The organism is Micromonospora chokoriensis (assembly GCF_000718555.1).
Taxonomy (GTDB): domain Bacteria; phylum Actinomycetota; class Actinomycetes; order Mycobacteriales; family Micromonosporaceae; genus Micromonospora; species Micromonospora chokoriensis_B.
Window position 1 is genome coordinate 110,896 of the sequence record NZ_JOAN01000011.1, and the last position, 57,671, is coordinate 168,566.

General features: G+C 71.4%; 45 protein-coding genes (2 of these 45 only partly in view). 22 read left to right on the forward strand and 23 right to left on the reverse strand.

Annotated features, from left to right (window positions below):
• The 4 genes from IF46_RS0116310 to IF46_RS0116325 form a co-directional block, all read right to left on the reverse strand.
• Nucleotides 1–374 carry the beginning of an ABC transporter ATP-binding protein gene (locus IF46_RS0116310; RefSeq protein ID WP_030489202.1) on the reverse strand. It extends 562 nt beyond the left edge of the window, so 374 of the gene's 936 nt are visible here — the first part of the coding sequence; it begins with the start codon at nt 372–374; the stop codon falls past the left edge of the window.
• Between the two features lie 19 nt (nt 375–393).
• Complete coding sequence (locus IF46_RS0116315; RefSeq protein WP_232234061.1) at nt 394–1,470, reverse strand: FecCD family ABC transporter permease; 1,077 nt, start codon at nt 1,468–1,470, stop codon at nt 394–396.
• Nucleotides 1,467–2,513, reverse strand: coding sequence for a FecCD family ABC transporter permease (locus tag IF46_RS0116320; protein ID WP_030489204.1), 1,047 nt, complete (start codon nt 2,511–2,513; stop codon nt 1,467–1,469). The genes IF46_RS0116315 and IF46_RS0116320 overlap by 4 nt, the downstream gene beginning before the upstream one ends.
• 90 nt (nt 2,514–2,603) lie before the next feature.
• Nucleotides 2,604–4,538, reverse strand: a complete 1,935-nt coding sequence (locus IF46_RS0116325) for a multicopper oxidase family protein (RefSeq protein WP_030489205.1) — start codon at nt 4,536–4,538, stop codon at nt 2,604–2,606.
• 118 nt (nt 4,539–4,656) lie between these two features.
• Here IF46_RS0116325 and IF46_RS0116330 point away from each other — a divergent pair, with 118 nt between their 5' ends.
• Nucleotides 4,657–5,016, forward strand: coding sequence for a YciI family protein (locus IF46_RS0116330; protein ID WP_030489206.1), 360 nt, complete (start codon nt 4,657–4,659; stop codon nt 5,014–5,016).
• Nucleotides 5,017–5,057: 41 nt separating this feature from the next.
• On the opposite strand, the gene IF46_RS0116335 is transcribed toward IF46_RS0116330, so the two are convergent.
• A complete protein-coding gene (locus tag IF46_RS0116335) occupies nt 5,058–5,444 on the reverse strand; it encodes a cytidine deaminase family protein (protein ID WP_232234062.1) in 387 nt (128 codons plus the stop codon).
• 123 nt (nt 5,445–5,567) lie between these two features.
• Here IF46_RS0116335 and hrpA point away from each other — a divergent pair, with 123 nt between their 5' ends.
• Nucleotides 5,568–9,638, forward strand: a complete 4,071-nt coding sequence (gene hrpA, locus IF46_RS0116340) for an ATP-dependent RNA helicase HrpA (protein ID WP_030489208.1) — start codon at nt 5,568–5,570, stop codon at nt 9,636–9,638.
• A 31-nt stretch (nt 9,639–9,669) separates the two neighbouring features.
• Here the strand turns inward: hrpA and IF46_RS0116345 are convergent, their stop codons facing one another.
• The gene (locus tag IF46_RS0116345) at nt 9,670–10,602 is read right to left on the reverse strand and encodes a LysR family transcriptional regulator (RefSeq protein WP_030489209.1); all 933 of its coding nucleotides are present in this window, start codon (nt 10,600–10,602) and stop codon (nt 9,670–9,672) included.
• A gap of 35 nt (nt 10,603–10,637) precedes the next feature.
• Between IF46_RS0116345 and IF46_RS0116350 the strand changes: the two genes are divergently transcribed.
• The 6 genes from IF46_RS0116350 to IF46_RS0116375 all read left to right on the forward strand — a co-directional run bounded on the left by IF46_RS0116350 (nt 10,638) and on the right by IF46_RS0116375 (nt 18,506).
• On the forward strand, nt 10,638–11,369 hold the full coding sequence (locus tag IF46_RS0116350) for a succinate dehydrogenase cytochrome b subunit (protein WP_198041455.1): 732 nt from the start codon (nt 10,638–10,640) through the stop codon (nt 11,367–11,369).
• 1 nt (nt 11,370) lies between these two features.
• Complete coding sequence (locus IF46_RS0116355; protein WP_030489211.1) at nt 11,371–13,308, forward strand: fumarate reductase/succinate dehydrogenase flavoprotein subunit; 1,938 nt, start codon at nt 11,371–11,373, stop codon at nt 13,306–13,308.
• A complete protein-coding gene (locus tag IF46_RS0116360; protein WP_030489212.1) occupies nt 13,305–14,069 on the forward strand; it encodes a succinate dehydrogenase/fumarate reductase iron-sulfur subunit in 765 nt (254 codons plus the stop codon). The genes IF46_RS0116355 and IF46_RS0116360 overlap by 4 nt, the downstream gene beginning before the upstream one ends.
• Nucleotides 14,070–14,865: 796 nt before the next feature.
• Nucleotides 14,866–16,050, forward strand: coding sequence for a zinc-dependent alcohol dehydrogenase (locus tag IF46_RS0116365; protein ID WP_030489213.1), 1,185 nt, complete (start codon nt 14,866–14,868; stop codon nt 16,048–16,050).
• Nucleotides 16,051–16,233: 183 nt separating this feature from the next.
• Nucleotides 16,234–17,238 carry a serine hydrolase gene (locus IF46_RS0116370; RefSeq protein ID WP_232234063.1) on the forward strand — a complete coding sequence of 335 codons (1,005 nt, stop codon included), beginning with the start codon at nt 16,234–16,236 and terminating at the stop codon, nt 17,236–17,238.
• A gap of 125 nt (nt 17,239–17,363) precedes the next feature.
• A complete protein-coding gene (locus tag IF46_RS0116375) occupies nt 17,364–18,506 on the forward strand; it encodes an MBL fold metallo-hydrolase (protein WP_036392281.1) in 1,143 nt (380 codons plus the stop codon).
• A 38-nt stretch (nt 18,507–18,544) separates the two neighbouring features.
• On the opposite strand, the gene IF46_RS0116380 is transcribed toward IF46_RS0116375, so the two are convergent.
• Entirely contained in the window at nt 18,545–20,056 is a 1,512-nt protein-coding gene (locus tag IF46_RS0116380; RefSeq protein WP_030489216.1) for a deoxyguanosinetriphosphate triphosphohydrolase family protein, read from the reverse strand.
• A 171-nt stretch (nt 20,057–20,227) separates the two neighbouring features.
• Between IF46_RS0116380 and IF46_RS0116385 the strand changes: the two genes are divergently transcribed.
• The 3 genes from IF46_RS0116385 (at nt 20,228) to IF46_RS0116395 (ending at nt 24,339) form a co-directional block, all read left to right on the forward strand.
• Entirely contained in the window at nt 20,228–22,777 is a 2,550-nt protein-coding gene (locus IF46_RS0116385) for a Tex family protein (protein WP_030489217.1), read from the forward strand.
• A gap of 185 nt (nt 22,778–22,962) precedes the next feature.
• On the forward strand, nt 22,963–23,847 hold the full coding sequence (locus IF46_RS0116390; RefSeq protein WP_030489218.1) for an aminoglycoside phosphotransferase family protein: 885 nt from the start codon (nt 22,963–22,965) through the stop codon (nt 23,845–23,847).
• A 24-nt stretch (nt 23,848–23,871) separates the two neighbouring features.
• Nucleotides 23,872–24,339 (forward strand): hypothetical protein, encoded by a 468-nt coding sequence (locus IF46_RS0116395; protein WP_030489219.1) that lies wholly within the window; start codon nt 23,872–23,874, stop codon nt 24,337–24,339.
• On the opposite strand, the gene IF46_RS0116400 is transcribed toward IF46_RS0116395, so the two are convergent.
• The 4 genes from IF46_RS0116400 to IF46_RS0116415 all read right to left on the reverse strand — a co-directional run bounded on the left by IF46_RS0116400 (nt 24,269) and on the right by IF46_RS0116415 (nt 28,256).
• Nucleotides 24,269–25,216: a DUF389 domain-containing protein gene (locus tag IF46_RS0116400; RefSeq protein ID WP_030489220.1), complete on the reverse strand. Its 948-nt coding sequence runs from the start codon at nt 25,214–25,216 to the stop codon at nt 24,269–24,271. The two genes, IF46_RS0116395 and IF46_RS0116400, sit on opposite strands and share 71 nt — an antisense overlap.
• Nucleotides 25,217–25,345: 129 nt before the next feature.
• Nucleotides 25,346–26,587, reverse strand: a complete 1,242-nt coding sequence (locus tag IF46_RS0116405) for a glycosyltransferase family 4 protein (RefSeq protein ID WP_030489221.1) — start codon at nt 26,585–26,587, stop codon at nt 25,346–25,348.
• Between the two features lie 5 nt (nt 26,588–26,592).
• A complete protein-coding gene (locus tag IF46_RS0116410) occupies nt 26,593–27,519 on the reverse strand; it encodes an NAD-dependent epimerase/dehydratase family protein (RefSeq protein WP_030489222.1) in 927 nt (308 codons plus the stop codon).
• The gene (locus IF46_RS0116415; protein ID WP_084597926.1) at nt 27,516–28,256 is read right to left on the reverse strand and encodes a sugar transferase; all 741 of its coding nucleotides are present in this window, start codon (nt 28,254–28,256) and stop codon (nt 27,516–27,518) included. The genes IF46_RS0116410 and IF46_RS0116415 overlap by 4 nt, the downstream gene beginning before the upstream one ends.
• A 265-nt stretch (nt 28,257–28,521) precedes the next feature.
• Here IF46_RS0116415 and IF46_RS0116420 point away from each other — a divergent pair, with 265 nt between their 5' ends.
• Genes IF46_RS0116420 through IF46_RS0116430 form a run of 3 tightly spaced genes read left to right on the forward strand, consistent with a single transcriptional unit; the run spans nt 28,522 to nt 32,082 of the window.
• Entirely contained in the window at nt 28,522–29,565 is a 1,044-nt protein-coding gene (locus tag IF46_RS0116420) for a polysaccharide biosynthesis protein (RefSeq protein WP_030489224.1), read from the forward strand.
• On the forward strand, nt 29,562–30,554 hold the full coding sequence (locus IF46_RS0116425) for a dTDP-4-dehydrorhamnose reductase family protein (RefSeq protein WP_084597927.1): 993 nt from the start codon (nt 29,562–29,564) through the stop codon (nt 30,552–30,554). The genes IF46_RS0116420 and IF46_RS0116425 overlap by 4 nt, the downstream gene beginning before the upstream one ends.
• 58 nt (nt 30,555–30,612) lie before the next feature.
• The gene (locus IF46_RS0116430) at nt 30,613–32,082 is read left to right on the forward strand and encodes an O-antigen ligase family protein (protein WP_157563073.1); all 1,470 of its coding nucleotides are present in this window, start codon (nt 30,613–30,615) and stop codon (nt 32,080–32,082) included.
• Between the two features lie 35 nt (nt 32,083–32,117).
• On the opposite strand, the gene IF46_RS0116435 is transcribed toward IF46_RS0116430, so the two are convergent.
• The 4 genes from IF46_RS0116435 to IF46_RS0116450 are packed head-to-tail and all read right to left on the reverse strand — an operon-like array spanning nt 32,118 to nt 36,892.
• Nucleotides 32,118–33,371: a glycosyltransferase gene (locus tag IF46_RS0116435; RefSeq protein WP_157563076.1), complete on the reverse strand. Its 1,254-nt coding sequence runs from the start codon at nt 33,369–33,371 to the stop codon at nt 32,118–32,120.
• Entirely contained in the window at nt 33,304–34,545 is a 1,242-nt protein-coding gene (locus tag IF46_RS0116440; RefSeq protein ID WP_051723950.1) for a glycosyltransferase, read from the reverse strand. The genes IF46_RS0116435 and IF46_RS0116440 overlap by 68 nt, the downstream gene beginning before the upstream one ends.
• Nucleotides 34,542–35,930 carry a lipopolysaccharide biosynthesis protein gene (locus IF46_RS0116445; protein ID WP_051723951.1) on the reverse strand — a complete coding sequence of 463 codons (1,389 nt, stop codon included), beginning with the start codon at nt 35,928–35,930 and terminating at the stop codon, nt 34,542–34,544. The genes IF46_RS0116440 and IF46_RS0116445 overlap by 4 nt, the downstream gene beginning before the upstream one ends.
• Entirely contained in the window at nt 35,927–36,892 is a 966-nt protein-coding gene (locus IF46_RS0116450; protein WP_030489230.1) for an NAD-dependent epimerase/dehydratase family protein, read from the reverse strand. The genes IF46_RS0116445 and IF46_RS0116450 overlap by 4 nt, the downstream gene beginning before the upstream one ends.
• A 169-nt stretch (nt 36,893–37,061) precedes the next feature.
• Here IF46_RS0116450 and IF46_RS0116455 point away from each other — a divergent pair, with 169 nt between their 5' ends.
• Nucleotides 37,062–39,089, forward strand: a complete 2,028-nt coding sequence (locus IF46_RS0116455) for a hypothetical protein (protein WP_157563079.1) — start codon at nt 37,062–37,064, stop codon at nt 39,087–39,089.
• A gap of 14 nt (nt 39,090–39,103) precedes the next feature.
• Here the strand turns inward: IF46_RS0116455 and IF46_RS0116460 are convergent, their stop codons facing one another.
• Nucleotides 39,104–39,643, reverse strand: a complete 540-nt coding sequence (locus IF46_RS0116460) for an acyltransferase (protein WP_232234064.1) — start codon at nt 39,641–39,643, stop codon at nt 39,104–39,106.
• A 110-nt stretch (nt 39,644–39,753) separates the two neighbouring features.
• Nucleotides 39,754–40,974: a glycosyltransferase family 4 protein gene (locus IF46_RS0116465; RefSeq protein WP_157563082.1), complete on the reverse strand. Its 1,221-nt coding sequence runs from the start codon at nt 40,972–40,974 to the stop codon at nt 39,754–39,756.
• A 127-nt stretch (nt 40,975–41,101) separates the two neighbouring features.
• Between IF46_RS0116465 and IF46_RS0116470 the strand changes: the two genes are divergently transcribed.
• Nucleotides 41,102–41,875, forward strand: coding sequence for an acetyltransferase (locus IF46_RS0116470; RefSeq protein WP_269639302.1), 774 nt, complete (start codon nt 41,102–41,104; stop codon nt 41,873–41,875).
• Here the strand turns inward: IF46_RS0116470 and wecB are convergent.
• Complete coding sequence (wecB, locus tag IF46_RS0116475) at nt 41,804–42,928, reverse strand: non-hydrolyzing UDP-N-acetylglucosamine 2-epimerase (RefSeq protein ID WP_030489235.1); 1,125 nt, start codon at nt 42,926–42,928, stop codon at nt 41,804–41,806. The genes IF46_RS0116470 and wecB overlap by 72 nt on opposite strands.
• 55 nt (nt 42,929–42,983) lie before the next feature.
• Nucleotides 42,984–44,048: a glycosyltransferase gene (locus tag IF46_RS0116480; protein ID WP_198041456.1), complete on the reverse strand. Its 1,065-nt coding sequence runs from the start codon at nt 44,046–44,048 to the stop codon at nt 42,984–42,986.
• A 366-nt stretch (nt 44,049–44,414) separates the two neighbouring features.
• Here IF46_RS0116480 and gmd point away from each other — a divergent pair, with 366 nt between their 5' ends.
• From gmd to IF46_RS0116495, 3 genes are read left to right on the forward strand one after another with little or no spacing between them, the layout of a single operon-like run.
• A complete protein-coding gene (gene gmd, locus IF46_RS0116485; protein ID WP_030489237.1) occupies nt 44,415–45,428 on the forward strand; it encodes a GDP-mannose 4,6-dehydratase in 1,014 nt (337 codons plus the stop codon).
• Nucleotides 45,425–46,645, forward strand: coding sequence for a glycosyltransferase family 4 protein (locus IF46_RS0116490; RefSeq protein ID WP_030489238.1), 1,221 nt, complete (start codon nt 45,425–45,427; stop codon nt 46,643–46,645). Before gmd ends, IF46_RS0116490 begins: the two co-directional genes overlap by 4 nt.
• Nucleotides 46,642–47,766 (forward strand): DegT/DnrJ/EryC1/StrS family aminotransferase, encoded by a 1,125-nt coding sequence (locus IF46_RS0116495; protein ID WP_030489239.1) that lies wholly within the window; start codon nt 46,642–46,644, stop codon nt 47,764–47,766. Before IF46_RS0116490 ends, IF46_RS0116495 begins: the two co-directional genes overlap by 4 nt.
• Nucleotides 47,767–47,811: 45 nt before the next feature.
• On the opposite strand, the gene IF46_RS32580 is transcribed toward IF46_RS0116495, so the two are convergent.
• Nucleotides 47,812–49,071, reverse strand: a complete 1,260-nt coding sequence (locus IF46_RS32580; RefSeq protein ID WP_036392283.1) for a hypothetical protein — start codon at nt 49,069–49,071, stop codon at nt 47,812–47,814.
• Nucleotides 49,068–50,390 (reverse strand): hypothetical protein, encoded by a 1,323-nt coding sequence (locus IF46_RS0116505; RefSeq protein WP_030489240.1) that lies wholly within the window; start codon nt 50,388–50,390, stop codon nt 49,068–49,070. Before IF46_RS0116505 ends, IF46_RS32580 begins: the two co-directional genes overlap by 4 nt.
• Before the next feature lie 134 nt (nt 50,391–50,524).
• On the opposite strand from IF46_RS0116505, the gene IF46_RS0116510 reads away from it, so the two are divergent.
• Both IF46_RS0116510 and IF46_RS0116515 read left to right on the forward strand, forming a co-directional pair.
• A complete protein-coding gene (locus IF46_RS0116510; RefSeq protein WP_030489241.1) occupies nt 50,525–51,451 on the forward strand; it encodes an NAD(+)/NADH kinase in 927 nt (308 codons plus the stop codon).
• Nucleotides 51,452–51,668: 217 nt separating this feature from the next.
• Nucleotides 51,669–53,486, forward strand: a complete 1,818-nt coding sequence (locus IF46_RS0116515) for a polysaccharide biosynthesis protein (protein ID WP_420063572.1) — start codon at nt 51,669–51,671, stop codon at nt 53,484–53,486.
• Nucleotides 53,487–53,544: 58 nt separating this feature from the next.
• Here IF46_RS0116515 and pgm read toward each other — a convergent pair whose 3' ends face one another.
• Nucleotides 53,545–55,182 (reverse strand): phosphoglucomutase (alpha-D-glucose-1,6-bisphosphate-dependent), encoded by a 1,638-nt coding sequence (gene pgm / locus IF46_RS0116520; protein ID WP_030489243.1) that lies wholly within the window; start codon nt 55,180–55,182, stop codon nt 53,545–53,547.
• Between the two features lie 31 nt (nt 55,183–55,213).
• A complete protein-coding gene (gene glgC, locus IF46_RS0116525; RefSeq protein ID WP_030489244.1) occupies nt 55,214–56,446 on the reverse strand; it encodes a glucose-1-phosphate adenylyltransferase in 1,233 nt (410 codons plus the stop codon).
• Nucleotides 56,447–56,518: 72 nt separating this feature from the next.
• Between glgC and glgA the strand changes: the two genes are divergently transcribed.
• Nucleotides 56,519–57,671: the 5' portion of a glycogen synthase gene (gene glgA, locus IF46_RS0116530; protein WP_030489245.1), read on the forward strand. Its footprint extends 53 nt past the window's final position; 1,153 of the gene's 1,206 nt are visible here — the first part of the coding sequence; the start codon lies at nt 56,519–56,521; the stop codon falls past the right edge of the window.

Here is a 57,671-nt window from a genome sequence, read left to right on the forward strand (position 1 = left end):
GCGAGGGCCATCGCCTGGTCCACCGCCGCGCCGTCCTCCGACGACCACTGCCGCCACCACCGCTGGTGGGGCTGCCGGCCACGCCCGACCAGGTCAGCCACGGTGACGCCCTCGGGCACCAGCGGGCTCTGCGGCAGCACGCCGAGGCGGCGGGCGACCTCCCGGGTCGGCAGGTCGCGGATGGCGGTGCCGTCCAGCAGCACCGTGCCACGGCGGGGGGTGAGCAACCGGGCCATCGTGCGCAACAGGGTGGACTTGCCGCACGCGTTCGGCCCGACGATCACGGTGAACGCGTCGGTGGGCAGGTCCAGGTCGAGTCCGTCGAGCACCGTCCGCTCGTCGTAGCCGGCGACCAGGTCGCGGGTGGAGAGCATCACACGACTCCTTGAGGCGTCACGACGACCGCCGCCGACCACGCAGCAGCAGGAAGATCAGGTACGGGCCGCCGATCGCGGCGGTCAGCACACCGGCGGGTAGTTGGGTGGGTGCTAGCAACCGCCGGCCGGCCAGGTCCGCCAGCACCAGCAGGAGCGCGCCGAGCAGCGCCGCGCAGACCAGCGGTGGCCGTTCGGCGCGTACCAGTCGACGAGCCACCTGCGGGGCGACCAATGCCACGAAGTCGACGGCGCCGACCTGGGCGGTGACCATCGCGGCGATGAGCACGCCGGTGCCGGCGAGGCCGATCCGGCGGGCCACCGGGCGCAGGCCGACGCCTCGGGCGGTGTCGTCGTCCAGGGCGGTGCTGTTCAGCGCCCAGCCGGCCCAGGCCAGCACCGGCAGCAGCACCAGCAGCGTGCCGGCGATCCAGGCGGCCTCGGTCCAGCCCTTGCCGGCCAGGGTGCCGATCAGCCAGATCTGCGCGCGCAGCCCGTCGATCGGGTCGGCGGTGAGCATGACCACCTCGGTGAGCGCCCGGAAGCCGAACGCGACCGCCACCCCGGCGAGCACGAACCGCTGCGCGGCCAGCCCGTGCCGAGCACCGAGGGCGAACAGCAGCACCGCCGCGAGCAGCCCGCCCACCAGTGCGGTGGGTGCCACCAGCACCGCGGCCATTCCGCTGGTCAGGGCAATGGTCGCGGCGAGGCCGGCGCCCTGGGTGATGCCGATGACGTCCGGGCTGGCGAGGGGGTTGCGAGCCACGCTCTGGATCAGCGTGCCGGCCACCCCGAAGGCGGCGCCGGCCACGGCCGCGAGCACGACCCGCGGCAGCCGAAGATCAAAGACCACCAGGTCGTACGGGGTGCCGGCGCCGGAGAGGGAGCGCAGCACGTCGGCCGGGGCGACGTACGGGGTGCCCAGCGAGAGGCTGAGCACGACGGCCAGCAGGAGCAGCACGGTCAGTACGGCGGCCACCAGCACCGCGCGGCGGCGGATCAGCAGGCTGATCGGGCCGACCCGCAGCAGCGTGCGCCCCGGCAGCCCGGCGCGGACGACGCCAGCCGGGCCGGCGGAACGGTTGGTGGTCGTCACGCGGTCACCACCCGGGCGCGGCGGACCAGCACGGCCAGCAGTGGCGCGCCGATCAGCGCGGTGACGATCCCGGCCGGTATCTCGCCGGGCGGGGCGACGAGCCGACCGACGATGTCGGCGGCGAGCAGCAGCGCCGGCCCGAGCAGGGCGGAGACGGCGAGGGTCCAGCGGTGGTCCGCACCGACCAGGGCGCGCGCCAGGTGCGGCACGGCGAGCCCGACGAAGGCGACCGGCCCGGCGGCGGCCACCGCGGCACCGGTCAGCAGCACGGCGGCGAGGCCACCACCGAGGCGGACCAGGCCGATACGGTGGCCGAGACCACGGGCCACGTCGTCGCCGAGTGCCAGCGCGTCCAGACCACGTGCCACCAGGGCGGCGAGCACCAGCCCGACGAGAACGAAGGGCAGCACCTGCGCGACGACCGACAGGTCCCGGCCGGCCAGCCCGCCGACCACCCAGAAGCGGTACTCCTCGAAGGTGCGGGCGTCGATGCTGAGCAGCGCGTACACCCCGGAGGCCAGGCTGGCGTCGAGCGCCGCGCCGACCAGCGCGAGGGTGACCGGGCTGGCGCCGTCGCGGGCCCGGGTGGCAATGGCGAAGACCAGCAGGCCGGCGATCAGGGCCCCGGCGATGCCGAACCAGACGTACCCGGCGAGCGTGCCGATGCCGAAGACGGAGATCGCGAGCACCACGCCGAACGACGCTCCCGCGCTGATGCCGAGGATGCGGGGCTCGGCGAGAGGGTTGCGGGTGAGCGCCTGGAACAGCACCCCCGCCACGGCGAGCGCGAGCCCGACGGCGAGGCCGAGCGCGGTACGCGGCATCCGCAGCTCACGGACGATGGTGCTGGCGTCGCCACCGTCCGGCGCGACGAGCGCGTGCCAGACCTGGTCGACGCCGAGTTGCCGGCTGCCGAGCGCGAAGCTGGCCAGCACGGTGAGCAGCAGCACCAACGCGGCACCGACGGTGACGACCACCCGGCGACCGGTGCGGGTGCCGGACCGGTTGCGGGCCGGGGCCGGCCGGGTGGCGAGGGTGGTCACGAGTCTCCTGCATGTTCACGCTTAGGTTCGCCTAACCTTAGCCGAGCTGCGGAAAGGGGCCTAACCGGAGTCTGTCAATACCGCCCCGGGTCACCCCGACCCGCCCGACGAGCCACCGTCGCCGCCCGACGAGCCGCCGTCCCCGGCCGCCGCGCCACCGCGCGGCAGCACGTTCAGCGGTCGCATCATCTCGTTGTCCTCGTGCTCCAGGAGGTGGCAGTGCCAGGCGTACCGACCCGGCAGGTCGAAGTGCGCCTTGATCCGGGTCACCTCCCACGGGTACGCGAGCACCGTGTCCATCCACCCCCGCTCCCCCGGGCCGGGCTGCGCGCTGCCCGAGTGCCCCCGGCCGAGCAGCTCGAACTGGACCTGGTGCAGGTGGACCGGGTGCACGTGCCGGGTGAAGTTGCGCACCTCCCAGACCTCGGTGTCGCCGAGGACGGGCTGCTCGGTCACCGGGTCGCTCCAGCGCAACGGCCGGCCCCGGCCACGCTCGTCGAGGACGCCCAGCAGCATGATCATCGAGCCGCCGGAGATCCGCTCGTTGAGCGACAACCGGCGCACCCGCTGGGCCGGGCCGAGCCGTGGGTGCGACGGCAGCTGTAGCCGCTCCGGTGGCACGCTCGGGTCCGCGCCGGTCGCGTCGGTGACCACGAAGCGCAGCACCTGCCCGGTGGTGTGCGGGTCGGCCGGCGGGAAGTCGACCCCCGGCCGACCGCCGCCGTACATCCCGTCCGGTCCCTCGTTGACCAGGTACAGCTCGGTGCCGGCCGGCACGTCGGTGAAGTCGACGATCGCGTCGACCCGCTGGGCGGGACCGAGCGCCAGGCGCTCGTGCGGCACCGGCTCGGGCAGGAAGCCACCGTCGCTGCCGATCTGCCAGACCGGCAGCACCGGGCGGGCCGGCCGCGCGGTGGCATTGGCGACCACGCCGAGCAGCAGGAACCGGCTGTTGCACCCGTTGAGCAGCCGGAACCGGTAACGGCGACGCTGGACCGTCAGCGAGGGCCAGGTGCGCCCGTTGACCACGATGGTGGAGCCGGAGTACCCGGGCACCCAGATCGGGCCGTCGGGGTGCGCCGAGTAGCCGCCCGGATAGAAGAGCTCACCGTCGGCGCTGAAGCTGCGATCCTGGATCATCAGCGGAATGTCGTGGTATGAGGTGTTCGGCGGATCGCCGGGGGTCGGCGCCGGGCCGGGCAGCACCGCGTCCGGCAGGTCGTCCCCGCTGAGCAGGTAGAACCCGGCCGGCCCGGCGTAGACGTTCTGCCGGGTGAGCCCGAGCGTGTGGTCGTGGTACCAGAGGGTGCAGGACCGCTGGTCGTTCGCGTACTCGAAGGTGGCCGAGCCCGGCGCCCAGCGCAGGCCGGAGTGCTCGGCGAAGCGGGACCGGAACTCGCGGTACGCGCTGCCGGTCACGGCGAAGTCGGGCGGCAGGTCGCGGGCCGCCGGCAGGTACCACGCCTCGGAGTGCCCGTCGCTCTCCTGGGCGCTGTGCGCCCCGTGCACGTGCACAACCTGGGGCACCGGCCCGCGATATCCCTGCGGGCCGCCGTCTGACTGCCCGTGGCGGTCCCGGTACTCGGTGCCACCGGCCGGGTTGGCCCAGTGCAGGGTGGGATCCACCGGCAGCAGGTGCGGCAGGTAGTCGCCCCGGTCGTCGACGAGCTGGTTGACCCAGGTCACCCGGACCGGGCGGCCAACCCGGGCCACGATGCTTGGCGCGGGGCAGCCGAAGCTGCCGGGGTGGGCGGTGGAGCCGTAACCCCACACGGTGGTGCGCGGCCACGACGGCGGCAGGATCTGCTGGCGGAACTGTCGTACCGCGATCACGTACTCGTCCCGCTCCGGGCCGGTCGCCACCGCCGGCATGGCCGGCGGGATCCGCAGCGGCGTGACGTACTTCGGGATCTCGCCGGCGTCCAGCGCCGCGAGCGCCCGACCGGACGCCGAACCGCCCGCCGGGACCAGAATCGCGGCGCCGCCGGCGGCACTGGCCGCGAGCAGCTGTCGCCTGGTGACCATGCCGCACCTCCGAATCGCACCGGACCTCGGTACGAGAATGAGATTCGCAAACTGCGACAGGGCGGATAGAAGGCAGATGACACCCAGAAGAGGAAGATTTGCGTCATAGGGTGTGGGCATGCGATTCGACCAGCACACGGTCGTCCTGCTGACCCGACCGTCGGATCCGCCGGAGCTGCCGCAGGACGCGATCGACCGGTTGCAGGACGCGCACCTGGCCCACCAGGCAGGGCTCGTCGAGCAGGGGTTGGTGCTCGCGACCGGGCCGTTCCTACACCCCGACGACGATCAGTTACGGGGCTTGGTCGTGCTCTCCATCGCCCCGGACGAGGCACGTGCCCTCTACGCCAACGACCCGGCCGTACGGGCCGGACGCCTGGTCGCACACGTGACGAGTTGGCTGGTCCCCGAAGGCAACCTGCGATTCGAGGGCGTGCCGATACCGCGCTCGATGCTGGAGGCGGCCTCCGGCGACTGACGCCGCGCCGGTCAGGACACCGCCCGTCAGGATTCGGCCCGTCAGCCGGCTGAGCCGCTTTCGGCCTGCGCCGGCAACTCCCCGAGCGGGACCACCCGCAGGTCGTCCACCGGGCCGACGATCACCCGCAGCGCCGGGAAGTACTCCCGCAGCACCTGCCGGCAGTCGCCGCACGGTTCGCTGACCTCGCGACCCCGGTCGGCGACCGTGACGATCGTCTCCAACGCGGTGACGCCCTGCGTCGCGGCCGTGCCGATCACGACCAACTCGGCGCAGGTCCCGGCGGTGGGGTGGTGGACGTTCACGCCGGTGAAGACCCGCCCGTCGGCGGTTCGGGCCGCCGATGCGACCGTGTGGTGCTGGCTGCGGCAGCGCAGCTTGGCGACCGCCGTGGCGGCCTGCACCAACGCGCGGTCGGTGTCGCGCATCTCCATCCCGGCCCCCAACGCTCGACGTCGGCCGCCAACTCTAGGTCCCGCGACCGTCGCGGGACCGGCCGGGCGGTAACCCAGGGGCGGTCCGCCGCCGGGCTGCCTATCCTTGCGTACGACATGCAGACTCCAGCCGCATCCGCCGCGACCGACCCGGTTCGCGAGCTGCACAGCCGCCTCGCCCCACTGATGTTCCGCGACCAGCGCCGGCTCCAGCGGCGCCTCGACGGTGCCCGCAAGCTGCGCGACCCGCAGCGCCGGGAGGCGGCGCTGACCGAGATCACCGCTGACCTGGTCCGAGCCGAGCAGCGGCTCGCCGCCCGCCAGGCGGCGGTGCCCGTGATCACGTACCCGGTGGGGTTGCCGGTCAGTGAGCGCAAGGACGACATCGCCGCCGCCATCCGCGATCACCAGGTGGTGATCGTGGCCGGCGAGACCGGCTCGGGCAAGACCACCCAGATCCCCAAGATCTGCCTGGAGCTGGGGCGCGGCGTACACGGCCTGATCGGGCACACCCAGCCCCGGCGGTTGGCCGCCCGGACGGTGGCCGACCGGATCGCCGACGAACTGGGCACCGAGCTGGGCGACGTGGTCGGCTACAAGGTGCGCTTCACCGACCAGGTCAGCGAGCGCAGCCTGGTGAAGCTGATGACCGACGGCATCCTGCTGGCCGAGTTGCAGACCGACCGGATGCTGCGCCAGTACGACACGCTGATCATCGACGAGGCGCACGAGCGCAGCCTCAACATCGACTTCATCCTCGGGTACCTGCGGGAGTTGCTGCCCCGACGACCCGACCTCAAGGTGATCATCACCTCGGCGACCATCGAGACCGACCGGTTCGCCCGGCACTTCGCCGGGTCACCCACCGCCGAGGAGCCGGAAGGCGTCCCCGCGCCGGTGGTCGAGGTCTCCGGGCGCACCTACCCGGTGGAGGTGCGCTACCGGCCGCTGGTCGAACTCGCCGAGGGCGAGGAGGACGGCGACGGGGACGAGGAGAGCGTCCGCGACCAGATCCAGGCGATCGGCGACGCCGTCGAGGAGCTGGCCGCCGAGGGCCCCGGCGACATCCTGGTGTTCCTCAGCGGCGAGCGGGAGATCCGGGACACCGCCGACGCGCTCGCCAAACTGGTGCAGACCAAGCGCTCGCTGCTCGGCACCGAGATCCTGCCGCTGTACGCGCGGCTCTCCAGCGCCGAGCAGCACCGGGTGTTCGCCGCGCACTCCTCGCGTCGGGTGGTGCTCGCCACAAACGTCGCGGAGACCTCGCTTACCGTGCCCGGGATCAAGTACGTGGTGGACCCGGGAACCGCCCGCATCTCCCGCTACTCCAGCCGGCTCAAGGTGCAGCGGCTGCCGATCGAGCCGGTCTCCCAGGCATCGGCCAACCAGCGCAAGGGCCGCTGCGGCCGTACCTCGGACGGCATCTGCATCCGCCTCTACGACGAGCAGGACTTCCTCTCCCGGCCCGAGTTCACCGACCCGGAGATCCTGCGGACCAACCTGGCGTCGGTCATCCTCCAGATGACCGCGATCGGGCTCGGCGACCTCGCCGCGTTCCCGTTCATCGACCCGCCGGACAAGCGCAACATCACCGACGGCGTCAACCTGCTGCACGAGTTGGGCGCGTTGGACCCGACCGAGGCGGACCCGGCGAAGCGGCTCACCACGCTGGGCCGGCGGCTGGCCCAACTGCCGGTCGACCCGCGCCTGGCCCGGATGGTGGTCGAGGGCGAGCGCAACGGCTGCGCCACCGAGGTGCTGGTGATCGCCGCCGCGCTCTCCATCCAGGACCCGCGCGAGCGGCCGGCGGAGAAGCAGGCCCAGGCGGACCAGGCGCACGCCCGGTTCACCGACAAGGAGTCGGACTTCGTCGCCTTCCTCAACCTGTGGCGCTACCTGCGCGAGCAGCAGCGGGAACTCTCCTCCAGCGCGTTCCGCCGGATGTGCAAGGCGGAGTACCTGAACTACCTGCGGATCCGCGAGTGGCAGGACATCGTCAGCCAACTGCGCCAGGTGCTGCGTACCCCGGCCGACGGCGACCGGCGTGGTGGGCGGCCGGCGCGCGACGAATCGGGCGACGCGGACGCCGGCCGGGGTGCGAGCCGACGCGGTGGCGCGGACCTGCCGGAGGAGATCGACACCCCGAAGGTGCACCAGTCGCTGCTGCCCGGCCTGCTGTCGCACATCGGCCTCAAGGACGCCCAGAAGCACGAGTACCTGGGTGCGCGGGGTGCCAAGTTCGGGCTGTTCCCCGGGTCGGCGTTGTTCAAGAAGCCGCCGCGCTGGGTGATGGCCGCCGAGTTGGTGGAGACCTCCCGGCTGTGGGGTCGCATTGCCGGGCGGGTCGAGCCGGAGTGGGTCGAGCCGCTGGCGCAGCACCTGGTCAAACGCAGCTACAGCGAGCCGCACTGGGAGAAGAAGCAGGCCGCGGTGATGGCCTACGAGAAGGTCACCCTGTACGGCGTCCCGCTGGTCAGCTCCCGCAAGGTCAACTTCGGGCGGATCGACCCGACGCTGAGCCGGGAGCTGTTCATCCGACATGCCCTCGTCGAGGGCGACTGGCAGACCCACCACCAGTTCTGGGCGGACAACAAGCGGCTGCTCACCGAGATCGAGGAGCTGGAGAGCCGGGCCCGACGCCGGGACATCCTGGTCGACGACGAGACCATTTTCGCCTTCTACGACCAGCGGATCCCGGCCGACGTCTCCTCCGGCCGACACTTCGACAGCTGGTGGAAGACGACCCGCCGGGAACGGCCCAACCTGCTCACCTTCACCCGTGACGTGCTGGTCAACGACGGCCGACCCGGGGTGGACGAGGACGACTACCCGGACGAGTGGCAGGCCCACGGGGTGAGCCTCCCGCTGACCTACCGGTTCGAGCCGGGCACGCCGACCGACGGCGTCACCGTGGACATCCCACTGCCGCTGCTCAACCAGGTGCCGGCGGAGAGCTTCGACTGGCAGGTGCCGGGGCTGCGCGAGGAGACGGTGATCGCGCTGATCCGCTCGCTGCCCAAGGCGATCCGCCGCAACTTCGTCCCGGTGCCGGACTACGCGCGGGCCGCCCTGGCGGCGATCACTCCGGGCGAGGAGTCGCTGCTGGACGCGCTCACCCGACAGCTGCGCCGGATGACCGGGGTGACCGTGCCCCGCGACGCCTGGGAGCCGGGCAAGCTGCCGGCGCACCTGCGGGTGACCTTCCGGGTCCTCGGCGACGACGAGAAGCCGGTCGCCGAGGGCAAGGACCTGCCGGCCCTGCAACGCCAACTCCGCCAGGAGGTACGCCAGGTAGTGGCGGCCGCCGCGCCGGAGATCGCCCGGACCGGGCTGCGCGAGTGGAGCATCGGCACGCTGCCGCGGACCATCGAGCAGGTCCGGGCCGGTTACGCGGTCACCGCGTACCCGGCGCTTGTCGACGAGGGCGCCACGGTCGGGGTGAAGGTGTTCGACTCCCCCGCCGAGGCGGAGGCGGCGCACTGGGCCGGGACCCGCCGACTGCTGCGGCTCACCGTGCCGTCCCCGGCGCGGTTCCTCCAGGGCCGGCTCAACAACGAGGCGAAGCTGGCACTGAGCCGCAACCCGCACGGCGGCGTGCAGGAGCTGATCGAGGACGCGGCAGGCGCGGCCATCGACCGGCTGATCGCTGCCGCCGGTGGGCCGGCGTGGGACGCCGACGGGTTCGCGGCGCTGCGCGAGAAGGTCCGCGCCGACCTGGTCGACACCGTCGTCGAGGTGATGGACCGCGTCCGCAAGGTCCTGGCCGCCTGGTACGCCGTCGAGCAGCGTCTCGGCGCCACCCGCGACCTCGCCGTGGTCGCCGCGCTGGCCGACGTCCGCAACCAGCTCGCCGGGCTGGTGCACGCCGGGTTCATCACCGAGGCCGGGTACGCGCGCCTGCCCGACCTGCTGCGCTACCTCACCGCCATCGAACGTCGACTGGACCGGCTGGGCGGCAACCCGCAGCGGGACCGCCAGCAGCAGGACCGGATCGCGGTGGTGCAGAAGGAGTACGCCGACCTGATCGCCAACCTCGCGCCGGCTCGCCGGCAGGAGACGGCCGTCCGGCAGATCCGCTGGATGATCGAGGAGTTGCGGGTGAACGTCTTCGCCCAGGCGCTCGGCACCCCGTACCCCGTCTCCGAGCAGCGGATCTACCGCGCGATGGACGACGTCGAGGGCCGCTGACGCCGACCGGGCCGGTCCCTGACCGGCCCGGTCAGGTCAGTGGCTCCACGCCGGGCGGCAGTTCGCTGAGGCTGATCGCCGCCTGGATGTAGTCGAGCAGGATGCGCCGAAGCTCCCGACCGGCATGGGTGGGTACGACGTCGCGCCGGCGGGCCACCGCGATGGTCCGCCGCACCCCGGGCGGGGCGAGCGGGGTGATCCGCACACCCGGCCGGCGGGCCAGCACGATGCCCGGCACGAGCGCGATGCCGAGCCCCGCCTCGACGAAGCTGAGCACGGCGTCCATCTCGCCGCCGTCCACCGCGAAGGTGGGCTCGAAGCCCGCCTCCCGGCACGCCTGAATTGTCGCGTCGCGCAGGTCGTAGCCCTCCCGGAACATCACCATCGGCTGGTCCCGCAGGTCGGTGATGCGCAGCTCCCCGGTCGTCGACGCGGTCGGCACCTCCCCCACCGAGGCGACCACCAGGCTCTCCCGCAGGATCGGGTCGACCCGTAGCCCCGGGTCGGCCCCCTGCGCCGGCATGATGATCAGGGCCAGGTCGAGGTCGCCGCGGAGCAGGTCGCGTACCAGGTCCTGGGAGCCACCCTCCTCGACGCGGAGGTCGACGGTGGGGTGCGCGTCGCGGAACCGGCGCAGCACCGGCGGCGCGAGCGAGGTGGCCAGACTCGGGGTGGCCCCGAGCCGGACCCGACCCCGGCGCAGCCCGACCAACTCCTGGACCTCCCGGGTCGCGGTCTCCACGTCGGCGAGGATCCGGGTGGCCAGCGGCAGCAGCACCTCGCCTGCCGCGGTGAGCGTGATGTTGCCCCTTACCCGCTCGAAGAGTGGTGCTCCGAGGTCGGCCTCCAGAGCGTGAATTTGCTTACTGAGCGAGGGCTGTGTGATGCCCACGATGTCGGCGGCTTGGGTGAAATGTCGTACTTCGGCCACCGCGACGAAGTACCGGAGCTGATGGAGCTGCATCTACATAGCCTACGGCTATCAACACTGCGAGTTTGATGCATTGGACGACTGATCGAAGTGCTCCTAGCGTCGGTCTCGTGGTAATCACGAAAACTCGGTCGCCCATCCGCTCGAACGTCGGCCTCAAGGCCGTCATGGCGGTGACGGGCATCCTGCTGGCGCTGTTCCTCATCGCCCACATGCTCGGCAACTTGAAGGTGTTCACGGGGGAGACCTCGTTCGACCACTACGCGCACTGGCTGCGCGACATCGGCAAGCCACTGCTGCCCGGCGTCTGGTTCCTGTGGATCCTGCGCACCGTGCTGGTGGTGGCCGTCGTCGCCCACATCGTGGCCGCCACCGTGCTGGCCCGGCGTGCCCGCGCCGCCCGCCCGGTCAAGTACGCCCACCGCAAGAAGGTCAACGGCAGCTACGCGGCCCGCACGATGCGCTGGGGTGGAGTGATCATCCTGCTCTTCGTGATCTACCACCTCCTGGACCTGACCACCGGCACGCTGAACCCGGTCGGCGACGCCAGCAAGCCGTACGGCAACGTCGTCGCCGACTTCGCGCCGGAGCGCTGGTACGTCACGCTCTTCTACACGCTCGCCATCCTCGCGGTCGGCTTCCACCTGCGCCATGGCGCGTTCAGCGCGTTCCGCAGCCTCGGTCAGCAGACGCCGCGCGGCGAGCGCCGGGCACGTACCGCAGCTCTGATCTTCGCCGTGCTGCTCTGCGCCGGGTACCTGGTGGTCCCGTTCGCCGTACTCACCGGATTGGTGTCCTGACATGGAACTCTTCACCGAGGGCGACCCGATCGCCGACACCAAGGCTCCCGCCGGCCCGGTCGAGAAGCGTTGGGAGACCCGGCGCTTCGAGGCCAAGCTGGTCAACCCCGCCAACCGCCGCAAGATGACGGTGATCGTGGTCGGCACCGGCCTGGCCGGCGGCTCGGCCGCCGCGACCCTGGCCGAGCAGGGCTACCACGTCAAGTCCTACTGCTACCAGGACAGCCCGCGTCGGGCGCACTCCATCGCGGCACAGGGCGGCATCAACGCGGCGAAGAACTACCGCAACGACGGCGACTCCGTGCACCGACTGTTCTACGACACCGTCAAGGGCGGCGACTTCCGCTCCCGGGAGTCGAACGTGCACCGGCTCGCCGAGGTCTCGGTCAACATCATCGACCAGTGCGTCGCCCAGGGTGTGCCGTTCGCCCGCGAGTACGGCGGCCTGCTGGACACCCGCTCCTTCGGTGGCGCCCAGGTGCAGCGCACCTTCTACGCCCGGGGCCAGACGGGCCAGCAGCTGCTGCTCGGCGCGTACCAGGCGCTGGAGCGGCAGATCGGCCTGGGCACCGTGGAGATGAACACCCGGCACGAGATGCTGGAGCTGGTCCTCATCGACGGCAAGGCCCGGGGCATCGTCGTCCGGGACATGGTCACCGGCGAGATCAGCACCGAGATGGCCGACGCCGTGGTGCTCGCCTCCGGCGGCTACGGCAACGTCTTCTACCTCTCCACAAACGCCAAGGGCTGCAACGTCACCGCCACCTGGCGGGCGCACCGCAAGGGCGCGTACTTCGCCAACCCCTGCTACACGCAGATTCACCCGACCTGCATCCCGGTCTCCGGCGACCACCAGTCGAAGCTGACCCTGATGAGCGAGTCACTGCGCAACGACGGCCGGGTCTGGGTGCCGAAGACCAAGGGTGACGACCGCAGCCCGAAGGACATTCCGGAGGACGAGCGGGACTACTACCTGGAGCGGATCTACCCCTCCTTCGGCAACCTGGTCCCCCGCGACATCGCCTCCCGCGCCGCGAAGAACGTGTGCGACGAGGGCCGCGGCGTCGGGCCGACCAAGCTCGGCGTCTACCTCGACTTCGCCGACGCGATCGGCCGGCTGGGCCGCAAGGCCATCGAGGCCAAGTACGGCAACCTCTTCGAGATGTACGAGCGGATCACCGGCGAGGACCCGTACGAGGTGCCGATGCGCATCTACCCCGCCGTGCACTACACGATGGGCGGCCTGTGGGTCGACTACGACCTCCAGTCGAACATCCCCGGCCTGTTCGTGATCGGTGAGGCCAACTTCTCCGACCACGGCGCGAACCGGCTCGGCGCCTCGGCGCTGATGCAGGGCCTCGCCGACGGCTACTTCGTGCTGCCCACCACCATCGCCAACTACCTGGCCTCCGGGCCGCTGGAGAAGGTCGACGCCAGCCACCCGGCGGCCGTCGAGGCGCGCACCGACGTCGAGGACCGCGTCCAGCGGCTGCTCGGGGTCAACGGCGACCGGACCGTGGACTCGTTCCACCGGGAACTGGGCCAGATCATGTGGGAACACTGCGGCATGGAGCGCAGCGAGGCCGGGCTCCGCAAGGCGATCGACGAGATCCGTGCCCTGCGCGAGGCGTTCTGGCAGCGGGTCAAGGTGTCCGGCACCGGCGAGGAACTCAACCAGTCGCTGGAGAAGGCCGGCCGGGTGGCCGACTTCTTCGAACTGGCCGAGCTGATGTGCATCGACGCCCTGCACCGCGAGGAGTCCTGCGGCGGCCACTTCCGGGCCGAGCACCAGACCCCCGACGGCGAGGCGCAGCGCGACGACGACCGGTTCGCGTACGTGGCGGCCTGGGAGTTCACCGCCGACGGTGAGCCCTCGTTGCTGCACAAGGAAGACCTGAAGTTCGAGTACGTCCACCCCACGCAGCGGAGCTACAAGTGAACCTGACCCTGCGCATCTGGCGCCAGAAGGGCCCTGAGGACAAGGGTCGGATGGTGACCTACCCGGTCGACGACGTGTCCCCGGACATGTCGTTCCTGGAGATGCTCGACGTCCTCAACGAGCGGCTGATCCTCTCCGGCGAGGACCCGGTGGCGTTCGACCACGACTGCCGCGAAGGCATCTGCGGCATGTGCGGCCTGATGATCAACGGCGACGCGCACGGGCCGCAGCGCGGCACCACCGCCTGCCAGCTGCACATGCGGCAGTTCTCCGACGGCGAGACGATCGACATCGAGCCGTGGCGGGCCAGCGCCTTCCCGGTCGTCAAGGACCTCGTCGTCAACCGGAGCGCCTTCGACAAGATCATCGCGGCGGGCGGTTACGTCACCGCGCCGACCGGCAGCGCACCCGAGGCCCACTCCACCCCGGTCGCCAAGGCCAACGCCGACGCCGCCTTCGAGTCGGCAGCCTGCATCGGCTGCGGCGCCTGCGTCGCGGCCTGCCCGAACGGCTCCGGCATGCTCTTCACCGCCGCCAAGCTCACCCAGCTCTCGCTCCTGCCGCAGGGCCAGCCCGAGCGCTACACCCGGGTGATCGGCATGGTCGACGCGCACGACGAGGCCGGGTTCGGCGGTTGCACGAACGCGGGCGAATGCACCCCGGCCTGCCCGAAGGGCATCCCGCTGAACACCATCGGCCGGCTCAACCGCGACTACCTCACGGCCACCGCGAAGGGCGCCAACAACACCCCCGGTTCCTGAGTTCCCTCGCTCGACCGCCGTATCCCTTCTCCGGGGGTACGGCGGTCTTGCGTTTGGCTTTGGCTTTGGTCTTTGGTTGCGGTGGGAGGGCTGGGGTGACCGTCCCCGGCTCCGGGCGGTCAGGCTTGATCCCTCCGCCGGGGACGGTCGCCCCAGCCCTGACCCTGGTCGCGGCTCGTCCGCAGGTTGCGCTCCTGCTGCTGTACGCCGACTCGCCGACTCGCCGACTCGCCGACGAAACTCAACCAACGCAGCTCGTCCACTCCGGCCCGCGCCGTGCCCCGGCCCAGCCCTACCCGTCGCGCCTGGTCATGTCTTCCCCGCCTCGCACGGGCCCGCTGCCCTGCGCGCCTCACCATCCCGCGCCTCACCGCCCCGGCGCGCCTGTCTTGTCGCCCCGCCGCCCGCCTTGCCGCCCGCCTTGCCGCACCCGTCGAGCCGCGCTGTGCGTGATCGACTCCGCTTTCAGGAAGTCGGGCTGTCGGCGGGCCTCGGATACCGCAGCTTCAAGGAAGGCGAGTCGATCAACTCGGCTGTGCCTAGAGATCGCGCACGCCAGCACGACAGAAGAGATCAAGGCGAGCGTATTGGCGCTCGATGTGGGCTCGCCAGCCGGCGGACGGCGGCACCCACGAGGCTGGGGGGCGACCGTTCCCGGCGTAGGGATCAAGCCTGACCGCCCGAAGCCGGGGACGGTCGCCCCCAGCCCCGACCGCAACCATCGGGGCGCTGCCGGTTCAAGTGCCTGAGCCCGGGTAGCAGTCTTTCCAGACGGCGGCGAGGGAGGACGAACGACATGAAGGCGCTCACCTGGCAGGGCAAGCGAGACGTACGGGTCGAGGAGGTCCCGGACCCGCGGATCGAGGAGCCGACCGACGCGATCGTGAAGATCACCTCGACGGCGATCTGTGGGTCCGACCTGCACCTGTACGAGGTGCTCGGGCCGTACCTGAAGCCCGGTGACGTCCTGGGCCACGAGCCGATGGGGATCGTCGAGGAGGTCGGGTCGGGGGTGACCCGACTCAAGCCGGGCGATCGGGTCGTGGTGCCGTTCAACATCTCCTGCGGCAGTTGCTGGATGTGCTCCCGGCAGCTCTACGCACAGTGCGAGACCACCCAGGTCAGTGGCGAGGGCAAGGGAGCGGCGCTGTTCGGGTACACCTCTCTCTATGGTTCGGTGCCGGGCGGGCAGGCCGAGTACCTGCGCGTCCCGCAGGCCCAGTTCGGGCCGATCGTCATTCCGCAGACCGGCGCCGACGAGCGTTACCTCTACCTCTCCGACATTCTGCCCACGGCGTGGCAGGCGGTGAAGTACGCCGACACCCCGCCGGGAGGCACCCTGGCCGTCTTCGGGTTGGGGCCGGTGGGACAGCTCTGCGCGCGGATCGGCCGGCACCTCGGCGCGGGCCGGGTGATCGGGCTGGACCTGGTGCCCGAGCGGCTGGAGTTGGCTCGCCGGCACGGCGTCGAGGTGCTCGACGTCAGCGAGCTGTCCGACGTGCCGGGCGCTCTTATCGACCTGGTGGACGGCCGTGGCCCGGACGCGGTGATCGACGCGGTCGGGATGGAGGCGCACGGTTCGCCGGTGGGCAAGTTCGCCCAGACCGCCGCCGGGTTGCTGCCGGACAAGCTGGCCCAGACGATGACCGACCGGGTCGGCGTGGACCGGCTGTCCGTCCTGCACGCCGCGATCAAGGGGGTCCGCCGCGGGGGCACCGTATCGGTCTCCGGGGTGTACGGCGGCGAGGCGGACCCGATGCCGCTGATGGAGATGTTCGACCGGGGTATCCAGCTGCGGATGGGGCAGTGTCACGTGCGCCGGTGGACCGACGAGATCCTGCCGCTGCTCGCCGGCGACGACGATCCGCTGGGCGTGGAGGACCTGCGTACCCACCGGTTGCCGCTGGCTCGGGCGCCGCAGGCGTACGAGATGTTCCAGAAGAAGGAGGACGGCTGCATCAAGGTCGTGCTCGAACCATGAGTGCGAGAGTAAGCCGGGCGGGCGACAGGCCTCAGTGGACGGCCGATCGCCGGCCACGACGGCTCGGTTGACCTGTTCGGTCCTGTTCGGAACGGTTCGGAGGGCATCATGCGTCGATCAACTCGCCTAGGGTGGTGGGCCAGCAAGCGCTCTGGCACACCACGATCGGGGAGACGATTGACCATGCGACTGAACCGTAGGACGGCACTCGGGTTGGGCACGGTGGCCACCGCCACTACGGTGCTGGGCGCTGCCGCCCCGGCGAGCGCCGCCGAGAGCACCGAGGCGTCGCCGACCACCCCCGCTCGGGCCGCCCGTCGGGTCGCCTCCGCCTTCACCAAGCACAGCGCTGAGGCCGGCGGCAACTGGCAGGCGTACGTCAGCGTCGCCGACCCGGCCGGCACGCCGGTGGTCGCGGTGGAGGCCGACGCGGACCGGCGGATCGAGGCGTACAGCGTCAACAAGATCGCCGTCGCCACGGCGGTGCTGGACAAGGTCGACCGAGGGCTGCTCACCCTGGACCAGCAGGTCGAGGTGAGCGCGGCGATCGTCGTGCCGGGCGGCGACGGCATCTTCAGCCTCGACGGCGCGTACCCGAGCATGGTGACCATCGGGCACGTGCTGGCCAACCTGCTGACCGTCTCGGACGACACGGCGGTGCGGCTGTGCGGGTTGGTCGCTCCAGCCGCCGAGATCAACTCCATCCTGGTCGCCAAGGGCTTCCCGAACACCCAGGTCCAACCGGTCGCCAACCCGAACCGGTTCTTCCTCGGCACCAGCACCCCCCGGGAGACGCACGACCTGCTGCGCGCACTGGTCGCCGGCACGCTGCTCTCCCCCGCCTCGACGGCGTACCTGTTGGGCATCCTGCGCTCCCCGGTGGCGTTCACCGACGGCATCCGGCGCACCATGTCCTCCGACGCGCGGGCCCGGATCGCCACCAAGGCCGGCTGGTACGCCGACGCCCGGCACGAGGCCGGCGTGATCTTCGACCGCTCCGGCGCGGCGGTGCTCACCTACGCGCTCTTCGCTGACGGGCAGGCCAACCCGGACGACTTCGGCGCCACCCACCCGGCAGTCCAGGCTCGGGCCGCCATGGGCCCCAAGTTCCTGGCCGCGGTGGACCGGATCGCGGGCGTGGGCAAGACGTTCCGGATCACCGCCCGACGCCCCAGCAACGGCGGCTAGCGCACGCCGTGAAACCGTCCCGGGTCGGTCGCCGTTTGTCGGTGACCGACCCGGCGTGGCGACCACCGAGGCACGGGTCGGTCCGGGTGACTACCGTGTAGGGCGGACACGTCGGAGGGACGGCTATGGCACGAGCGCAGAGCACGGACGTCGAACGGTCGCTCGGGCGGCGGATGCGGGGCGCGGCTGGGCTGGCCGCGCTGGCCGGCTTGGCCTGGGTCGCCCGGGACATTCCGGCGGCGCTCGGTGGCCGGCTCAGCGGGGCCCGGGCCGAACGGGCGGCCCGCTCGCCCCAGTTCCGCGAGGGCACCTTCCACAACCGGGCCGGCACCCGCACGATGGTCGCCGACCCTGGCCGCAACCTGCTCCGCGAGCTGATCTTCGGCAAGCAGAAGCGGCGTCCGACCGCGCCCGTGCCGCTGCTGCGGCCCAGCGCCCCTGGGTCCGCCGACACCGCCGACGAGCTGAACATCGTCTGGTACGGCCACGCCTCGACGCTTATCGAGATCGAGGGCCGGCGGGTGCTGCTCGACCCGGTGTGGAGCGACAGGTGCTCCCCCTCGGGGCTGGTCGGTCCGCGTCGGCTGCACGAGCCACCGGTACGCCTCGACGAACTGCCCCCGCTGGACGCCATCCTGATCTCGCACGACCACTACGACCACCTCGACATGGCCACCGTGCTGGCGCTGCTCGCCGGGCAGTCCGCGCCGTTCCTGGTGCCGCTCGGCGTCGGCGCGCACCTGGACCGCTGGGGCGTACCCGCCGAACGAATCATCGAACTGGACTGGTCCGAGTCACACCAGGTCGCCGGCCTGGAGATCACCGCCACCGCCGCCCAGCACTTCTCCGGCCGGGGGCTGCGCCGCGACGGCACGCTCTGGAGTTCCTGGGTGGTGGCCGGCGCGCGGCGCAAGGTCTTCTACACCGGCGACTCCGGTTACTTCGACGGGTACGCGGAGATCGGCGCCGAGCACGGGCCGTTCGACGTGACGCTGATGCAGATCGGCGCGTACGACCGGGCCTGGCCGACGATCCACATGTTCCCCGAGGAGGCGGTCAGCGCGCACCTCGACCTGCGCGGCGGGCTGTTCCTTCCGGTGCACTGGGCGACGTTCAACCTGGCCCTGCACGACTGGTCCGAGCCGGTCGACCGGCTGTGGGCCGAGGCGAAGGCCCGCGACGTGCGGCTCGCCGTGCCCCGACCCGGAGAACGGGTGGTGGTCGACGAGCCGCCCGCCGTCGATGGTTGGTGGCAGGCCGTCGCCTGAGGGCCGGCATCGCCGGAGTCGGGACAGCGCAGGTCAGGTCAGAGCACGAACGCGTCGGTCCAGAGCGCGCCGGACCGGCCGGAGAGCGCGTCCAGCATGGCCACCGCCTGCCCGTCGGTGAGCTGCGCGACGAAGTCCACGATGGCCCGCCCTCGGGCCCGACCGATCCGGTCCGGGGTACGCGGGTGCAGCTCCGCCTCGGCCAACTCGACCAGGTCGTGCAGCCGGCGGGGCAGCCGGGACTCCTCCTGCGGGTCGAGCAGCCACTCCCAGAGCGCTTCGACCAGGGTGCCCAGCAGCCGGGCCTGGCCGCGCTGGTGCAGGGCGAGATCCGGGCGGGCCAGCACGAACCGGTGGTGGACGAACTTGAGCACCTGCACCTCGTGCCACTGCGCGCAGCCCAGCAGCACGTACCCGGAGCGCACCGACGGCCGGTCGGTGACCGTGATCGCCTCGACGAACCGGGTGGACCAGCGGGCGGAGAACCGGGCTACGTACTGCTCGGCCTCGATCGAGCCGTCGAACGGCATCGCGAGCAGCCCGTCGACCAGCTCCTCGCGGACGTGCTCGACGGCGGCGGCGAACGCGTCGTCGTCGGCGATCCACGCGTCCTTGCGGTGCAGTTGCCGACGCAGCCGCTCGATCGCCGCCCCGGGTCGCCGGGCCGCCGTGACCAGCGCCGCGTCGGTGATCGCCCGCAGCTGCCCGCTCTCGCGCTGCCAGGCCATCAACTCCGCGGCGACCGAACCCTGTTGGAGCACGCCGACCCGGTAGAAGTCCTCCACGTCGTGGATGGCGTACGCGATGTCGTCGGCGGTGTCCATCACGGACGCCTCCACGGTCTGCTGCCAGTCCGGGATGCGGCCGGCGAACGGCGCACGGGCCTGCCGCAGGTCGTCCAGCTCGGTCCGGTACGCGCCGAACTTCGACGAGCCGCTCTCCGGGTCGTCCGGCGGCGGGGTGGCCCCACGCGGCGGGGGGTCCATCGTGCGGGGGTGCGGGTCGGGGTGGTCCAGGCGGGTCCACGGGTACTTCAACATCGCGGCGCGGACCGCTGCGGTCAGGTCCAACCCGGTGGTGGCCGCGCCGCGGATCTCGGTGCTGGTGACGATCCGGTACGACTGCGCGTTGCCCTCGAAACCGTCGGAGAGGCCGAGGCGCTGACGGGCCAGCCGGTCCAGCACCCGCTCCCCCAGGTGCCCGAACGGTGGGTGGCCGAGGTCGTGGGCGAGCGCCGCCGCCTCCACCACGTCGGGGTCGCAGCCACCGAGCTTGTCCAGCAGGTCACGCCACCGCTCGTCGGCGCTCAACCGCTCGGCGACCGCCCGCGCCACCTGGGCGACCTTGAGGCTGTGGGTGAGCCGGTTGTGCACCAGCAGCCCGGAGCCGACCGGGCTGATCACCTGGGTGACACCGCCGAGGCGGGCGAAGAACGGCGAGCCGACGATCCGGTCCCGGTCGGCGCGGAACGGGTTGGCCGTGAGGTCGCCGAGGGCTCGGGCGCTGCCGCCGAAGAGCCGCCGGGCGCGCGGCTCCGCAGCAGATTCCATGATCGCCACGCTAGCGCAGGCCCGACGGGACCGCCGCCGGTCACCCCGGCCGGGTGCGGCGGTTCGGTCCACCGCCCCGGCCGGGTGCGGCGACAGCGCGTCGACCCGCCCGGCAGAATGCAGGCGTACCCGCTCTTTGAAGGCGGATCGAGTCGAAGGCGGATCGAGATCGTGACCCAGTCTGTTCATCAGCGGATCGCCGACGAGCTCGGCGTGGCCGAGCGTCAGGTGCGGGCGGCCGTGGACCTGCTCGACGGCGGCGCCACCGTGCCGTTCATCGCCCGCTACCGCAAGGAGGCCACCGGCCTGCTCGACGACACCCAGCTGCGCACCCTGGAGGAGCGGCTGCGCTACCTGCGCGAGCTGGACGAGCGGCGAGCCGCGGTGCTGGAGTCGATCCGCGGCCAGGGCAAATTGGACGAGGCCCTGGAAGCGCAGATCATGGCCGCCGACTCGAAGTCCCGGCTGGAGGACATCTACCTCCCGTACAAGCCGAAGCGACGGACCCGGGCGCAGATCGCCCGCGAGGCCGGGCTGGCACCGCTGGCCGAGACGCTGCTGGCCGACCCGAGTCAGGACCCGCGCGCCACCGCCGCCGGGTTCGTCGATGAGGAGAAGGGCGTCGCCGACGCCACCGCCGCGCTGGAGGGCGCCCGGGCGATCCTCATCGAGACCTTCGCGGAGGACGCCGACCTGATCGGCACGCTGCGCGAGCAGATGTGGTCGCGGGGCCGGCTGGTTTCCCGGGTACGCGATGGTCAGGAGGCGGCCGGCGCCAAGTTCGCCGACTACTTCGACTTCTCCGAGCCGTACCCGAAGCTGCCCTCGCACCGGATCCTGGCGATGTTCCGGGGCGAGAAGGAGGGCATGCTCGACCTGACCATGGAGTCGGAGGAGGCCGGCGAGGCGGACGCCGCACCGACCGGCCCGACCCGGTACGAGGCGGCCATCGCCGGCCGGTTCGGAGTCTCCGACGCGGGCCGCCCGGCCGACCGCTGGCTGACCGACACGGTCCGCTGGGCCTGGCGTACCCGGATCCTCATCCACCTCGGCGCGGACCTGCGGATGCGGCTGTGGCAGGCGGCCGAGGAGGAGGCCGTGCGGGTCTTCGCCACCAACCTGCGGGACCTGTTGCTCGCCGCGCCGGCCGGCACCCGCCCCACGATGGGCCTGGACCCGGGCCTGCGGACCGGTGTGAAGGTGGCCGTGGTGGACGCCACCGGCAAGGTGGTCGCCACCGACACCATCTACCCGCACGAGCCGCGCCGGCAGTGGGACGCGTCGGTGGAGACCCTGGCCCGGCTGGCCGGGGCGCACGGGGTGGAGCTGATCGCGATCGGCAACGGCACCGCCTCCCGCGAGACCGACAAGCTCGCCGGTGACCTGATCGCCCGGCACCCACAGCTCAACCTGACCAAGGTGATGGTCTCCGAGGCCGGCGCGTCGGTCTACTCCGCCTCCGCGTACGCCTCGCAGGAGCTGCCCGGGATGGACGTGTCGCTGCGCGGCGCGGTCTCCATCGCCCGCCGCCTCCAGGACCCCCTCGCCGAGCTGGTCAAGATCGACCCGCGGTCGATCGGGGTCGGCCAGTACCAGCACGACCTGTCCGAGGTGAAGCTGTCCCGGTCGCTGGACGCGGTCGTGGAGGACTGCGTCAACGCGGTCGGGGTGGACGTCAACACCGCCTCCGCGCCGCTGCTGACCCGGGTCTCCGGGATCGGTGCTGGCCTGGCCGAGAACATCGTGCTGCACCGCGACGCCAACGGGCCGTTCCGTACGCGTACCGAGCTGAAGAAGGTGGCCCGACTCGGGCCGAAAGCGTTCGAGCAGTGTGCCGGCTTCCTGCGCATCCCCGACGGGGACGACCCGTTGGACTCCTCCAGCGTGCACCCCGAGGCGTACCCGGTGGTGCGTCGCATCCTCTCCACCACCGGGCAGGACCTGCGCTCGGTGATCGGCAAGAGCGGGATCCTGCGCGGGCTGCGGGCCACCGACTTCGTCGACGACCGGTTCGGCCTCCCCACCGTCACCGACATCCTCGCCGAGTTGGAGAAGCCGGGCCGTGACCCCCGCCCGGAGTTCCGTACCGCCACCTTCGTCGAAGGGGTGGAGAAGATCAGTGACCTGACTCCCGGCATGGTGCTCGAGGGTGTCGTCACCAACGTGGCCGCGTTCGGCGCGTTCGTCGACGTCGGGGTGCACCAGGATGGTCTGGTGCACGTCTCGGCGATGTCCAAGACCTTTGTGAAGGACCCCCGCGAGGTGGTGAAGTCCGGTGACGTGGTCAAGGTCCGGGTGCTCGACGTGGACGTACCCCGCAAGCGGATCTCGCTGACCCTGCGCCTGGACGACGAGCCCGCCACCGGCGACGGTGGTGGTAGCAGCCGGACCGGCCAGGAGGGCCGGGGCCCGGCGCAGCGTGCGCCGCAGGGCGGTCGCGGCGGCGGCCAGGGCGGTCGCGGCGGGCAAGGCGGTCGCGGCGGGCAGGACAGTCGTGGCGGCCAAGGCGGTCGCGGCGGCCAGGACAGTCGCGACGGCCAAGGCGGTCGCGGCGGCCAAGGCGGTCGCGGCGGCCAAGGCGGTCGCGGCGGCCAGGACAGTCGTGGCCAAGGCGGTCGCGGCGGCGGGCAGGGCGGCCGCGGCGGGCAGCAGCGGCAGGGCGCACCGGCGCCGGCCAACGACGCGATGGCCGAAGCCCTGCGCCGCGCCGGCCTGGCCTGACCCCGTCAGCACGTCAACCCCGCGCCGCCCCGTCGATCATGGAGTTGTGGTGGGTGACAAACCGCCCGCATAACGCCAAGCCAGGCACCACAACTCCATGATCGACGGCGCGGGCGCGGCTGGCGCGGCCGGCGGAAATCCGATCGCGTGGCCGTGGGCTTCGGGGTGATGATCTCGCGGTGAAGATGCACGCCGATCAGGTGGACGTGAGCGTGGACGTGGTCTCCGCGCTGGTGGCCGAGCAGTTTCCCCAATGGCGGGGCCTGCCGATCCGGCCGCTGACCTCGACCGGCACCGTGAACGCCCTGTTCCGGCTCGGCCCGGACGTCGTGCTGCGGTTTCCGCTGCTCCCCTCGGCCAATCCCGAGCTGCGTGCCGAGCTGCGGCGCGAGCAGGAGTACGCAGTCCTGCTCGCCGCGCACCTGCCGGTCGAGGTGCCCGAACCGCTCGGCCTCGGCGAGCCGGGCGACGGTTACCCCGGGCCGTGGACGGCGTACCAGTTCATTGCGGGGGAGACGGCCCAGCTCGGCCGGATCGGGGACCTCGACGACTTCGCCGGTGACCTGGCCGGTGTGGTGACGGCCCTGCGCGGCATCGACACCGGCGGGCGGGTCTGGCCGGGGGTCGGGCGTGGCGGGCCCCTGGCCGCCGAGGACGCCGACGTGCGGGCCGCACTCGCGGTCAGCGGCGCGCTCACCGACACCGCCGCGCTAGCCGAGGTGTGGCAACGGTGCCGGGACGCGCGCCGCGACGACCTCGCCGACGGGTGGATCCACGGCGACCTGATGCCGGGCAACCTCCTGGTCCGCGATGGCCGGCTGGTCGCCGTCATCGACCTGGGCACGGTCGGCGTGGGCGACCCCGCGGTGGACCTGATGCCGGCGTGGAACATGCTCGACGCCGGGTCGCGGGAGACGTACCGGCGGGCGTTGGGCGTGGACGACGCAACCTGGGAGCGCGGGCGGGGCTGGGCGCTGGAGCAGGCGATCAACGCGTTGCCCTACTACGTCGAGACCAACCTGGTGATGGCCGCGATCGCCCGACGCACCCTGCGGGCCGTACTCGAATGAGCCCCGTCGCGTACCGTCGGCGTCGTGAGTGAGCCGGACGGCCGGACGTGGCGGGAGCAGCAGCAACAGGCGGTGCGGGCGCACGCCGACGCGGACGCGCGGCGGCGGGCCGCCGAGCAGGCCGAGGCGGCGAAGCTGGTGGCCTGGTTCGTGGCCGAGGCGACCCGGCGAGGGCTGCGCACCACCCGGCTGATCGCCCGGGGTTACGACGGGCGCGGGCGCTACCGGACCAGGCTGACCGGCTGGTACGTCGACCGGGCCGAGACCCGGGCGGTGGACGTTGCCGGCCGGTTCCACCTGCTGACCGTGCCGGGCGGTCTGCGGGCCCGGCTGTTCGGCGCTGACCCGGAGCCCAGCCCGGCGCCGTTGGTGGTCGGGGCCGGTGGCCGCGACGGCGAGTCGATTCCTTTGCGGACGCTGCTCACCCGGTTACTTGACGACGGGACCGGCGAGCCAGACCCCACCACCAGACCTGCTGCACCACGAGGGTGAGCAGTCCGGCCAGGACGATCGCACCCAGGTTGATCACCAGTTGGAGTGCCGAGCCGCCCGCTTCGTCCCACACTCCGTAGGCGGCGGCCACCGCCACGTTCGCCGCGGCCGGGACCGTGGTCACCGAGATCAGCACCCCGACCAGGCTGCCGGACTTCTTCGACGTCAACGAGAGCATCCCGGCCACGCCGGCGAGTAGACCGACCACCCAGGACAGCGCGTCCGGCCGCCAGATGAAGTCGGTGAGCGGGCGTTCGGCGAGCAGCATCTCCCGACTGACCAGGCCGGCTGCGGTCAGCGCCCAGGTGCTCAGCACGGTCGCCACCATGGCCGCCAGGAAGCCGACCACGAGAGCCTGCACCGAGCGGCCGATCACCCCGAGCCGGCGGCGCAGCAACGCCACGCACAGCGCGGCGAGGGGGCCGAACTCCGGACCGACGACCATCGCCCCGACGATGAGAATCGGCTGGTCCAGCAGCACCCCGATGCCGGCGATCATGGTGGCCACCACGATCAGCACGAGGTACGTGCCGGACAGTTCCGTCTGCTCGCCGGTCTTCGCGGCGATCTCGTCCCAGACCACCGCGTCCGCGCCACTGCCCGGTGCCCGGTCCGCCGCCCGGTCGGCCGCTGCGGAGATGGTCAGCTCAACGTCCTCGGCGGCGATGCCGCCGCTGGTGTCCACGCCGATCCGCCGCAACTCCCGCAGCACGCGGTCGGCGCTTTCCCGCACCACGTCGCAGAGGATGAGATCACCCTGCGGTTGCCGGGCGGCACCAGGCAGCACGGCGAGGTGAGTCACCCCCGCCTCTGCGGAGAGCAGGTCGACGACCTCCGTCGACCTGCTCTCCGGGGCGATCACCCTCAGGTGCAGCACGCGCCATCCCCCTCGCAGGTCCGGCCGTTTCTTCCCTCACTCGCCGGTCGCCGCGACTCTACAGCTCGCCCCGTCGAGGCCAGGAACTGCACAAGGCCGAGGTCACAAGGTGCCGGTGCTACACCGAGGTCATCGCCGCCGGTGGCTCTCCACCGCCTCGCACAGCGCCCGCTCGACCCGCTCGGCGCCCGCGGCGACGGAGAAGACCCGGTCGTAGTGCACCCGGCCGGCCTGGCCGAGCAGCTCGAGCTTCTCCCGGCCCAGGTCGCAGAGTTCCCGCAGGGCGTCGGCGATCGAGTCGGGGTCACCCGGTCGGGCGGTGATACCGGCGCCGCTGTCCCGCGCGACGGCGGCGGCGTCTCCCTCCGCGGCGACCAGCAGAGCACGTCCGGCGGCGAGGGTGGCCTGCACCTTGCTCGGCATCGTGTACGCCGACATGCCACCGGGTCGCAGGCTCACGTAGTGCGCGTCGCCGGTGGCCATCAGCGCCGGCATCCGTTCCCGGGGCACCCGCCCGAGGAAACGCACGTGTGTCGCGTTCGCCTCCTCGGCCCGGCGGCGCAGCCGCTCCTCGGTGGTGCCGGAGCCGGCGATCAGGCAGACCAGCCTCGGGTCGCGGATCCGGGCGCAGGCGTCGATGAGCGAGTCGAGCCCCTGCGCCTCGCCGAGCGTGCCGGCGTACACCAGCACCACCTGGTCCTCGCGGAGCCCGAGTTCGGCGCGGAGGTTCGTGCCGCCCGAATGAGGTGTCTCGTCGGCCCACACCGGAATGTGGACGAGCTTCTCCCGGGGCACGCCCCGGCTGGCGAGCAGGTCGGCGGCGCCGGGCGAGACGTACGCGACCCGGCCGGCGCTGCGGTACATCCCACCGCACCAGCCGGCCATGCCCCGCTCGATCATCCGCGACACCCGGTCGGTGCCGATGAAGCCACTGGCCAGCGCGCTGTCGGGCCACAGGTCCAGGACGTGCAGCAGCACCGGCACCCGCTGCACGTACCGGGTGAACCACATCGGCAGGGCGACGCTGATCGGTGAGTTTCCGACCCAGAGAGCGTCCAGGCCGCGCAGGGCTGGCGTACCGGAGACCAGGGCGGAGGCGGCGAACGAGCCGTAGTTCGCCATCCGCCGCAGCGCGGAGCGGTCATGGCTGGGATAGAGGGCCACCCGACGGATCTTGGTCGTCCCGTCGACCTCGTCGAGGCGGCGGGTCACCCGGTAGCCGGGCGCCAGCTCGCCGGTCGGGTAGTTGGGGAAGCCGGTCAGGACCTGGACCTCGTGCCCTCGGCCGGCGAGGGCCCGGGCGAGCATCCCAGGGAGCGCGGCGGCGCCCGGCTCCGGGTCGAACCACTGGGTGAGCAGGCCGATCCGCATGCGCCTCACCTCGCCGCTGAGCCGGCGACGGGGCGGGCGGACTGCTCGCCGTCGGCCTGCCACAGCGTGGTCAGCGACTCGCCGAGGTCGTACCCGGGCGCCCACCCGAGCACCCGGTTGGCGCGTTCGATGTCGGCGCACATCCAGGGCACCGCGGCCGAACGGCTGGCGTCCGGCGTGAAGCTGCCGTCCCGGATGCCACCGGTGAAGCCGGACACCTCGGCCAGCAGCTGGACGACGTCACGCGTCGCCACCGCCCTTCCGCTGCCCACGTTGAAGACCCGCTCGGGCCCCGGCCGGCAGCGCGCCGCCGCGAGGACCGCCGAGGCGACGTCGCGCACGTCGACGAAGTCCCGGTACGTGTCGTGCAGGCCCACGGCGATCTCCCCCATTCCGGTGGCGACCGCCGACCTCACCATCGCGGTCACCCGAGTGAGCACGTTGCCCGGTGGCATTCCCGGCCCGACCGGGTTGAAGATCCGCAGCACCACCGTGTCGAGCCGACCGGCTCCTGCCGCCAACTCCGCCAACCGGGTGGCGGCCAGGTGGCTGAGCCCGTACTCACTGACGGGTGTGCCCGGGTACTCCTCGCTGACGGCGAGGCCGTGCGGTACGGCGCCGTACTCGGCGGCCGAGCCGATCCGGATCAGGCGGGCTCCGGGGGCGGCGGCGGCCACCGCCTCGATCAGTTTCGCGGTGGCGACGACGTGCGCCTGCACGAAGTCGTACCCGGTGCCGACGATCCGCCCGGCCGCCGTCACCACCACGTCCGGTCGCTCCCGGGCGACGAGCGCGGTCAGGTCGCGCAGCTCGATGCGGACCAGGTCACACTCCGCGCGGGTGATCGACCGGACGGTGCTGTGTGCGGCCAGCGCCGCCCGGATGTGCCGGCCGAGGAATCCGTCGGCGCCCAGGAGTAGGACCCGGTTCATCGTCGGTGAGCGGAGTCGTGGTCGGCGGTCGCCTGCGCCGGCGGGTTGCCGGTGAACTCGTGCCAGGTGGCCGCGCCCGGCGCGGAGATTCCCTTGCGGCCGAGCACCACCCAGATCGTGGCCAGGACGATCCGCAGGTCCAGCAGGAAGGAGCGACGGTCGACGTACTCGACGTCGTAGGCGAACTTCGCGTCCCACTCCAATGAGTTGCGGCCACGCACCTGGGCCAGCCCGGTGATGCCGGGTCGCACGTCGTGCCGACGGGCCTGTTCGGCGTTGTAGAGGCTGAGGTAGCGGACGAGGTGCGGGCGGGGACCGACGACGCTCATCTCGCCCCGCAGCACGTTCCAGAACTCCGGCAACTCGTCGAGGCTGCTGGCCCGCAGCCAACGGCCCACCCGGGTCAGGCGATCCGCGTCGCTCACCAGCCCCCGGTCCGGGTCGGGGTGGCGCATGGTCCGGAACTTGACCACCTCGAACAGCTTGCCGTGCAGCCCGGGGCGGGTATGCCGAAACAGCACCGGACGCCCGTGCGCCAACAGCACGACCAGAGCCACCAGGGCCAGCACGGGAGCGCCGAGCAGCAGGACGAGAGAAGCGCCGAGCACGTCGAGGAGCCGCTTCCAGCGATCGTACGGCCGCTGGGTCGTAGTGCCGTCCCGAGGTGTTTCCTGACCGTTCGCCGGGCCGGAATCACCGGCGCGCACGTGCGCCGCGTGGAGAGCAACTTTTGACATGGAGTACGCATACCACCTTTCCAGAGCACCAACTCCGTCTTTAGCGCTAACGACTAGCGGCGCGTCGACAATGGGGGGCCGAACGGCTACTTCGGCAACGCCGAGCGATGTTCGCGTATGTCGACACGGCATCCATGAACAGCGAACGCGATTCGATTTCCGTTTAACGGAAGAGGCAACAGCATCTCTTATGCAAGCGTAGGGTCGCGTTCGATGAGAATCCGATTCCCGAGGACGGCACCCCGGGAAACAGGCAGGAGAAGATGTGGTTTCCTCGCTTTCGGACCGGCGATTCCTGATCACCGGTGGCACCGGATCCTTCGGCCAGACGATGGTCACCCGACTGCTCGACGCCGGCGCCGCCGAGGTGCGCGTACTCAGCCGTGACGAGTCGAAACAGGACGCGATGCGGCACCGCCTCGGTGACGACCGGGTCCGCTACTACGTCGGTGACGTCCGGGACTACGACAGCGTCTTCAAGGCCGCGCGGGGAATGGAGTTCGTCTTTCACGCCGCGGCTCTCAAGCAGGTGCCCTCCTGCGAGTTCTTCCCCCTGGAGGCCGTCCGCACCAATGTGCTGGGCAGCGCGAACGTCGTGGACGCGTGCGAGCGTGTCGGCGTCGAGGCGCTGGTGCTGCTGAGCACCGACAAGGCCGTCTATCCGGTCAACGCGATGGGCATGTCCAAGGCCCTCATGGAGAAGGTCGCGCAGGCCCACTCCCGCAACAACCCCGGAGCCCGGACCAGAGTCTGCTGCGTGCGCTACGGCAATGTCATGTACTCGCGCGGATCGGTGATCCCGCTGTTCATCGACCAGATCCTGCGGGGCGGGCTGCCGACGGTCACCGAGCCGTCGATGACCCGGTTCCTGATGTCCCTGCCGCAGTCGGTCGACCTCGTGGAGCACGCCTTCCGGTACGGCCAGCCGGGTGACGTCTTCATCCGCAAGGCCGACGCCTGCACCATCGGCGATCTGGCCACCGCGCTGTGCAACCTGTTCCGGGTGCCGGCGAAGTTCAACGTGCTCGGCATCCGGCACGGCGAGAAGCTGTACGAGACCCTGGCCAGCCGCGAGGAGCTGGCCCACGTCGAGGATCTCGGCGAGTTCCTCCGGGTGCCGGTGGACAGCCGTGACCTCAACTACTCCCTCTACTTCGAGGAGGGCGACGTCGAGGGCGGCAACATGGCCGACTTCCACTCGCACAACGCCCGACGGCTGTCCGTACCGGAGATCGAGGCGCTGCTGCTGACGCTGCCCGAGGTACGGGCGCAGGTCGAGGCCGCGGCGGCGGCGGTCGTAACGGCATGAGCACCGGCCCCGGCGAGCGGCGACCGGAGCTGGTCCCCCGCCGACGCAGCGGCCCCGACGAGGAGGAGCCGCGCCCGACGCGACGCGTCCTCGTCGTCGGCGTCACCGGCATGCTCGGCCACGCGGTCATCCGCGAGCTCAGCGACGACCCGGACCTCGACGTGCACGGCGTCGCCCGGAGCATCGAGGACCGCGCGGGATGGTACCCGCAGCGCCTGCTCAGCCGGATCACCCCGGCCGTCGACGCGACCCGGTTCGGCCAGGTTCGGCAGCTCATCGACGACCTGCGACCGGACGTCGTGGTCAACTGCGTCGGCGTGATCAAGCAGCGGCCGGACGTGCAGGACGCGGTGCAGACGGTCACGCTCAACGCGCTCTTTCCCCATCTGCTCGCCGACGCCTGCGGGCAACTCGGCAGCCGCCTCATCCACGTCAGCACCGACTGCGTCTTCTCCGGCCGGCGGGGTGGCTACGTCGAGGACGACCTGCCCGACCCACCCGACCTCTACGGGCGGTCCAAGCTGCTGGGTGAGGCACGCGGGGTCTGCGCGCTCACCCTCCGCACCTCGATCATCGGACATGAGCTGGTGACGAACCGCTCACTTGTGGACTGGTTCCTCTCCCAGCGGGGGCAGGTGCGCGGGTTCACCCGGGCCATCTACAGCGGCGTGACGACAGTCGAGTTCGCCCGACTGCTCCGTACGGTGATCCTGCCCCGGCAGGATCTGACCGGGCTCTACCACGTGGCCGCCGAGCCGATCACGAAGTACGACCTGCTCCGCCTGATCGCCGAGGTGTACGGGTGGCCCGGTGACATCGTGCCGGACGACGAGTTCGCCTGTGACCGATCGATGAACGCGGACGCCCTCGCCCACGCCACCGGCTATCGACCGCCGAGTTGGCCGGACATGATCCGGGCGATGCACACCGCCAGGGCCCGTTGGGCTGTCGAACCGGCCCAGCCGGGCCTACAGGACGCGCCTCGCTGAGGGCGGACCACCCGACGACCGCCAGCAACGCCTGCGGCCGGAATTCAAAGGACATCACGTGGGAAACCGGATGGGCCAACTGGGCCTGCTCGTCGGCGCGACGTGTCTCGTGGTGGCCACCACCATCGCTGCCATCAACGTCCCGTTGATCGCGGGCGGGGTGGTGGCGCTGGTGCTGCTGCTCGCCTTCAGCCGGCGGGTGGACGGCTGGCAGTGGATGCTGGCCCTGACCATGGGGCTCCTGGTCTGCGCCTCGTCCAATGTGCCGGCCCTCGTCGAGGCCAGCTTCTACCCCCGGTACGCGGCGGTCGCCGGCCTGGTTGTCTGGGGGCTCTGCCTACCGGGCCGGACGCCGTCGCGCACCGACGTCTGGACCCGCGTGTTCGTCGCCGCGCTCTGGGCGATGGCCGGCCTCGCCACAGTGAGCTCCACCTGGTCGGTGGTCCCGATGGAGACTCTTCAGCGAGGCGTCGCGCTGCTGCTGCTGGCCGCCCTGGTGCACGTACTCATTCGACGTCGGTGGCCCGACCGTACGGTCATGATGGCCGACCTGCGCGTGGTCTACCTTGTCCTCAGCGCGTCCATCGTGGTCAGCCTCGGCATCGGCTTCGCCGACGGCACGCTCGTCGCGGCGACCTCCAGCGTCGCGCGATTCCAGGGCCTCTACAACAACCCGAACATGCTCGGCATCGTCTGCGCTCTGACGATCCCGCTGGGCTGGGCGGTCTACCGGCAGTCCCGGCGGCACGTCGCACTGCTGGGCATGGTGCCGGCCGCCGCCAGCCTCCTGCTGTCCCAGTCGCGCACCGCGCTGATCGCCGTGCTCGTCGGCGCGCTCTGGCTCGTGCTGCGCTACGGGCTCGGCCGGCTGGTCCGCCTGGCCGCGGGGGCGACCGCGCTTCTGCTGGTGGCGCACCTGCTCAACCTGCTGCCCACCATCTTCGCCGCACCCTGGATGCGCCAGTTCATCCTGCGCTTCACCGACCCCACCGGCGGTGATCTGTCCAACGGCCGGACCCAGATGTGGCAGGCGACCATCGACCTGTGGTGGCAGAACCGCCCCACGCTGGGCTTCGGGTACGCGTCGCGCAACCACCTGTTCGAGCTTGCCAGCGCCGACGAGTTCTTCGGGACCACCGGCGTCAGCGTGGTGCACAACAGCTACCTGCAGTTGCTGCTGGAGTTGGGCCTCGCCGCCGTGGTGCCGCTGGTGCTGCTGCTGGTGGCCGCCGGGCGGGTCGTGCTGCGGGCCCGGGTGCGCAGAGCCGACGCGGGTCTCGTCTGGCTCGTCGTCACCGGCCTGCTGATCCAGGTCACCGAATCGGCCATGTTCGGCACCGGCCAGGCGTATCCGTACGTCTTCTGGACCGTGGTCGCCGCGGCGCTGCTGCATTTGCCGACCAAGCGGGACACCGTCGGCCGGGATGCCGCCGTCCGCGCCGACCTGCCCCACACCGAGGCCCGCCAGCAGCGGGCCGGGATTTTCGACGACAAGGCGCCGCGCCGACCCGCCGCCGTGCTCCGCTGACAGCCCGCGCACCGCGCGAACCCGGCTAGCGCCGGTCAGTGCACCCGGCCCGCCGTCACGAAGGCGCTCACCCGGCTCCGCCAGGCCCGGTGGTCGAACGACTCGCGGGCTCGCGACCGGGCCGCCGCGCTCATCGCCGTCCACTGCTCGTCCCGTAGCCGCAGCGCCCGCTCGATCGCCAACCGGACGTCGTCCGGGCCGTTGCCGTCGAGCACCAACCCCTCGACCCCGTCGTGCACGTACGCGGCCAGGTCACTTGTGTGGTTGAGCAGCACCGGGCATCCGGCGGCGAGACTCTCCGGCACCTTGGACGGGAACCCGTTGGCCGCGTACCCGCCGGTGGGGCGGACCAGCATCGAGAAGTGCGACTCCGAGAGCAGGGTCAGCACGGTCTCGCGGGGGACGCGACCGAGGAACCGAACGTCGGCCGAGACCGCGTCCAGCACCGCGACGTCCAGGTCCGAGTGGGCAGCGGCGTCCTCGCGGCTGACGCCGGCGATGGTGAGGCTGACCCGCCGCTGGTGCTCCGGGGCGAGTTGACTGATCCCACGCAGGATCACGTCGAGCATGTCCTTGCGCTCGGGGGTGCCCGCGTAGAGCAGGCGCAGGCCGTCGGTGATCGGGGGCGGCTGCGGCGCCTGGAACTCGTCGCAGTCCACCTGCGGCGGCACCACCAGCACGTCCAGACCGTGGCCGGTCAGGTAGTCGGCCAGCGTGGTGGAGACCGCCGTGGCCCGGTCGACGAGCCGGGTCGCCAGGAACGTCGACCAGCGGTGCCGCAGGAAGTACGGGGTGAGCCAGCCGCGGCGGAACTGCCGTCGGTCGTGACGCTCGCTGGCGTCCACCACCACCGGGCAGCGCAGCACGAGGCGCAGGGTCGCCCAGTTGCCGAGGGTCAGCAGCGCCATCGGCAGCAGTACGACGCTCACGTCGCCGCGATCCACGCCGGCCTGCCGCACGGCCCGCAGCACCCGTACCGGTCGGGCCAGCCGGGCCGTCATGCGGGTGAGGTGGTGCCGACCCCGGATCCGCATGGTGACCAGGTCGATGCCGGCCACACCGGGCCGCCCGGCCGGGAAGGCCACCTCGCAGGGCCAGTCGTTGACGACTAGCGTGTGCGCGCCGTCGGGCGCCGCGCAACGAGCGAGTTGCAACAGGCGGTTGGAGGTGGCGTCCCCGTGCGGAAAGGCGTACGCGCCCACGAGCAGCGGACGTGGCCGGTCAGCCGGCCCGGTCGACCCCGCGTCCAGCCGCGGTTGCCGGCCGAGCACCGTTGTCTGATCGTTCATCTCTCTCCCCGTTTCGCGAAGGCTGGCCGGCTGATTGCCCCTGGCGGGCCGACGCCCACCGTCGGTAGATGGTCAGGTGGGTGGTGGCCGCCGTGTCGATGGCGAAGACGCTTCGCGTGAACCGCTGCGCCGCCGCCGTGGCCGAGGTCTGTTCGGTGTACGACGCCGCCGCGCACACCGCGCTCGCCCATGCCTGCGGGGCGGCATCGGTGTCGACGACTGTCACGCCGGGCAGGTGCTCCTCGATGAAGCGCACCCCCGGGAGGTCGGCGGCGACCGTGCCGACGCCCAACGCGACGGGCTCCAGCACGCCCCCGGGCAGCCCTTCCAGGCAGGAGGGGTGGACCACCACGTCGGCCTGGCTCAGCAGCCCGCCCACGTCGTCGCGCGGGCCCAGCAGGTGCACTCGATCGGCGAGACCGGCGGCGGCAGCCGCCGCCCGGACGCGCTCGTCGTCGGCGTCGTCGCCCGGCCCGATGAGGACGGCGTGCGCCTGCACTCCCCGGGCTCGCAGCTCGGCGAGGATCGGCGGCAGGAGCCAACGCCGTTTCTCCGGCGACGCCCGACCGACGCTCACACAGACCAGCTCGGCCGGGCGTGCGCCGATCAACCCCCGTAGGTCGTCCTGGCTGGGGCGGCGCAGCCGGTCCAGGTCGAGTCCGTTGAGGACCACCCGGCAGCGCGGGTCGTCGCGCCAGCGGGGGTCGTACGCGAAGGTGAGCGAGCTGGGCGAGACCCCGAGGATGTCGGTGGCGGACATCCGCAGCAGCCGTTTGCAGACCCAGCGGTAGACCCGTCGGCGCAGGTTCCGGTGCTGGTTGTCGTCCCCCCGGAAGTGGGCGACCCGTCCGGGCACGCCACACAGGGCGGCGAGCGAGAGCAGCACCCCGGAGAAGTTGGCGCAGTCGACGTGCACCACGTCCGGGCGCAGCCGGCGCAGCAGGCCCAGGAAGCGGGCGGCGAAGCGCAGGTCGAGCGGTATCGGGTGCACGGTGCCACCATGCTGGCGGACCACCCCGGCCAGTGGGCCGGGACCGACCGTGGCGCTGAGCGTCACCAGGTGCACCTGGACCCCGTCGGCCGAGAGCCGGGGCAGCAACTCGGCCGTGCGCATCTCGGTGCCGCCGAAGTTCAGCTCACCGACGACCCGCAGCACCCGGCACTCCCCGGTCACGTCGACGCTCCCCTGGTGACCGCCCGCCGGTATCCCACCAGCACGGCCGGCCACATGGTGAGCACGTACGCGACGCAGGCCGCCACCGGCAGGCCGGCGAGCCCGAACTGCCGCAGCGCCCAGATCTTGAGCGTGGTCGCCAGCAGCAGGAACGTGGCCCAGCCGACGAACTGCGGCCGGAGCAGCCCGATGCTGTTCTGCACCAGGATCAGCGGGGAGGTGACCGCGATCAGCAGCGACCAGCTCGCCAGCCCGATCAGGACCGTGACCGGGATCTCCGCGGGGTCGATGCCGCCGACCCAGAGGTCGATCAGCCGGTGGCCGTAGACGACAAGCACGACCCCGACCGCCCCCACGATCAACCCGTAGAGCAGCACCATGCGCCGGGTGTTGCGACGCACCCAGGCCACCTCGCCCCGCGCCAGAGCGGCGCCGTTGACCGGCCAGACCGTCATACCGACCAGCCCGACGAAGATCGAGAGGACGCCGAACAGCTTCCCCACGACCGCGTAGTGCGCCGCTGTGCTGGGCCCGAGCACGTTCGCGACAAGCGGGCTGTCCACGTTCAGCGCGATCGCCGACATCGTGGTGAGCGCGAAGAACCGCAGGCCCAGCCGGAGCAGGCCGACGGCGGTGGCACGGTGCACGAGTCTCGGGCCCGGGCGCCGCCCGCGATCCTGGAACCAGAAGTAGGTCACGCAGTTGAGCAGGTTGGTCACCGGCACGGCCAGCACCGCGCAGGCGATGACCGCCAGGGGTTTCCATCCGGCGGCGATGGCGCCGAGCACGGCCGCCAGGCCCGCCAGCGCCCCGGCCGACTGCCAGACGTTGCTCTGCACCACCTGGCCACGGGCGTACTGGATCCGTTGGATCAGCGAGAGCGGAATGTTGACCACGAAGGCGCCGAAGCAGAGCAGGACCAGGGCGGACGCCTCCGCGGCGACACCCGGGTCACTGACGTTGAACAGCCCGGCCCAGGGCACCACGGGGGCGACCAGCACGAGACCCGCCAGCAGCGCCACCGCGACCACCCCGAGGGTGGCGAACGCGCTGGAGACCTCCCGGGCCTGTTGCCGGGGATCGTCGGCCAGGTGACTGAGCCGGGTGAGCAGCCCGTTGCCCAGCCCCAGATCGGCGAACCACGCCATCCCGGTGAGCGCGGTGACCGCCATCCACAGGCCGTACCGTTGGTCGCCGAGATACCGGAAGCAGGCCGGGGTGATGACCAGGGGGGCGGCCAGGCCGACCCCCTTCGCCACCATCGCGGCGGCGATGCCCACCGTGACCGTGCGGTCCCGATCCTTCGACGCCGCAGGGGTCAGCGTGCTCGGTGCGACAGTGGTGCCGGCGGTGGTGTCGGCAGGTGGCGCGGGGGCCGAGGTCACCGAGGTGCGGCGACTACGGCACGTTCGGCATCCAACCGCCCGGCCATCCACTCGACGGTCGCGCGCAGGCCTTCGGCGCGGGCGACCGGCGCGACGTCCGGGAACAGGTGCCGCAGCGTGGCGTTGTCGGCCAGGGAGTGCGCGACGTCGCCGATGCGCGACGGCGCGTACTCACGGGCGATCGGCCGGCCGGACAACCACTCCAGCTCGTCGAGGACCCGCAACAGGCTGGCCCGGGCCCCGAAGGCGAGGTTGACCGGGTGCGGATGGTGTACCCGGCGGCGGAGCGCGTCGACGATGACGTCGCAGACCGTGCCGACGTAGGTGAAGTCGCGCGACTGCGTCCCGTCGCCGTGCACCACGACGGGTTCGTCGCGCAGGGCGGCGTGCACGAAACGGGGGATGACGGCCGCGTACGCGTGGTCGTGGCGCTGCCCCGGGCCGAACACGTTGAAGAAGCGGAAGGCCAACGTGGGCAGCCCGAACGACGCCTGGTGGGCCAGGGCGTACGCCTCGGTGGCGAGCTTGCTGGCCGCGTACGGACTCATCGGGCGGGTCCAGGTCAGCTCGGTCTTGGGCAGCGCCGGGTTCATGCCGTACACCGACGAGGAGGAGGCGACGAGGACGTGCGCGACGCCGTGTCGCCGCGCCGCCTCCAGCACCATGAGAGTGCCGGTCGCGTTCGCGTGGTGGGAGGCCAGCGGGTCGCTCAGCGAGCGGGGGACGCTGGGCAACGCGGCCAGGTGGACCACCGCCTCGCGGCCCACCATCGCCGCGTCCAGGGCGGCCGGGTCCAGGATTGAGCCCTCGATCAGCTCGACGTCCAGACCGTCGAGGTTGGCCCGCAGCCCGACGGAGAGGTCGTCGAGGACGGTGACCTCCCCGATGGTGGGCTCGACCATCGCGGCGCGGGCCAGGTTGGACCCGATGAAACCGGCTCCGCCGGTGATCAGAATGCGCATGAAACCCCCCGTATACGCCAGAACACCTGTTCATCGAGTGAGCACCGGCCGCGTGACGGCGTCGGTCGCAAATTCACCCTGTCCGGGTGCTGACGGAGAGCTGCCGCCCACGCCCCGGCGGCGCACAGTGAGGTTCGTCGTGTGTGCGTTCGTGGTGGAGGTGCCGAGCATGCCCGAGCTGATCGTCTACCGATTCAACGCCCTGATGTCCGTCAGGTCGCGCTTCGACAGCACCCGTGACCTGGTCATGCCCGCCAACCTCGCGTACGCCGAGGCCATGGTCGGGATGTGGCACTCCGGTCTCCCCCAGGTCACTCTCGTGCCCTCGACCGCGACCGACGCCCAGGTGTGGCCGGTGATGTCCGCCGTCGGGACGAAGATCCACGACACCTCCGACGACAACTGCCCGATCAACACCGGCTGGTCGTACGTGGGCGGCAACCACGGCTACAACGTCGGCAACCAGATCGTCGTCACCAACCACGGCAAGACGACCGCCGACGTGGGCTCGCAGTGGACCGACGGGACGCGCATCTTCACCCTGCTGGCCATCACCAGCGTCGACAGCCTGCTCTTCGGCAACCCGTACACGGTCGTGGACGGCATTGCGCAGGGTGCCCGGGTCAAGCCGGCCGCGCCACTCACCCACGTCTCGGGGGCGACCCACCCGAGCACCGTGCCGATCACCGGTCTGACGCCCGACGTGCAGATCCGCCCGGCCACCCACTCCCACACGGTGACTGTCGAGCTGGACGGCCGCCCCCTGCCCGATGGCCGGTCCACGGGCCAGGAGCTGACGATCCGGGAGTCCTACCTGATCCCGTCCTACCGGCCGATGATCGATACCGCTCGGGCGAACATCGGCACGCCCATCGCCACGATCATGACCCGGATCCCGTCGCTGTGCCGCGTCTCGAACGTCTACCGCTGGTCGCAGGGAGGCCTGCTGGTTGAGCAGACGGTGACCGCGCTGGAGCGCTTCACCCTGAACGCCGGGGTGACCCAGTGCACGCCGCTGACCCCGGTTGCTGGCGGCACCCGCCGACAATTCATGCCGAACGTCGGCACGGCCGGTGGCCTGAACTGGTCGGTGTGGGCCAACATCGACACGCTGGCCGCCCTCACCGACTTCACCCCGGCGACCCTGAAGAACCGGCTGATGCCGGCGAGCAGCATGACCCAGTGGGTGCTCAACAGCGGCCAGGTCCAGCAGTGGGGCATCGCCGTCGGGCTGCTGCCGGTCGCCGACGGCGTGCCCGAGATCCGGGCCCGACACACCACGGCCAAGGGCTGGTTCATCACCTCCAGCCTGAAGAAGAACTACCCGCAGCTGGTGTGGGGTCGCACCCTGGAGGCCGGCGAATCCGTGACCGGCACCGCCTACCGGCGCTACCTGGCGCCGCCCTCGGCGGCCACCGAGATCGTCGTGTCGGACTCCACCCAGGACTTCGTGATGATCGAACGGGTCGAAGCGGTCGCCCAGGCCCAGATGGCGGCTCCGCAACTGTTCCACCGGCTGCTGGTTCCGGCCGGCCCGACGAACCTCACCGTGCCGGACCGGGTGGCCGTTGGCGGGATCCCGTACAGCATGGCGGTCCCCACCGGGTACGGGATGTGGCGCGCGGAGCCCGGCCCGGCGCGGGTGGGGCCGCTGCCCGGGGCGACCTGCCCGCGCGGCAGTTACTTCCTGCCCCTGGCCGGCCCGACCCAGAACGTCACCTACACCGGCACCTACCAGTCGCTGTTGCTGCACCCGGTGTACCTGGCGGAGCCCACCCCGGTCGACCGGGTCTGCGTCGAGGTCACCGCGGCGGGCACCGGCGTGCTGCGGCACGGCGTGTACGCCCACGATCCCGCGACCGGTCGTCCCGCCGCCCTCGGCCCGATCGCCGAATTCGGCAGCGTCGCCGTCACGTCCGTCGGGGTCAAGGAGTCGGTGTTGGCCGCCCCCGTGTTGCTGCCCGCCGGCTGGCACTGGTACGGGCACGTGTGGCAGACCAGCGGTACCACCCCGCCCATGTTGCGGGCCAGCAGCGCCGGTGCCGCCACCACCCTCAACCTCGGCACCAGCTCAGCGGCGATGACCGGGGACCGGTTCGGCTACGAGGTGACCGGGACGACCGGCGCGTTGGGAGCGATCACCATCTCCGGCGTCCACCAACTTCCGCCGCCGCGAGTCGCGTACCGCAGGGCCTGACCTGACGCGCGGGGTCAGACGGTGGTGACCCCGTAGATCCTCTTCATCGCCTCGTGCTTGGCCGGCACGGGGAGGTGCCCGATGCCCAGCGACTTGGCCTGCAACCGTTCGAGGTACTCGTCGGTGGTCCGCAGCGGTCGCGCCGGCACACCGGCGGCCACCGTGTTGTCCGGGATGTCGCGCGTGACGATCGAGCCGGCCCCGATGACGCACCGGTTTCCGATGCTGACGCCGGCCAGGATCATCGACCGCATTCCGATGTAGACGTCGTCGCCGATCGTGATCGGGGCGGTCCAGTCCAGGTCGGGGTGGTCCTTGCGCAGAATCAGGGTGCCGCCGTCGTGGGTGACGAACTGCACCTCGGAGGTGATGTAGACGTTGTTCCCGATGGTGATCAGCCACGGCTCCGAGCCGAACATCGCCCGACTGATCCCGTAGAACCTGACCCGTCCGGTGAGATTCACCCCGAGGGACCGCGCGAACGCCTCGGGGTCGCGGGTGGCGGCCAGGTGGTCCAGGACTCGTCGGACCATCGTACGAACGCGTCTGGGCACGTGCTGTCCTCGCTGATCAGGTCTCACGCGGTGGCGGATGACGGACCCGCCCACACGGGCCCCGCCTGTGCAACGACGCAGTTCCAGCGCGGGTGACGCGGCCAGCCGGGTCAGGCGCAGAACCGCCGGGCGTGGTCGAGCACGTTCAGTTCCTGACGCTGCTGTCGCCAGAGCCGGTACCGCCGGCCCGCGGTCTCCTTCGCCTTGGCGCGCTCTCCGGCCGACCGGTCGGCCAGCCGGTCGAGGGCCTGGCTCAGCGCAGCAGCCGTGGCGGGCCGGACCACCGCTCCTCCGCCGTCGGCGATCAACTCGCTGAACGGCGTGGCGTCGGAGCAGACCACCGGGCAACCGGACGCGAGACTCTCCAGGATGACGTGCCCGTAGTTCTCGCCAAGCGTCGGGAAGAGGAAGGCGTCGTATCGGCTGAAGGTCGCCAGCACCTCGTCGGCCCCGAGTTCACCGAGGTAGCGGACCCGGACATGGTCGGGCATCGCGTCGATGAGCCGGCGGCAGCGCGCCCAGTACTGCTCGTCCTCCCGCGGACCGTAGATGTCGAACTCCAGCGGGTGCGTGGCGCCGGCGACCGCCTCCAACGCCCTGGTGAGGTTCTTCATCGGGGAGATCCGGCCGACGAACACCAACCGCAGCGGCCCGTTGTGCGCGACGGCTCGGGGCGCCGGCTGTTCCGGGATCGGGCACTCGTTGCCGTTCACCATGATCTGCGCCCATGGCATGTTCGCGCGGATCTGGTTCTCCTCCAGCCAGCTGCACGCCTGCCACCGCACGTCGAGCCGGCGCAGCAGCGGGGCCCAGACCGCCAGGAAGAGCCGCTTCTTGCGGGCCTTGATGGCGAGCGCGCCGGGCGAGAGCTCGCCGCGCGGGGCCAGCATGATCGCGCGGACCCGCACCAGCCGCAACGCCACCGCCAGGATCGGCAGCACCGAGAAGAGCGACCAGAGGCTGTTGACGTAGATCAGATCGACCGGACGGGACCGGATGTGCCGCGCCAGTCGAACCCAGTGCCGCAGCGCGAACGGACCGAGGTAGAAAACCTTGCAGCGGTCGTCGCGCCGCACCAGCCGCCCGGACAACCCCGGGTACGGTGTGGGCGAGGAGAGGTCGCGATCGCCGGTGACCAGGGTGACGTCGAGATCCTCCGGCAGGGTGTCGAGGATGAACCGCAGGGAGCGGATCGGCCCGCCGCCACGGAAGCCCGGCTCGAACACGCGAGCGGTGGCGAGCACGCGATATCCGGCCGTGGTCGCGGATCGCGTCGTCTCCGTCGGTGTCCCGGCGCTGTCGGGCAGACGCGTCCTTGCCAGCTCGTTCACCTTCGGCTCACCTTCCCAGACTGCTGTCCCGGCGTCCGCGCGGGCACACCGCGGCACCTGGAACGCGCGAGAATTGACGAGAGCGCCAGCACGCACCCGTCACCATCGACACCGATGATCGGTTCAGATGACGGGGAGCGGCCCGCGTTCTCCGTATTCGAGGGAGCCGCGGTTGACGACCGACGTAGTGATCGTAGGCGTGGGCGGGATGGGCCGTGAGGCATATGGGGTAATTCGGCTTTTGAACGCCATCGCGGAGGGTGCGCCTCCCTGGCGGGTTCTCGGGTTCGTCGACGACTACCCCACGGAGCCCAACGTCGAGTTGGTACACCGCCTCGGCGCGGCCTTCCTCGGTCCGACCCGGTGGATGGCCGCCCAGCCCACCAGCACCCACGTGCTGCTCGGCGTCGGGCATCCGAGGTTGCGCCGCGAGACCGACCAGGCCATCGCCCGGTACGGCCTACCAGCGGCCACAGTGGTGCATCCGGCGGCCGACATCGGCCCGGACTGCGTCCACCAGCAAGGGCTGTTCGCCGCCGGTGGCGCCCGGGTCACGACGAACGTGCTGTTGGGGCGGCACGTGCACCTCAACCAGAACTGCACGGTGGGGCACGACACCGTGCTCGGCGACTACGTCTCGGTCAATCCGCTCGCCGCGGTCTCCGGATACTGCCGGCTGGAGGAGGGCGTCCTGGTAGGCACCACGGCCGCGATCCTGCCGAAGCTGACGGTCGGCCGGGACGCGACAGTGGGCGCGGGCGCCTGCGTGACCCGCGATGTCGCCCCGGGCGACGTCGTCACGGGTGTGCCGGCCCGGCCGGTGGACCGGTCAGCGGCGGATGCCCGCCCAGTCGTGATGGCGGCGCACGGTCGACAGGATGAAGTCGACGACCCGGCGTGATGTGTCGGGCACCTGGTAGTCGAGCGGGCAGGCGACCGAGCTGTCGGCCACCTGCGCGACCACGACCCGGATGGCCTCGACGACCCCGTCCGGCTCCAGGCCGGTCATCACGATCGCCCCGCTGTCCAGCGCCTCGGGACGCTCGATGGACTCGCGCAGGGTCACCGCCGGGAAGCCGAGGATCGCCGCCTCCTCGCTGACCGTGCCGCTGTCGGAGAGAGTGCAGCGGGCATGCCGTTGCAGCGTCACATAGTCGAAGAAGCCGAACGGCTCGTGGAAGGCCACGCCGTCGAGGTGCAGGCCGTCGCCGGCGAGCGCCTCCAACCGCTTGCGGGTACGCGGATGCGTGGAGACCAGCAGCGGCAGCCGCCACTCGTCGCGGACGACCCGCAGGCATTCCAGCAGCCGCCGGAGCCGGTCCGGGTGGTCCACGTTCTCCTGCCGGTGCGCGCTGACGACGAAGTAGCCGCCCGGTTCGAGTTCGAGTTGGGCCAGCACGGTGGACCGCTCGATCTGCCGCCGATAGTGGTCGAGCACCTCACGCATGGGTGAGCCGGTGTGCAGGATGCGGCGCGGGTGCAGCCCTTCGGCGAGCAGGTTGCGCCGGGCGTGCTCCGAATAGACCAGGTTGAAGTCCGCGATGTGGTCGACCATGCACCGGTTGGTCTCCTCCGGCACGTTCAGGTCGAAGCAGCGGTTGCCGGCCTCCATGTGGTACACCGGCACGTTCATCCGCCGGGCCATCAACGCCGAGATCGCGCTGTTGGTGTCACCGAGCACCAGCAGCGCGTCCGGGCGCAGCTCGGTGATCGCCTTCTCCGTGCCGACCAGGACGGCCCCGAGGAGGCTGCCGAGCGATTGGGTGTCGGCCCGCAGGAAGAGATCCGGTGCTCGGACCCCCAACTCGCTGAAGAAGACATCGGAGAGCGAGGGATCCCAGTTCTGCCCCGTGTGCACCAACGTGTGGTCCACGGTCCGGTCGAGCGCGTCGATCACCCGAGCCAGCCGGATGATCTCCGGTCTGGTTCCGACGACGGTCATCACGCGGGTCACTTGGCGCCTCCTGATGGCAGATGTGCTGTTCGTGGTGGGCAGGGGCGAACGCGGCTCACGGTGTCCGCCCCTGCGGGGGCACCCGGCACGCCGGATCGCGAATCACCTGCCACGCCTGGTCGAGAACGCTGACCGGAGCCCTGCTGTCCCGCCAACGGCGGTAGGCCTCGCCCGCCTCGACCCGGGCCGTGTGCCGCTGTTGGGGGGTGGCGGTCGCCACCTGCGTGATCAGGGCGCCCAACGCCGTCGCGGTCAGCTCGGTGAGGACCAGCCCACCCCCGTCGCGCAGCACCGCCGTCCAGGGTGTCCGGTCGGAGCAGAGCACCGGGCAGCACGCCGACAGACTCTCGGCGATGGCGTTGCCGTAGTTCTCTCCCCGGGTCGGTAGCACGAACGCGTCGTACCGGGCGAAGGTCGCGCGGACCTGCTCGGGTGGCAACTCACCCTGGTAGCTGACGGCGACCGATTCGGGCAGCTCGGCCAGGTGCTCTCGGCAGCGCTGCCAGTACGCCTCGTCCTCCACCGGGCCGTAGATGTCCAGCCGCACCGGCACCGGCACGAAGGCGAGCGCGGCCAGCACGAGGTCGAGGTTCTTCATGGGGGAGATCCGCCCGATGAACACCAGCCGCGCGTGGTGGGTCGCGGGCAGCTCGGCCGGCGCTTGTTCCGGCTCGGGGCCCCGGCTGACCGCGACGACACCGATCTGGGCCCGGGGCAGCACCCGCCGGATGTCGTTGGCCTCGACCGGGGTGGTGGCGTGCCACAGCACCCGACGGTCTTGCAGCATCCACCGCCAGGCGGCCAGGAAGATCCGCTTCCGGAGTCGGTGCACCCGGAGAGCGGCGGGGCCGAACTCACCCCGGGGGGCGACCAGGACACGGCCCACCCGCAGCAGACCGAGCCGGGCCGCGGCGATGGGCAGGATGGAGAACGTCGACCAGACGCTGTTGACGTACAGCAGGTCGAAACGGCCGGCGCGCAGCGAGCGCCAGAGCGACCGCCAGTGCCCCAGCCGACGCACACCCAGATAGAAGACGTTCGTCCGGCCGACCCGGGACCAGCGACCGGAGAGCCCCGGATAGGGGTCGCTGCAGCCGAGGTCGCGGTCGCGGGTCAGCATGGACGTCTCAATGTCGTCACTGGCCAGAGCGAGCACTTCGGAAATGGACCGGACCGGCCCTCCGGCACGCCAACCGGGAGCGAAATAGCCGGCAGTGACAAGGACGTGGAATTTATTCCCGTCAACAGTCGCCGATCGTTCTCGGGTGTCCGCCGCGGGGGTGAGTTCGCCGGCCATCCTCGCTCCTCGCTCGTGCCACAGGATCGATCCATCTAACGATCGGATGCTCGATCCGTGACTGAGCCATTCTCTGAACTGCGCCGCGCAGAATAAATTCCGCCAGATACATGAAACCTCAGAAGTGCCGGCCCCGAGAGCGATATAAGGAACCCGCGGGGAATATTGGGCCAGCAGAAGAGGGACTTCATGTCACGAGTGGCACTCATATCCGGCATCACCGGTCAGGACGGCAGTTACCTGTCGGAGTTCCTGCTCGACAAGGGATACACGGTGCACGGCATCAAACGGCGGTCGTCCTCTTTCAACACCGAACGGATCGACCATGTCGACGTCCATCCGCGCAGCGGCGACGCCCGCCTCTTCCTCCACTACAGCGACCTGTCCGACCCGGCCTCGCTGACCGCGCTGATTCGGGACATCCGCCCGCACGAGATCTACAACCTGGGCGCGCAGAGTCACGTCCGAGTCTCCTTCGACATTCCCGGGTACACGGCGGACGTCACCGGGCTCGGCGCGCTGCGCATGATGGAGGCGGCCCGGTCCGCCGACATCGGCTGCCGGTTCTACCAGGCGTCGTCGTCGGAGATGTACGGCTCGACCCCACCGCCGCAACGCGAGGAGACCCCGTTCCACCCGCGCAGCCCGTACGCGTGCGCCAAGGTGTACGCCTACTGGTCCGCGGTGAACTACCGCGAATCCTGGAACATGTTCTGCGCCAACGGCATCCTGTTCAACCACGAGAGCCCACGCCGGGGCGAGAACTTCGTGACCCGCAAGATCACTCGCGCGGTGGCCAGGATCGAGGCCGGCATCCAGGACAAGCTCTACCTGGGTAACCTCGACGCCGTTCGGGACTGGGGTTACGCACCGGAGTACGTCGAGGCGATGTGGCTCGCCCTTCAGCAGGACACCCCGGACGACTACGTGGTCGCCACCGGCGAGGGCCACACCGTGCGCGAGTTCGTCGAGGCCGCGTTCGACCGGGTCGGGTTGGACTGGCAGCGGTACGTGGAGTTGGACCCCGCCTACTTCCGCCCGGCGGAGGTCGATGCCCTCATCGGCGACTACTCGAAGGCCCGACGCACCCTGGGGTGGGCGCCGAAGACGCTCTTCAGCGACCTGGTCCGGGTCATGGTCGACGCGGATCGACAACTCCTCGAGGACGAACGGATGGGGCGACTGATCCGGGTGGACCGGTGAGGGTCGCGGTCGACGCCGCACCCATCCGTCCCGGTCACGCCGCCGGGCTCGAAGCCTTCACCTACGGCCTGCTGACCGGCATGGCCGTCGACGAATCCTGCGACCTGCGGGTGAACGTCCTGCGTGGCACCCTGGCCCAGTGGCGCGATCAGGTGCCCGACGCGCGGATCGCCTGGACCGAGGTGGCCCAGCCGCTGCGCTCCGACAACCCCACCGGCCAACTGTTCCGACGGTGGACGCCCAGGGCGATGCGCAACTCACGCGCGGTCCGCACGGCCGTGAACGCGGTCCGGCAACGGTCGGTCGTACGGCACGTCGACACCGACGTCACTCTGTTCCCGGTGCACGGCGCCCCGATCGGGTCGGGCACCTCGGTCGTCGTCCTGCACGACACGCGTCATCTGCGGGCCGACTTCCACGCCCCCGGGTACGCGGCGGTGATCCGGGCGAACGTGGCCCGCGCGGCGGCGGTAGTGGTGACCTGGCCCCATCCGTACCGGGAGACCCTGCGCCTCTTCCCGGAGGCCGCGGAGCGGACCGTGCTCATCCCGACCCCGGCGTTCCAACCCGCGCCGGATCGCGCGCACACCCGGCCCGAACCAGGGCTGCTGGTCTACCCGTCCTCCACGGCGGAGCACAAGAACCACGCGACCCTGCTGGAGGCGATGGCGCTGCTGCCGGAGTGCCGGCTGATCTGCCCGGGGCCGCTGGTCGAGCCGGAGGCGAGTCGGCTGCTCGCCCGCGCGGCCCAACCCGACCTGCGCGGCCGGGTCTCGTTCCCCGGTTTCGTCAGCCTGGACGAGCTGAACGCCATCTATGCCCGAGCGGACGCGGTGGTCGTACCCTCGCTCTGGGAGGCGGCCAGCGGCGCGATGCTGGAGGCGTTCACCTGGGGGCTCCCCGTCGCCTGTGCGGACGTCGAGCCGCTGCGTGACCAGTTGGTGTTCAACCGCGCCGAGGCGGTGGTCTTCCGCGCACGGGATCCGCGGTCCCTCGCCGACGCGGTGCGGCACCTGCTCGGCGACCGGGAGCGCTACGCTGCCGCCTCCCGGCGGGCGAACGACCGACTGGCCGGTCGCACCTGGGCAGCCACCGGCCGCGACTACCTCGACGTCCTCAGCTGGGCGGCGCGGGGCGGATCGGGGCCGGTGCCACGGTCGCCGTTCGTCGCGGAGGCCGCGAGCGGCACGGCGGTCGCCGGAGGGGATGGATCATGAGTATCGCGGACGACACCTATCCGGTGGCCCGACCGAGCCTCTCCACCTTGGAGGAGCGGTACGTCGTCGACGCGCTGAGGAGCGGCTGGATCTCCTCGCAGGGCCCGTACCTGCGGGACTTCGAGGAGCGTTTCGCTCGCCGCTGCGCCGCCGACACCGCCCTGACGACAAGCAACGGCACGGTGGCGCTGCACCTGGCCCTCGCAGCGGCCGGCATCGGTCCGGGCGACGAGGTGATCGTGCCCGCGCTGACCTACGTGGCGACCGCCAACGCCGTCGCGTACTGCGGGGCTCGTGCCGTCTGTGTGGACGTCCTGCCGGAGAGCTGGTGCGTCGACCCCGCAGCGGTACGCGCCGCGATCGGACCACGCACCCGGGCGGTCATCGCCGTCGACCTGTACGGGCACCCGGCCGACTACACCGCGCTACGCGAACTCTGCGGCCGGCACGGCCTGCTCCTGGTCGCCGACGCGGCAGAATCGTTCGGCGCCACCCTCGACGGGCAACCCACCGGCTCGCTCGCCGACGTCACGACCTTCTCGTTCTTCGGCAACAAGGTGCTCACCTCCGGCGAAGGTGGCGCGGTGACCACCTCCGACGCGGCCCTGGCCGACCGGATGCGCCTGCTGCGTAACCAGGGCATGGATCCGCAGCGGCGCTACTACTTTCCGGTACTGGGCTACAACTACCGGATGACGAACCTGTGCGCCGCGGTGCTCTGCGCCCAACTGGACCGGGCGGACGAGATCATCGCCCTCCGGGACCGGGTGATCGCCGGGTACGAGGAGCAGTTGGCCGACGAGCCGGCGCTGTCGGCGCAGCCGGTGGTCCCCGGAGCCCGCCGCGCGCCCTGGATGGCGGCCTTTCTCGTCGGGGCCGAGGGGGACGCGACGTCCCGGGACGCGCTGGCCGGAGCGCTCGCCCGGCTCGGCGTGGAGACTCGTCCCTTCTTCGTGCCGATCCCGGACCTACCCGCGCATCGTGATCCGGACGCGGACTGTCCGGTGACCGAGGACCTGAGTCGGCGCGGGATCAACCTGCCCACGTACGCCGATCTGGCCGAACCGGCGGTCAAGGCCGTGGTGGAGCGCATCCGCGCCGCGCTGGCGACCATCGCCTGACCCGCCGCCCGGACCCGCGCCGGCCACGTCGGCGCGGGTCCGGAGTCAGACCGGCTGGACCGCCGGGGGGCGCTCCGGCACGCGGGCCCGCAGCAGCAGGAGATAGCTGCCGCCCCAGGCGACCGCGCTGACCAGGGCCAGCACGACCAGCGCGCCGGCTGCTCCGGGCGCACCGAACAGGACAGCCCCGGCGACGACCGCCGGAACGCGGAGCCCACCGAGCAGGATGCCGAGCACGATCGCCCGCCGGCTCGCCTGCTCGACCCGCAGCCCGGCGAAACCGATCGTGGCCGGCACCGCGAGCAGGCTCTCCAGCGCGAGCAGCACCAGCAGACTCCGGGCGACGGTCCAGTTGGCGCCGAGCAACTCCTTGCCGACCGCGTCCGGCAGCAGGGCGACCGCGATCGTCAACGGCAGGACGGCGCCGGCCACGAGCAGTGCGAGCCGGACCGCCGTACGGGTCCGCACCGCACGGGATTCGGCGCGGGTGCGGGCCAACTGCGGCAGGATCAGCGTGGCGGCGGTCGACAGCACCAGGTTGACCGGCCCCAGCAGAGTGCGTCCGGCGCTCAACGCCCCGACCACCGCCGTGCCGGCGACCAGCGCCACAGCGGTCAGCGCGAGCTGCGCCGAGCCGGTGGTCAGCAGGAACTGCGCGCCGAAGCCCGCCGCGACACGGGTCTCGGCCCGTCCGACCCGCCAGCCGGGCACCAGCGCGTACCGGCGCCGGGCCGCGACGACCAGACCGAGCAGAGCGCCGCCGACGGCCCACAGGGCGAAGACGTACGGCACGTCGATCACCCGGAGCAGACCGGCCAACGCGGCACACCCGGTGAGCGCCGCCCAGGCGATCTCCTGGGCCATCGCCGCCGAGGGAGCGCCGATGCCGACGGCGACCGCCTTGGTGTAGTCGTAGAGCACCAACCCGGGCAGGGCGAGGCCCGCGAACAGCAGGTAGGGCGAGCCGTACGCCGCGCCGGCCGCGCTGATCAGCGTGCCAGCGACGACGCCCAGCAGGATCGCCCGCCGGGCGGCCGACGCGACGACCCCGACCCCGGTGGCCAGCACGGTGTCGGTCACCGTGCTGCGCACCAACCCGGAGCCGACGATGTAGAACGAGAAGGCCAGGGCGAACTGGCCCAGCCCGCCGACCGACTCCAGTCGGGTCACGGTGATCGCCAGCAGCAGGTTGCCGCCGCTGGAGAGCCCGCCGACGACAAGCGCGAGCAGAGCACGGCGGCCGGGCCGTGGAGCGTCCGGGGCTGCGGTCCGGCCGACCACGTGCCGACCTACCCGTACGGTCACCGGGTTGCGCCTCGCGCGGCGGGCAACCGAGCGGTGGCCGGGTGTCTGCGGGCCCCGTGCAGGGATCGGCGGCTGAGCCCCAGGAGAACGAAGACCGGCGTCGCCGCCACCACGTGCTGCAGAAAACCGACCGTGGAGTCCGGGTAGGTGTTGGACCAGAGCAGCGGGTCGAAGAGCACCAGGCAGAAGAGGCTCAGCCGGATCGGGCCGGGCGTGCCACGCCAGCGCAGCAGCACCGCCGCCACGGCAGCCCAGAAGGCGTGCACGGCGACCACGCCGATCGCGCCGTCGAAGAACCAGATGTTGCCCAGCAGCAGGAAGGTATAGGCCGACGTCGGGCCCCCGCCGATGTACTGGTTGATCCGCTGCCCGGTGGAGATCGCCGGCCGGTCCGGATCCAGCACCCGGGGCACCAGCCCGTAGCGCAGGTAGTCGGTGACCCCGGGCTGGCCCAGGTCGACCGGGACGTCGAAGCCCGCCACCAGACTGAGCTGACTGTCCAGCCGGAGTCGGTCGGTGGCGGTGACCTTGGTGTCCACCGCGACGCCGCGATCCTCCCGGAGGGCGTTGCGGTGCTCGAACACGGCCGGCCAGGCGACGAAGAGCAGCACCGCACACAACGCCAGGTAGCGCAGTCGGAAGACGCCGCAGAGCGCTCCGGTGGAGGCCACGAAGAACAACAGCGCGACCAGCGGCGCGGATCTGGCCGTCAACACGGCGATGTAGGCCTCCGCGCCGACGAGGACGGCCAGCCAGCCGAACAGCTTCGCCCGCGACAGCCGACCGCTGAGGTGGCTGGCCACCAGCAACGCGAAACCCAGGGCCGTCCAGCCCGAGAAGAGCGTGCTCACCATGGCGAGCGACCCGCCGGACAGGTCGCCGGAGACCTGGTTGACGATGGTTCCCCGACCGAGGTGGGCCCCGAGCACGTTCGCGAAGACGCTGATCAACGTGACCACGACGGCGATCGGGTAGAGCCACGGATACCGTGCGTGCGCGCGCCGGAAGCCCTCGCGCCAGCGGGAGTCGGGACGCCCGAACAGCCGGCCGACCGTCTCCACGGTGACGCTGCCCAGCAACGCGAGCCCGACCAGCGAGACGATGAAGCCGGTCTCCGGATTCCGATAGAAGACCGCCGTCGGCAGGATGAGCAGCGCGTACGGGGCGAGCACGACGACGGTCACCGGGTAGCGGCGCAGCGCCCGACCGAGGAACTCCCGGTGGGCACGTGACGCCCTGTCCCCGGTTGGCCGATCCATCCACGCCTCGGTGCCACCGGTCGCCTCGCCGGGGTCGAGGGCAGCCCCGGGCCAGGTCATCTCGGGCGCCCCCTTTGGGATGTGGTTGGTCGCTCCTGGCCCAACGAACCAACCGACCGGGCGAAACGCCCTTGCGTATGCGGTCGTTGCCCGTAGGGCCGTGCCGGCCGCCCAAACTGTGATGAGCTGGGCACATGGATCGGATCCGGCTCGGGCTGGTGCTCCATCCCACCCGGGACGTGTCCCCGGTGGTGGGCACGATCGTGGCCTGGGCCGCCCAGCACCACGCCGTCCTGGCGGTCCGCGAACAGGACCGGCACCGGGTGCCCGAGCCGGTCCGCGCGGTGCCGGAGGCGGAGCTGGCCCACGGGTCGGACCTGCTGATCAGCATCGGCGGGGACGGCACGATGCTGGGCGCGCTGCGGATGGCCGTACACGACCCGAAGCCGGTGCTCGGCGTACACCTGGGCAAGCTGGGGTTCCTCGTGGAGGTGGAACCGCCGGACCTACCGGCGGCGCTGGCCAGACTGCTGACCGGGGAGTACACGGTCGAGGCACACAGCTGCCTGGCCTGCACCGTGTGCGGCGACGACGTCGTCGCGTTCAACGACGTCGCGCTGGTCCGCCATCCGGGACAGGGATTCGTCAGCGCCAACCTGTCGGTGGACGGGCAGCAGTACGGCTACTACCGCTGCGACGCGGTGGTCGTGTGCACCCCGATCGGGTCGACCGCCTACAGCTACGCCGCCGGTGGACCGCTGATCTCCCCGGCGACGCGGGCCGTGGTGGTGACGCCGAGCGCCCCGATGGCCGGCATCTCGCGGTCGGTGGTGCTCTCTCCGGAGGAGACGGTACGGCTGGATCTGCGCCCCGGGTCCGGGCCGGTCTCGGTGGAGGTGGACGGGCGGGTGATCCGCAACCGGTCGACGACGGGCGCGGTGGAGGTGCACTACCGCCACGACGCCGGCCTGGTGGTCCGCCTCGACCCGCGCCGCCACCAGGAACGCAACCAGCTCAAGCTGAGACTGCTGGACCTGCCCCTGTTACCGGAACAACTGCGTGAGTTGCTCCCCGAGAGCCTGCGTCGCCAGCTCGGCCGCCGCGAAGAGCCTCGCCGGTAACGGCATTTACACCGGCTTCGTCGACACTTAATCAGACATCCGGTCATAGAAATGTGAAAACCGGATTCGGGGGCGCATATTCCGCTAAGCAGTTAGGGGACGTGCGTGGCCCCCTGACCTGCCCTGGGTCAACGCCGGCCACGGACAGGACAGGGAGTCGTAGATGCCGCCGGAGATACAGCAGCCAACGACATCAACAGCCACGGGCCGCGCCAGGGTGAGTCGCCGTCGGACCGCCATCTTTCTTGCCGCCGACGCCCTCGGCTGGGTCGGCGGGTTCACGGTCGCGGGCTGGGCGAGGTACGAGCTAGCTCTCACCGTCGATCAGGCGGTCAACGCGGTACTGCTCGGTGGCGGGGCCGCCGTGCTGCACGTCGGCGTCAGCGCACTGCGCCGCATCCGATCCGGTCGCCAGCCCCTCGGCACCGTCGAGGAGGTTCGTGGCCTCGCCGGCACCACCGCCACCACGGCCGCGGTGGTGCTCGTCGCCCTTCTCGCGCTGGGCGAACGCCCGGTGCCGGCCAGCACCCCCGTGATCGGTGCCGCGCTGGCGCTGCTGCTGATGCTCAGCTGCCGTCTGCTGCACCGGCACCGCCGGGACCGCGCGATGCGACCGGACGCCCGCTCGGCGACCCCGGTGCTGCTCTTCGGTCTCGGCGAGGCCGGGCAGGGGCTGGTGCGCGCGATGCTCAGCGACCCGAAGGGCCGCTACCTGCCCATCGGCGCGCTCGACGACGACCCGGGCAAACACGACCTCCGCATCGCCGGTGTTCCGGTGCTGGGCAGCCGACAGCACCTCGTCGACGTGATCCGCCGCACCGGCGCCACCACCGTGATCTTCGCGGTGGCCAACGCCGACGCCACGCTGATCCGCGAGGTGCGGGAGGCGACCCTGCGCACCGGCGCGGCGTTCAAGGTCCTGCCACCGGTCCGGGAGCTGGTGGACCACCGGATCACGGTCAGCGACGTGCGGGACGTCCAGATCAGTGACCTGCTCGGCCGACGCCAGGTGGTCGGCGACCTGACCCTGGACGACAACGGGCTCACCGGTCGACGCGTTCTGGTCACCGGCGCCGGGGGCTCGATCGGTTCGGAGCTGTGCCGGCAGATCATGCGCGCCAACCCCGGTGAGCTGATGATGCTGGACCGGGACGAGTCGGCCCTGCACAGCCTCCAGATGTCGCTCACCGGGCGCGCGCTGCTGGACGGCCCCGAACTCATCCTCGCCGACCTGCGCGACGACGAAGGCATCCGACGCATCATGCGGGAACGCCGCCCCGAGATCGTCTTCCACGCCGCCGCGCTGAAGCATCTGACCCTGCTGGAACGCCACCCGGGCGAGGCGGTCAAGACAAACGTCTGGGGGACGCTCACCGTCCTGGACGCGTGCCGGGACGTCGCCCGCTTCGTCAACATCTCCACCGACAAGGCCGCCGACCCGATCAGTGTGCTCGGCTACTCGAAGCGCATCACCGAGATGCTTACCGCGCACGCGGCCGCGACCTACCCGGGCACCTTCCTGAGCGTCCGGTTCGGCAACGTCCTGAGCAGCCGGGGCTCGGTGGTGACCGCCTTCCAGCGGCAGATCGAGGCGAGGCAGCCGCTGACCGTCACCGACCCCAACGTGACGCGGTACCTGATGACGGTGCAGGAGGCGGTGCACCTGGTCCTCCAGGCGGCCGCCATCGGCCGCGACGGGGAGGCTCTGGTGCTCGACATGGGCGAGCCGGTCCGGATCGACGACCTCGCCCGCCGCATGGTCGAGCAGGCGGCCAGCGCGGTCCCGATCGTCTACACCGGGTTGCGCCCCGGGGAGAAGCTGCACGAGGACCTACTCGGCCAGGGAGAGGCCGACCATCGGCCGCTGCACCCGTTGATCTCGCACGTGACCGTTCCCGTCCTGGACCCGCTTGAGGTCAGTGGACTGGATCCGTTCGATGAACCTGCCAAGGTCGTCGATCAGCTCGCCCGGCTCTGCGGCATCCTGCACGGCCCACTCCCCCAACGTCGCGGGAGCATTCCGCTGGCCCGCTGACCTCGCTGAAACGGGGCCGACGCCATCCGGCGTCGGCCCCGCTGCGCGTCCTGGCCGTTCAGCTAAGAACCTGTGTGACCAGGTCCTGTGCCTCCTCCTGGAGACGGCGAAGGTGCTCCGGGCCCTGGAACGACTCGGCGTAGATCTTGTAGACGTCCTCGGTGCCGGACGGGCGGGCGGCGAACCAGCCGGACTCCGTGGTGACCTTCAGGCCGCCGATCGGCGCGCCGTTGCCGGGGGCGGTGGTCAACGTCGCGGTGATCGGCTCACCGGCCAACTCGGTGGCGGTGACCTGCTCCGGGGAGAGCTTGCCGAGCACAGCCTTCTGCTCCCGGGTGGCCGGGGCGTCGATCCGGGCGTACGCGGGCGCGCCAAAACGCTCGGCCAGCTCCGCCCAGTGCTCGCTCGGGCTGCGGCCGGTGGTGGCCTGGATCTCGGCGGCCAGCAGGCAGAGCAACAGGCCGTCCTTGTCGGTGGTCCAGGTCGACCCGTCGCGGCGCAGGAACGACGCCCCGGCGCTCTCCTCACCACCGAAGCCGACCGCGCCATCCAGCAGACCGGGCACGAACCACTTGAACCCGACCGGCACCTCCAGCAGCGGCCGACCCAGGTCGGCGGCGACCCGGTCGATCATCGACGAGGAGACCAGGGTCTTGCCCACCGCGGCGGCCGGCCCCCACTCGGTGCGGGTACGGAACAGGTGACGAATCGCCACCGCCAGGTAGTGGTTGGGGTTCATCAGGCCGGCGTCCGGGGTGACGATGCCGTGCCGGTCGGCGTCCGCGTCGTTTCCGGTGGAGATCTGGTAGTCGGCCCGCGCGGCGATCAGCGACGCCATCGCGTTCGGCGAGGAGCAGTCCATCCGGATCTTGCCGTCGCCGTCCAGGGTCATGAACCGCCAGGTCGGGTCGACCGTCGGGTTGACCACCGTCAGGTCCAGTCGGTGCCGCTCGGCGATCTCACCCCAGTACGCCACGCTCGCCCCGCCCAGCGGGTCCGCGCCGATCCGGATCCCCGCGTCGCGGATGGCGTCGATGTCGATCGCCGCCGGCAGGTCGTCGACGTAGTTGGCGAGGAAGTCGTACTCCCCGGTGGTGTCGGCGGCCCGGGCCCGCGCGTAGGTGATCCGGCGGACCTCCTTGAGCCCGGCGGCGAGGATGGTGTTGGCCCGGTCCTGGATCCACCGGGTCACGTCGGTGTCGGCCGGCCCGCCGTTGGTGGGGTTGTACTTGAAGCCGCCGTCGTCGGGCGGGTTGTGCGACGGGGTGATCACGATGCCGTCGGCGAGCCCGCTGGTACGCCCCCGGTTGTGGGTGAGGATCGCGTGCGACAGCGCCGGGGTCGGGGTGTAGCCGTCGCGGCTGTCCACCAGCACGGTGACGCCGTTGGCGGCGAGCACCTCCAGGGCGTCCACCGCGGCCGGCGCGGAGAGCGCGTGGGTGTCCCGGGCGAGGAAGAGCGGCCCGTCTAGCCCCTGCTCGCGTCGGTAGTCGCAGAGCGCCTGGGTGACCGCCAGGATGTGGTCGGAGTTGAACGCGTTGCGCAGGCTGGAGCCGCGGTGGCCGGAGGTGCCGAAGGAGACCTGCTGGGCCGGGTCCGCGGGGTCCGGGTGCTCGGCGTAGTAGGCGGTCACCAGGCGCGGCACGTCGACCAGGTCGGCGGGCTCAGCGGGCTGGCCGGCACGGGGGTGGGTCACTGCGGGATCCTCCTCGGGGAGTGCGGGTCGGTCACGGCACGACCTTCTGGCCCTTGCCGATCACCACGATGCCGTTGTCGGACACGGTGTAGCGCTGCCGGTCCTTCTCCAGGTCGACGCCGATCTCGACGCCCTCCGGGACGAACACGTTCTTGTCCAGGATGGCCCGCCGGACCACCGCGTGCCGGCCGATCTCGACACCCTCCATCAGCACCGAGCCCTCGACGTGCGCCCAGGAGTGCACCCGCACCTTCGGCGAGACGATCGAGTTCTCCACCAGCGAGCCGGAGATCACCACCCCCGGGGAGACCATCGAGCCGACCGCCCGGCCGACCCGCTCACCCCACTGGTGGACGAACTTGGCCGGTGGCCACGGCGGCTGCTCGGTATAGATCGGCCAGTCGAAGTTGTACATGTTGAAGACGGGGTGCACGTTGATCAGATCCATGTGCGCGTCGTAGAACGAGTCGAGCGTCCCCACGTCCCGCCAGTAGCCGCGGTCCCGGTCGGTGCTGCCCGGCACCTCGTTGTCGCGGAAGTCGTAGACGTTCGCCTCGCCCCGCTCGACGAGCATCGGGATGATGCTGCCGCCCATGTCGTGCTTGCTGCTCTTGTCTTCCGCGTCGCGCTCGACCGCCTCGCAGAGCGCCCGGGTGGTGAAGACGTAGTTGCCCATCGAGGCGTAGATCTCATCCGGCGCGTCGGGCAGGCCGACCGCGTCGGTGGGCTTCTCGCGGAACGCCCGGATCCGCTTGCCGTCCTCGCCGACCTCGATGACGCCGAACTGGTCGGCGGTCGACAGCGGCTGGCGGATGCCGGCGACGGTCACCGCGGCGCCGGAGGCGATGTGGTCCTCCACCATCTGCCGCGGGTCCATCCGGTAGATGTGGTCGGCACCGAAGACGATCACGTAGTCGGGCTGCTCGTCGTTGATCAGGTTGAAGCTCTGGTAGATGGCGTCGGCCGAGCCGGCGAACCACCACGGGCCACGACGCTGCTGCGCGGGCACCGGGGTGACGTAGTTGCCGAGCAGCGTGGACATCCGCCAGGTCTTGGTGATGTGTCGGTCGAGGGAGTGGGACTTGTACTGGGTCAGCACGACGATCTTGAGATAGCCGGCGTTGGCCAGGTTGGAGAGGACGAAGTCGACCATGCGGTACATCCCGCCGAACGGGACGGCCGGCTTGGCCCGGTCCGTGGTGAGTGGCATCAGGCGCTTGCCCTCACCACCCGCCAGGACGATCGCGAGAACCTTGGCAGCCATGCCCCGACGCTATCCACCCGCGTCGGACTTCACCACTCGTACGGGGACTCTTCTGCACTAGGGTGCGAGGTCATGACGGAACCCACCCCGCTACGCGTTGACCTTCTCACTCGCGAGTACCCGCCGGAGGTCTACGGCGGCGCCGGGGTGCACGTCGAGTACCTGGCCCGGGAGTTGCGTCGCCTCACCGACGTGCGCGTGCACTGCTTCGGCCTGCCGCGCACCGAGCCGGGCGTCACCGCGTACGCCGAACCGCCGGGCTTGACCGGCGCGAACGCCGCGCTGCGCACGATGGGCGTGGATCTGGAGATGGCCGCCGGCGCGGCCGGCACCGACGTGGTGCACAGCCACACCTGGTACGCGAACCTGGCCGGGCACACCGCGAAGCTGCTGCACGGGGTGCCGCACGTGGTGACCGCGCACAGCCTGGAGCCGCTGCGGCCGTGGAAGGCCGAGCAGCTCGGCGGCGGTTACGCCCTCTCCTCCTGGATCGAGCGCACCGCGATGGAGGCCGCCGACGCGGTGATCGCGGTCAGCGGGGGGATGCGCAACGACGTGCTCACCGCGTACCCGCAGATCGACCCGTCCCGGGTCCGGGTGGTCTACAACGGCATCGACACCATCCAGTACGCCCCGGACTCCGGCACCGACGTGCTCGACCGGCTCGGCATCGACCCCGCGCTGCCCAGCGTGGTGTACGTGGGCCGGATCACCCGACAGAAGGGCCTGCCCTACCTGCTTCGCGCCGCCCGGGAGCTGCCGACCGACACCCAGCTCGTGCTGCTCGCCGGTGCGCCGGACACGGCGGAGATCGCCGCCGAGGTGCAGGAGCTGGTCGCCGAGTTGCGGACCAACCGCTCCGGCGTGGTCTGGGTGGCCGAGATGCTGCCCAAGCCCGAGGTGATCCAGGTGCTCACGCACGCCACCGTCTTCGTCTGCCCGTCGGTCTACGAGCCGATGGGCATCGTCAACCTGGAGGCGATGGCCTGCGAGACGGCCGTGGTGGCGACTGCGACCGGTGGCATCCCCGAGGTGGTGGCCGACGGCGAGACGGGCCTGCTGGTGCCGATCGAGCAGGCCACCGACGGCTCCGGCACCCCACTGGCCCCGGACCGCTTCGTGGCCGACCTGGCGGCCGCGATCAACACTCTGCTCGGCGACCCGGCGCGTACCGCCCGGTTCGGTCAGGCCGGTCGGCGACGCGCGGTGGAGAACTTCTCCTGGG

Bases quoted from the DNA above. Each gene is read 5' to 3' on its own strand.
- IF46_RS0116325 (WP_030489205.1), bottom strand. From the start codon at position 4,538: ATGGTCACCAGGCGACAGCTGCTCGCGGCCAGTGCCGCCGGCGGCGCC.
- IF46_RS0116330 (WP_030489206.1), top strand. From the start codon at position 4,657: ATGCGATTCGACCAGCACACGGTCGTCCTGCTGACCCGACCGTCGGAT.
- IF46_RS0116335 (WP_232234062.1), bottom strand. From the start codon at position 5,444: ATGCGCGACACCGACCGCGCGTTGGTGCAGGCCGCCACGGCGGTCGCC.
- hrpA (WP_030489208.1), top strand. From the start codon at position 5,568: ATGCAGACTCCAGCCGCATCCGCCGCGACCGACCCGGTTCGCGAGCTG.
- IF46_RS0116345 (WP_030489209.1), bottom strand. From the start codon at position 10,602: ATGCAGCTCCATCAGCTCCGGTACTTCGTCGCGGTGGCCGAAGTACGA.
- IF46_RS0116350 (WP_198041455.1), top strand. From the start codon at position 10,638: ATGCATTGGACGACTGATCGAAGTGCTCCTAGCGTCGGTCTCGTGGTA.
- IF46_RS0116355 (WP_030489211.1), top strand. From the start codon at position 11,371: ATGGAACTCTTCACCGAGGGCGACCCGATCGCCGACACCAAGGCTCCC.
- IF46_RS0116365 (WP_030489213.1), top strand. From the start codon at position 14,866: ATGAAGGCGCTCACCTGGCAGGGCAAGCGAGACGTACGGGTCGAGGAG.
- IF46_RS0116370 (WP_232234063.1), top strand. From the start codon at position 16,234: ATGCGACTGAACCGTAGGACGGCACTCGGGTTGGGCACGGTGGCCACC.
- IF46_RS0116375 (WP_036392281.1), top strand. From the start codon at position 17,364: ATGGCACGAGCGCAGAGCACGGACGTCGAACGGTCGCTCGGGCGGCGG.
- IF46_RS0116380 (WP_030489216.1), bottom strand. From the start codon at position 20,056: ATGGAATCTGCTGCGGAGCCGCGCGCCCGGCGGCTCTTCGGCGGCAGC.
- IF46_RS0116390 (WP_030489218.1), top strand. From the start codon at position 22,963: ATGCACGCCGATCAGGTGGACGTGAGCGTGGACGTGGTCTCCGCGCTG.
- IF46_RS0116405 (WP_030489221.1), bottom strand. From the start codon at position 26,587: ATGCGGATCGGCCTGCTCACCCAGTGGTTCGACCCGGAGCCGGGCGCC.
- IF46_RS0116410 (WP_030489222.1), bottom strand. From the start codon at position 27,519: ATGAACCGGGTCCTACTCCTGGGCGCCGACGGATTCCTCGGCCGGCAC.
- IF46_RS0116415 (WP_084597926.1), bottom strand. From the start codon at position 28,256: ATGTCAAAAGTTGCTCTCCACGCGGCGCACGTGCGCGCCGGTGATTCC.
- IF46_RS0116425 (WP_084597927.1), top strand. From the start codon at position 29,562: ATGAGCACCGGCCCCGGCGAGCGGCGACCGGAGCTGGTCCCCCGCCGA.
- IF46_RS0116435 (WP_157563076.1), bottom strand. From the start codon at position 33,371: ATGAACGATCAGACAACGGTGCTCGGCCGGCAACCGCGGCTGGACGCG.
- IF46_RS0116450 (WP_030489230.1), bottom strand. From the start codon at position 36,892: ATGCGCATTCTGATCACCGGCGGAGCCGGTTTCATCGGGTCCAACCTG.
- IF46_RS0116455 (WP_157563079.1), top strand. From the start codon at position 37,062: ATGCCCGAGCTGATCGTCTACCGATTCAACGCCCTGATGTCCGTCAGG.
- IF46_RS0116470 (WP_269639302.1), top strand. From the start codon at position 41,102: ATGACGGGGAGCGGCCCGCGTTCTCCGTATTCGAGGGAGCCGCGGTTG.
- IF46_RS0116480 (WP_198041456.1), bottom strand. From the start codon at position 44,048: ATGCTGACCCGCGACCGCGACCTCGGCTGCAGCGACCCCTATCCGGGG.
- gmd (WP_030489237.1), top strand. From the start codon at position 44,415: ATGTCACGAGTGGCACTCATATCCGGCATCACCGGTCAGGACGGCAGT.
- IF46_RS0116495 (WP_030489239.1), top strand. From the start codon at position 46,642: ATGAGTATCGCGGACGACACCTATCCGGTGGCCCGACCGAGCCTCTCC.
- IF46_RS0116505 (WP_030489240.1), bottom strand. From the start codon at position 50,390: ATGACCTGGCCCGGGGCTGCCCTCGACCCCGGCGAGGCGACCGGTGGC.
- IF46_RS0116510 (WP_030489241.1), top strand. From the start codon at position 50,525: ATGGATCGGATCCGGCTCGGGCTGGTGCTCCATCCCACCCGGGACGTG.
- glgC (WP_030489244.1), bottom strand. From the start codon at position 56,446: ATGGCTGCCAAGGTTCTCGCGATCGTCCTGGCGGGTGGTGAGGGCAAG.